The organism is Pseudomonas putida (assembly GCA_041879295.1).
Classification (GTDB): Bacteria; Pseudomonadota; Gammaproteobacteria; order Pseudomonadales; family Pseudomonadaceae; genus Aquipseudomonas; species Aquipseudomonas putida_Y.
Map to the genome: position 1 here is coordinate 2,577,859 of CP047152.1, position 55,591 is coordinate 2,633,449.

At 63.1% G+C, this 55,591-nt stretch carries 56 protein-coding genes (2 of these 56 running past the window's edge); 27 read left to right on the top strand and 29 right to left on the bottom strand.

The window, feature by feature from the left end; genetic code table 11:
• Positions 1–810, bottom strand: partial view of an FAD-dependent oxidoreductase gene (locus GST84_11650; protein ID XGB12987.1) — the start only. It extends 1,143 nt beyond the left edge of the window; 810 of the gene's 1,953 nt are visible here — the first part of the coding sequence; its start codon is at positions 808–810; its stop codon lies off the left edge, out of view.
• Between the two features lie 174 nt (positions 811–984).
• Here GST84_11650 and GST84_11655 point away from each other — a divergent pair, with 174 nt between their 5' ends.
• From GST84_11655 to GST84_11680, 6 genes are all read left to right on the top strand, one after another.
• The gene (locus GST84_11655; GenBank protein XGB12988.1) at positions 985–2,028 is read left to right on the top strand and encodes an extracellular solute-binding protein; all 1,044 of its coding nucleotides are present in this window, start codon (positions 985–987) and stop codon (positions 2,026–2,028) included.
• 21 nt (positions 2,029–2,049) lie between these two features.
• Entirely contained in the window at positions 2,050–2,805 is a 756-nt protein-coding gene (locus tag GST84_11660; protein XGB12989.1) for a class II aldolase/adducin family protein, read from the top strand.
• Between the two features lie 162 nt (positions 2,806–2,967).
• Positions 2,968–3,852 carry an EamA family transporter gene (locus GST84_11665; GenBank protein XGB12990.1) on the top strand — a complete coding sequence of 295 codons (885 nt, stop codon included), beginning with the start codon at positions 2,968–2,970 and terminating at the stop codon, positions 3,850–3,852.
• Positions 3,853–3,921: 69 nt separating this feature from the next.
• A complete protein-coding gene (locus tag GST84_11670; protein XGB12991.1) occupies positions 3,922–4,242 on the top strand; it encodes a heavy metal-binding domain-containing protein in 321 nt (106 codons plus the stop codon).
• 138 nt (positions 4,243–4,380) lie between these two features.
• The gene (locus tag GST84_11675; GenBank protein XGB12992.1) at positions 4,381–4,569 is read left to right on the top strand and encodes a hypothetical protein; all 189 of its coding nucleotides are present in this window, start codon (positions 4,381–4,383) and stop codon (positions 4,567–4,569) included.
• Between the two features lie 143 nt (positions 4,570–4,712).
• Positions 4,713–5,024 (top strand): hypothetical protein, encoded by a 312-nt coding sequence (locus tag GST84_11680; GenBank protein ID XGB12993.1) that lies wholly within the window; start codon positions 4,713–4,715, stop codon positions 5,022–5,024.
• 46 nt (positions 5,025–5,070) lie between these two features.
• On the opposite strand, the gene GST84_11685 is transcribed toward GST84_11680, so the two are convergent.
• Complete coding sequence (locus GST84_11685) at positions 5,071–5,403, bottom strand: hypothetical protein (protein ID XGB12994.1); 333 nt, start codon at positions 5,401–5,403, stop codon at positions 5,071–5,073.
• Between the two features lie 300 nt (positions 5,404–5,703).
• Positions 5,704–6,846 (bottom strand): class C beta-lactamase, encoded by a 1,143-nt coding sequence (gene ampC / locus GST84_11690; GenBank protein ID XGB12995.1) that lies wholly within the window; start codon positions 6,844–6,846, stop codon positions 5,704–5,706.
• Positions 6,847–6,952: 106 nt separating this feature from the next.
• Between ampC and GST84_11695 the strand changes: the two genes are divergently transcribed.
• Positions 6,953–7,954, top strand: a complete 1,002-nt coding sequence (locus GST84_11695) for a bile acid:sodium symporter (GenBank protein XGB12996.1) — start codon at positions 6,953–6,955, stop codon at positions 7,952–7,954.
• A gap of 39 nt (positions 7,955–7,993) precedes the next feature.
• Here GST84_11695 and GST84_11700 read toward each other — a convergent pair whose 3' ends face one another.
• Both GST84_11700 and GST84_11705 read right to left on the bottom strand, forming a co-directional pair.
• Positions 7,994–8,587 carry a DUF4157 domain-containing protein gene (locus tag GST84_11700; protein XGB12997.1) on the bottom strand — a complete coding sequence of 198 codons (594 nt, stop codon included), beginning with the start codon at positions 8,585–8,587 and terminating at the stop codon, positions 7,994–7,996.
• On the bottom strand, positions 8,574–9,137 hold the full coding sequence (locus GST84_11705; GenBank protein ID XGB12998.1) for a TetR family transcriptional regulator: 564 nt from the start codon (positions 9,135–9,137) through the stop codon (positions 8,574–8,576). The genes GST84_11700 and GST84_11705 overlap by 14 nt, the downstream gene beginning before the upstream one ends.
• Before the next feature lie 89 nt (positions 9,138–9,226).
• On the opposite strand from GST84_11705, the gene GST84_11710 reads away from it, so the two are divergent.
• Together GST84_11710 and GST84_11715 are read left to right on the top strand one after the other, a co-directional pair.
• The gene (locus GST84_11710; protein ID XGB12999.1) at positions 9,227–9,958 is read left to right on the top strand and encodes an SDR family NAD(P)-dependent oxidoreductase; all 732 of its coding nucleotides are present in this window, start codon (positions 9,227–9,229) and stop codon (positions 9,956–9,958) included.
• A gap of 29 nt (positions 9,959–9,987) precedes the next feature.
• Positions 9,988–10,602 carry a 2-hydroxychromene-2-carboxylate isomerase gene (locus GST84_11715; GenBank protein ID XGB13000.1) on the top strand — a complete coding sequence of 205 codons (615 nt, stop codon included), beginning with the start codon at positions 9,988–9,990 and terminating at the stop codon, positions 10,600–10,602.
• Here the strand turns inward: GST84_11715 and GST84_11720 are convergent.
• From GST84_11720 to GST84_11740, 5 genes are all read right to left on the bottom strand, one after another.
• Entirely contained in the window at positions 10,575–10,808 is a 234-nt protein-coding gene (locus GST84_11720) for a hypothetical protein (GenBank protein XGB15752.1), read from the bottom strand. The two genes, GST84_11715 and GST84_11720, sit on opposite strands and share 28 nt — an antisense overlap.
• 68 nt (positions 10,809–10,876) lie before the next feature.
• Positions 10,877–11,422 carry a cupin domain-containing protein gene (locus GST84_11725; GenBank protein XGB13001.1) on the bottom strand — a complete coding sequence of 182 codons (546 nt, stop codon included), beginning with the start codon at positions 11,420–11,422 and terminating at the stop codon, positions 10,877–10,879.
• Between the two features lie 81 nt (positions 11,423–11,503).
• Positions 11,504–12,709 carry an MFS transporter gene (locus GST84_11730; protein ID XGB13002.1) on the bottom strand — a complete coding sequence of 402 codons (1,206 nt, stop codon included), beginning with the start codon at positions 12,707–12,709 and terminating at the stop codon, positions 11,504–11,506.
• Positions 12,710–12,792: 83 nt separating this feature from the next.
• On the bottom strand, positions 12,793–13,326 hold the full coding sequence (locus tag GST84_11735; protein ID XGB13003.1) for a cytochrome b: 534 nt from the start codon (positions 13,324–13,326) through the stop codon (positions 12,793–12,795).
• Positions 13,323–14,375, bottom strand: a complete 1,053-nt coding sequence (locus GST84_11740; protein XGB13004.1) for a catalase — start codon at positions 14,373–14,375, stop codon at positions 13,323–13,325. The genes GST84_11735 and GST84_11740 overlap by 4 nt, the downstream gene beginning before the upstream one ends.
• A gap of 124 nt (positions 14,376–14,499) precedes the next feature.
• Here GST84_11740 and GST84_11745 point away from each other — a divergent pair, with 124 nt between their 5' ends.
• Together GST84_11745 and GST84_11750 are read left to right on the top strand one after the other, a co-directional pair.
• Entirely contained in the window at positions 14,500–15,021 is a 522-nt protein-coding gene (locus GST84_11745; protein ID XGB13005.1) for a sigma-70 family RNA polymerase sigma factor, read from the top strand.
• Positions 15,018–15,770, top strand: coding sequence for an anti-sigma factor (locus tag GST84_11750; GenBank protein XGB13006.1), 753 nt, complete (start codon positions 15,018–15,020; stop codon positions 15,768–15,770). Before GST84_11745 ends, GST84_11750 begins: the two co-directional genes overlap by 4 nt.
• Before the next feature lie 40 nt (positions 15,771–15,810).
• Here the strand turns inward: GST84_11750 and xthA are convergent, their stop codons facing one another.
• Complete coding sequence (gene xthA / locus GST84_11755) at positions 15,811–16,623, bottom strand: exodeoxyribonuclease III (protein ID XGB13007.1); 813 nt, start codon at positions 16,621–16,623, stop codon at positions 15,811–15,813.
• A gap of 162 nt (positions 16,624–16,785) precedes the next feature.
• On the opposite strand from xthA, the gene GST84_11760 reads away from it, so the two are divergent.
• From GST84_11760 to GST84_11770, 3 genes are read left to right on the top strand one after another with little or no spacing between them, the layout of a single operon-like run.
• On the top strand, positions 16,786–17,436 hold the full coding sequence (locus tag GST84_11760) for a GNAT family N-acetyltransferase (GenBank protein ID XGB13008.1): 651 nt from the start codon (positions 16,786–16,788) through the stop codon (positions 17,434–17,436).
• A gap of 52 nt (positions 17,437–17,488) precedes the next feature.
• Complete coding sequence (locus GST84_11765; GenBank protein ID XGB15753.1) at positions 17,489–19,231, top strand: BamA/TamA family outer membrane protein; 1,743 nt, start codon at positions 17,489–17,491, stop codon at positions 19,229–19,231.
• The gene (locus GST84_11770) at positions 19,228–22,902 is read left to right on the top strand and encodes a translocation/assembly module TamB (protein ID XGB13009.1); all 3,675 of its coding nucleotides are present in this window, start codon (positions 19,228–19,230) and stop codon (positions 22,900–22,902) included. The genes GST84_11765 and GST84_11770 overlap by 4 nt, the downstream gene beginning before the upstream one ends.
• Positions 22,903–22,921: 19 nt before the next feature.
• On the opposite strand, the gene GST84_11775 is transcribed toward GST84_11770, so the two are convergent.
• The 4 genes from GST84_11775 to GST84_11790 all read right to left on the bottom strand — a co-directional run bounded on the left by GST84_11775 (position 22,922) and on the right by GST84_11790 (position 25,348).
• Positions 22,922–23,476, bottom strand: coding sequence for a DUF2589 domain-containing protein (locus GST84_11775; GenBank protein ID XGB13010.1), 555 nt, complete (start codon positions 23,474–23,476; stop codon positions 22,922–22,924).
• 75 nt (positions 23,477–23,551) lie between these two features.
• Complete coding sequence (locus tag GST84_11780; GenBank protein XGB13011.1) at positions 23,552–24,196, bottom strand: DUF2589 domain-containing protein; 645 nt, start codon at positions 24,194–24,196, stop codon at positions 23,552–23,554.
• A 61-nt stretch (positions 24,197–24,257) separates the two neighbouring features.
• Positions 24,258–24,638 carry a transcriptional regulator gene (locus tag GST84_11785; protein XGB13012.1) on the bottom strand — a complete coding sequence of 127 codons (381 nt, stop codon included), beginning with the start codon at positions 24,636–24,638 and terminating at the stop codon, positions 24,258–24,260.
• A 251-nt stretch (positions 24,639–24,889) separates the two neighbouring features.
• Positions 24,890–25,348, bottom strand: coding sequence for a hypothetical protein (locus GST84_11790; protein ID XGB13013.1), 459 nt, complete (start codon positions 25,346–25,348; stop codon positions 24,890–24,892).
• 150 nt (positions 25,349–25,498) lie between these two features.
• On the opposite strand from GST84_11790, the gene GST84_11795 reads away from it, so the two are divergent.
• On the top strand, positions 25,499–25,687 hold the full coding sequence (locus tag GST84_11795; protein XGB13014.1) for a hypothetical protein: 189 nt from the start codon (positions 25,499–25,501) through the stop codon (positions 25,685–25,687).
• A 36-nt stretch (positions 25,688–25,723) separates the two neighbouring features.
• Here GST84_11795 and GST84_11800 read toward each other — a convergent pair whose 3' ends face one another.
• Positions 25,724–26,098 (bottom strand): fe2+ zn2+ uptake regulation protein, encoded by a 375-nt coding sequence (locus GST84_11800; GenBank protein ID XGB13015.1) that lies wholly within the window; start codon positions 26,096–26,098, stop codon positions 25,724–25,726.
• A 196-nt stretch (positions 26,099–26,294) separates the two neighbouring features.
• On the opposite strand from GST84_11800, the gene GST84_11805 reads away from it, so the two are divergent.
• Positions 26,295–28,604: an acylase gene (locus GST84_11805; GenBank protein ID XGB13016.1), complete on the top strand. Its 2,310-nt coding sequence runs from the start codon at positions 26,295–26,297 to the stop codon at positions 28,602–28,604.
• Positions 28,605–28,690: 86 nt separating this feature from the next.
• Here the strand turns inward: GST84_11805 and GST84_11810 are convergent, their stop codons facing one another.
• Both GST84_11810 and GST84_11815 read right to left on the bottom strand, forming a co-directional pair.
• Positions 28,691–29,413 (bottom strand): UDP-2,3-diacylglucosamine diphosphatase, encoded by a 723-nt coding sequence (locus GST84_11810; protein ID XGB13017.1) that lies wholly within the window; start codon positions 29,411–29,413, stop codon positions 28,691–28,693.
• Complete coding sequence (locus GST84_11815) at positions 29,410–29,910, bottom strand: peptidyl-prolyl cis-trans isomerase (protein XGB13018.1); 501 nt, start codon at positions 29,908–29,910, stop codon at positions 29,410–29,412. The genes GST84_11810 and GST84_11815 overlap by 4 nt, the downstream gene beginning before the upstream one ends.
• 247 nt (positions 29,911–30,157) lie before the next feature.
• Here GST84_11815 and GST84_11820 point away from each other — a divergent pair, with 247 nt between their 5' ends.
• Both GST84_11820 and GST84_11825 read left to right on the top strand, forming a co-directional pair.
• Positions 30,158–31,861 (top strand): glutamine--tRNA ligase/YqeY domain fusion protein, encoded by a 1,704-nt coding sequence (locus tag GST84_11820; GenBank protein XGB13019.1) that lies wholly within the window; start codon positions 30,158–30,160, stop codon positions 31,859–31,861.
• A 9-nt stretch (positions 31,862–31,870) separates the two neighbouring features.
• A complete protein-coding gene (locus tag GST84_11825) occupies positions 31,871–33,253 on the top strand; it encodes a cysteine--tRNA ligase (GenBank protein ID XGB13020.1) in 1,383 nt (460 codons plus the stop codon).
• Positions 33,254–33,382: 129 nt separating this feature from the next.
• Here GST84_11825 and GST84_11830 read toward each other — a convergent pair whose 3' ends face one another.
• The 3 genes from GST84_11830 to csiR all read right to left on the bottom strand — a co-directional run bounded on the left by GST84_11830 (position 33,383) and on the right by csiR (position 36,202).
• A complete protein-coding gene (locus GST84_11830; GenBank protein ID XGB13021.1) occupies positions 33,383–34,774 on the bottom strand; it encodes a HAMP domain-containing protein in 1,392 nt (463 codons plus the stop codon).
• The gene (locus GST84_11835; GenBank protein ID XGB13022.1) at positions 34,752–35,432 is read right to left on the bottom strand and encodes a response regulator; all 681 of its coding nucleotides are present in this window, start codon (positions 35,430–35,432) and stop codon (positions 34,752–34,754) included. The genes GST84_11830 and GST84_11835 overlap by 23 nt, the downstream gene beginning before the upstream one ends.
• A gap of 74 nt (positions 35,433–35,506) precedes the next feature.
• A complete protein-coding gene (gene csiR, locus GST84_11840; GenBank protein XGB13023.1) occupies positions 35,507–36,202 on the bottom strand; it encodes a DNA-binding transcriptional regulator CsiR in 696 nt (231 codons plus the stop codon).
• A gap of 195 nt (positions 36,203–36,397) precedes the next feature.
• On the opposite strand from csiR, the gene csiD reads away from it, so the two are divergent.
• The 6 genes from csiD to proP all read left to right on the top strand — a co-directional run bounded on the left by csiD (position 36,398) and on the right by proP (position 44,095).
• The gene (gene csiD, locus GST84_11845; protein XGB13024.1) at positions 36,398–37,375 is read left to right on the top strand and encodes a carbon starvation induced protein CsiD; all 978 of its coding nucleotides are present in this window, start codon (positions 36,398–36,400) and stop codon (positions 37,373–37,375) included.
• A 114-nt stretch (positions 37,376–37,489) separates the two neighbouring features.
• Positions 37,490–38,740: an L-2-hydroxyglutarate oxidase gene (gene lhgO / locus GST84_11850; protein ID XGB13025.1), complete on the top strand. Its 1,251-nt coding sequence runs from the start codon at positions 37,490–37,492 to the stop codon at positions 38,738–38,740.
• 150 nt (positions 38,741–38,890) lie between these two features.
• A complete protein-coding gene (gabP, locus tag GST84_11855; GenBank protein ID XGB13026.1) occupies positions 38,891–40,282 on the top strand; it encodes a GABA permease in 1,392 nt (463 codons plus the stop codon).
• 87 nt (positions 40,283–40,369) lie between these two features.
• The gene (locus GST84_11860; protein ID XGB13027.1) at positions 40,370–41,263 is read left to right on the top strand and encodes a serine protein kinase RIO; all 894 of its coding nucleotides are present in this window, start codon (positions 40,370–40,372) and stop codon (positions 41,261–41,263) included.
• Positions 41,264–41,459: 196 nt separating this feature from the next.
• The gene (gene hemB, locus GST84_11865; GenBank protein ID XGB13028.1) at positions 41,460–42,434 is read left to right on the top strand and encodes a porphobilinogen synthase; all 975 of its coding nucleotides are present in this window, start codon (positions 41,460–41,462) and stop codon (positions 42,432–42,434) included.
• Between the two features lie 158 nt (positions 42,435–42,592).
• A complete protein-coding gene (gene proP, locus GST84_11870; protein XGB13029.1) occupies positions 42,593–44,095 on the top strand; it encodes a glycine betaine/L-proline transporter ProP in 1,503 nt (500 codons plus the stop codon).
• Here proP and GST84_11875 read toward each other — a convergent pair whose 3' ends face one another.
• The 4 genes from GST84_11875 to GST84_11890 form a co-directional block, all read right to left on the bottom strand.
• Complete coding sequence (locus GST84_11875; protein ID XGB13030.1) at positions 44,096–44,797, bottom strand: DUF1275 domain-containing protein; 702 nt, start codon at positions 44,795–44,797, stop codon at positions 44,096–44,098. It abuts the gene before it with no gap.
• 9 nt (positions 44,798–44,806) lie between these two features.
• A complete protein-coding gene (locus tag GST84_11880; GenBank protein XGB13031.1) occupies positions 44,807–45,436 on the bottom strand; it encodes a riboflavin synthase in 630 nt (209 codons plus the stop codon).
• Between the two features lie 172 nt (positions 45,437–45,608).
• A complete protein-coding gene (gene treS, locus GST84_11885) occupies positions 45,609–47,675 on the bottom strand; it encodes a maltose alpha-D-glucosyltransferase (protein ID XGB13032.1) in 2,067 nt (688 codons plus the stop codon).
• A 192-nt stretch (positions 47,676–47,867) separates the two neighbouring features.
• Positions 47,868–48,785 carry a LysR family transcriptional regulator gene (locus GST84_11890; GenBank protein ID XGB13033.1) on the bottom strand — a complete coding sequence of 306 codons (918 nt, stop codon included), beginning with the start codon at positions 48,783–48,785 and terminating at the stop codon, positions 47,868–47,870.
• 120 nt (positions 48,786–48,905) lie between these two features.
• On the opposite strand from GST84_11890, the gene pxpA reads away from it, so the two are divergent.
• The 3 genes from pxpA (at position 48,906) to GST84_11905 (ending at position 51,612) form a co-directional block, all read left to right on the top strand.
• Positions 48,906–49,664 (top strand): 5-oxoprolinase subunit PxpA, encoded by a 759-nt coding sequence (gene pxpA / locus GST84_11895; GenBank protein ID XGB13034.1) that lies wholly within the window; start codon positions 48,906–48,908, stop codon positions 49,662–49,664.
• 92 nt (positions 49,665–49,756) lie between these two features.
• Complete coding sequence (locus GST84_11900; GenBank protein XGB13035.1) at positions 49,757–50,644, top strand: carboxyltransferase domain-containing protein; 888 nt, start codon at positions 49,757–49,759, stop codon at positions 50,642–50,644.
• Positions 50,641–51,612 carry a 5-oxoprolinase/urea amidolyase family protein gene (locus tag GST84_11905; protein ID XGB13036.1) on the top strand — a complete coding sequence of 324 codons (972 nt, stop codon included), beginning with the start codon at positions 50,641–50,643 and terminating at the stop codon, positions 51,610–51,612. The genes GST84_11900 and GST84_11905 overlap by 4 nt, the downstream gene beginning before the upstream one ends.
• 62 nt (positions 51,613–51,674) lie before the next feature.
• On the opposite strand, the gene GST84_11910 is transcribed toward GST84_11905, so the two are convergent.
• The 4 genes from GST84_11910 to GST84_11925 all read right to left on the bottom strand — a co-directional run.
• Positions 51,675–52,523 carry a DUF4130 domain-containing protein gene (locus tag GST84_11910; protein XGB13037.1) on the bottom strand — a complete coding sequence of 283 codons (849 nt, stop codon included), beginning with the start codon at positions 52,521–52,523 and terminating at the stop codon, positions 51,675–51,677.
• Positions 52,514–53,734 (bottom strand): putative DNA modification/repair radical SAM protein, encoded by a 1,221-nt coding sequence (locus tag GST84_11915; GenBank protein XGB13038.1) that lies wholly within the window; start codon positions 53,732–53,734, stop codon positions 52,514–52,516. Before GST84_11915 ends, GST84_11910 begins: the two co-directional genes overlap by 10 nt.
• 135 nt (positions 53,735–53,869) lie before the next feature.
• Positions 53,870–55,426, bottom strand: a complete 1,557-nt coding sequence (locus tag GST84_11920) for a phospholipid carrier-dependent glycosyltransferase (protein ID XGB13039.1) — start codon at positions 55,424–55,426, stop codon at positions 53,870–53,872.
• Positions 55,427–55,430: 4 nt separating this feature from the next.
• Positions 55,431–55,591: the 3' portion of a hypothetical protein gene (locus tag GST84_11925; GenBank protein ID XGB13040.1), read on the bottom strand. The gene runs 112 nt beyond the window's last position; 161 of the gene's 273 nt are visible here — the last part of the coding sequence; its start codon lies off the right edge, out of view; the stop codon is at positions 55,431–55,433.

Below are 55,591 nucleotides of genomic sequence, written 5' to 3' on the forward strand. Positions count from 1 at the left end.
GACGATATGGACCGCGCCACCCAGCGAGGCCGAGGTGCCGGCGACGACATGCAGGTAGTCGAGCTGGCCCTGCAAGGCCACGGCAGCAGCCAGTGACTCGTCTTCGCTCAGGCCTTGGCTGTCACGCTCGTCAGCGCTGATGCGCAGGCCAATGATGAACTGCTCATCGGTGGCGGCACGTACCGCGGCCAGCACTTCGCGCAAGAACCTCAGGCGCTGATCCAGATCGCCGTTGTAGCCATCACTGCGTACGTTTACCCGCGGGTTGAGAAACTGCGCGGGCAGGTAGCCATGACTGGCCACCACCTCGACGCCATCCAGCCCGGCCTGGTGCAGGCGGCGGGCGGCGCTGGCGTAGCCCTGGACGATTTCGTCGATCATTGCCTGGTCCAGCGCGCGCGGCATCACCCGGAAGCGCTCATTGGGCACCGCAGAGGCCGAGTAGGCTACCGCCAACAGGCCGTCTGCCGACTCCATGATCTCCCGCCCGGGGTGAAACAGTTGCGACAGCACCACGGTGCCGTGCGCATGGCAGGCCTCGGCAAGCTGGCGGTAGCCGTCGATGCAGGCATCGTCAGTGGCCATTAGCACATGCGAGGTGTAACGGGCACTGTCGTGCACCCCGGCGACCTGCAGCACGATCAAGCCGACGCCACCGGCAGCACGGTCGCGCTGGTAGGCGATCAGTTTGTCGTTGACCAGGTTGTCGGTGGGTAGGCAGGTGTCGTGCCCGGTGGACATGATGCGGTTCTTCAAACGTTTGCCGCGAATCTGCAAGGGCTCGAACAGATGAGGGAAGGCGGTCTGCATCACGCGGCTCCGGTACAGGGTTGTTATTTTTTCTTATAAAAGTGTAGCAATAGTAAAAAATCAACTTGTTTTTTTACTGGCGTCTGTCTAGGTTTTCCTCACTCGCATGGCGAGGGTGTGACCTCAGAACAACAAGAAAACGGGCCCGTCGGGCACCGGCAGGAGGAAACTACGATGCAGCTATTTCCAGGAGTGACCGGCCTTTGTGCAGCCTTGCTGGCCCTCGGCCTGGGCAATGCGCAAGCTGCGCAGCAGATGGTCGTGGTCGGTTATGGCGGCGCGGGCCAGAAGGCCCAGGATGAGGCAATTTTCAAGCCCTTCATTGCCCAGGACGGCAGCCAGCTGATCCAGGGTGAATACAACGGCGAAATGGCACGGATCCAGGTCATGGCTGACACCGGCCACGTCGATTGGGACGTGGTGCAGATCGAAGGGCCTGACTTGATGCGCGGCTGCGACGAGGGGATATACGAGCACCTGGACTGGCAGCGCCTGGGCCATGCAGCCGAACTGATCCCGGAAGCCGCACAGGATTGTGGTTCGGCCGCGCTGGTCTGGAGCGTGGCTATTGCCTATGACCGCAACAAGCTGGCCCAGGCGCCGGCCTCGTGGGCCGATTTCTGGGACATCAACAAGTACCCAGGCAAGCGCGGCCTGCGCAAGCGTGCGGTGTACAACCTGGAATTCGCGCTGTTGGCTGACGGGGTCAAGGTCGAGGACGTTTACCGCGTGCTGTCCACGCCGGCGGGTGTCGAGCGGGCCTTCGCCAAACTCAGCGAACTCAAGCCCCATATCCAGTGGTGGGACGCCGGCGCTCAACCCGCGCAATGGCTGGCAGCCGGCGACGTGGTGATGACCTCCACCTACAGCGGACGAATTGCGGTGGCGGCGCAGCAGGGCAGCCCGTTGGCTGTGGTATGGCCTGGCAGCCTGTACGGTATGGACTATTGGGCGATCATCAAAGGCTCGCGGCATGTCGACCAGGCCAAGCGGCTGATTGCCTATGCCAATCAGCCGGATACCCAGGTGCGGTATGTGCAGCAGATACCCTATGGGCCGACCAATACCCAGGCCGCAGCCAGGCTTGACCCGGCGCTGGCCAACTGGGTACCCACTTCGCCACAGAACCTGCAAGGGGCGCTGGCCATGAACGTGGAATTCTGGGTCGATCATGGCGAAGAACTGGAGCAGCGCTTCAACGCCTGGGCCAGCAAATAGCGTTCGGTAAAGGAAAACAAGATGACTGCAACGGAACAAAGCCTGCGTCGGGAGCTGGCTGCCTGCTACCGGCTGATCGCGCATTTTCGCATGAGCGATCTGATCTTCACGCATATCTCCCTGCGTCTGCCTGGGCCGGAGCACCATTTCCTGATCAACCCTTATGGCCTGCTCTTCGATGAGATTACAGCTTCCAGTCTGGTGAAGATCGACCTGCAAGGGCGGCCGGTGGGCGCTGCCCGTCATCCAGTCAACCCGGCCGGGTTCGTCATTCACAGTGCCATTCACGCTGCCCGCGAGGATGCCCGGTGCGTGCTGCACACCCACACCCGAGCAGGTTGCGCGGTGGCCGCACTGGAGTGTGGCTTGCTGCCGATCAACCAGATGTCCATGGAGTTTTACGGCAATGTGGCTTACCACGGCTACGAGGGCATTGCGCTGGACATGGATGAACAGCAACGGCTGGTGGCTGACCTGGGCAACAAGCCGGTGATGATTCTGCGCAACCATGGGCTGTTGACCACGGGACGCAGTGTGGCTGAAGCCTTCCTGCGCATGTACTACCTGGAAAAGGCTTGCGAGATCCAATTGGCGGCGCAGAGTGCTGGGCAACTGATATTGCCGTCGACTGAAGTGTGCAGGCATACCGAGCGGCAGTTCAACGCGCCGGGGAGAGGCTTGAAGCAGGGGGAACTGACCGACCCGGATGCGCTGCAATTGGCGTGGGCGGCATTGTTGCGAATGCTGGAAAAGGTGGCACCTGGTTATCAGGATTGAACCTGTTCTTTGATTTGGCAACGTTGACGTCCAGCCGACAGCGGGCGGACGGAACAGTCACTGTAGTGCAACCATTGGTTTCAACTGTGCTGGTCCGTTTTTATGGAATGCCTTTATGCTGTAACGAAATATGTCTAAAAAAGCCTGCAGAAGGAAGTCGCAATGCCACTCAAGGACCTGCTTATCGCCCTGGTGGTGATTGTCGCCTGGGGAGTCAACTTTGTGGTCATCAAGGTTGGCCTCGACGGGCTGCCGCCGATGCTGCTGGGGGCATTGCGTTTCTTGCTGGTGGCGTTCCCGGCGATCTTGCTGGTCAGACGGCCCAAACTGCCATGGCGCTGGCTGATCGCTTACGGTGCGACCATTTCACTGGGCCAGTTCGCGTTCCTGTTTCAGGCCATGTACAGCGGCATGCCGCCAGGGTTGGCTTCGTTGATCCTGCAGTCGCAAGCTTTCTTCACCCTCGGTTTTGCTGCGTTGTTTCTCGGTGAGCGGCTGCGCCTGGCCAGCGTGCTGGGGCTGCTGGTGGCGGCCGGCGGCCTGGCACTGATCGGCAGCGAAGACGGCGGCCATGTGCCCATGCTGGCGTTGGTGCTGACCCTGTGTGGCGGTGCAATGTGGGGCCTGGGGAACATCATTACCCGGCGGTTCGGCTCGGTCGACCTGGTCGCGTTGGTGATCTGGGGTGGGCTGATACCGCCACTGCCATTCCTGGCACTGTCCTGGTGGCTGGAAGGCCCCGACCGCATTGGCCATGCCTTGGCCAATATCAGTTGGAGTTCGGTGCTGGCCCTGGCGTATCTGGCCTTTGTGGCCACCATGCTCGGCTACAGCCTGTGGAGCAAGTTGCTGTCGCGTCACCCGGCAGGCAAGGTGGCGCCGTTCTCGCTGCTGGTACCGGTGATTGGCCTGAGTTCGTCGGCTTTGCTGCTGGGAGAGCGCCTGACCGCCACTCAGGGCTGGGGCGCATTGCTGGTGATGGCCGGGCTGCTGGTGAATGTATTCGGTGCGCGCATCGGTCAGCGCTTGCGAGCTGCCAACGCGTAGGCGCTTAAATCTGCTGAGCTGCGCTCTGTTAGAATCGGCCTCTTTTTGTCAGGCCAACGGAGCGCATCCATGATCATTTCCACCACCAGCCAGCTCGAAGGCCGCCCGATTGCCGAATACCTGGGCGTGGTCAGTTCCGAATCGGTGCAGGGCATCAACTTCGTGCGCGATTTCTTTACACGGTTTCGCGACTTCTTCGGCGGTCGTTCGCAAACCCTGGAAAGCGCGTTGCGCGAGGCCCGGGAGCAGGCCACTGAAGAACTCAAGGCCCGGGCACGACAGTTGCAAGCCGATGCGGTAGTGGGGGTGGACTTTGAGATCAGCATGCCGTCGGTACAGGGTGGCATGGTCGTGGTATTTGCTACCGGCACAGCAGTACGCCTGAGGTAAAGCCTTCTGCCACTGGTCGGCTACAAGGTTCTTGTCCGGTCGGTCCGCAAATGACCAGCTAGTCTCACTCTCACAGGCCGCGTTTCCTGGGCAACTTGTCTGGTTGCCGGCGCGACCGCCACCGGAGGGACACTGGGCATGAGCGAATCCTTTTTCGAAGACCTGAACGATGCGTTCCCTATCAACAGCCAGGTGCGTTGCGGCCAGGCGGCATTTCGCCTGGGTTTCGCCCACATGACGCTGGATGATTCCGAACAGCTCCAGCCTGCACATTTGCAGCGCAGCAAAAAAGGCCGCTTCATGCCGCGGGTACCGATCAAGAAGTGAGCCCGCGCCTGCACACGCCCCCCGCCCAACGGCGGGGTTTTTATTGCCATTCGTTGATCCGCCTCATGGTATTGCCCGGTAGCGCTCGCCGGATGGCCCGGCCTGTGGTTTTCTGGCGCGGCATTCCAGCGACGGAGGATTGAATGCTCATGCGAGTCAGGGAAGAAACCTATTGGCAGTGGGCCGACGCACAGTTGCACAGCCGCTGCCACGACGAAGCACTCAGCGACGGCACCACACTGGACGTGCAGGTGCGCTTGTCGCGCCTGGGGGCGACGCAGTTGTTTCTGGGGGTGTACGCCGGGGATGGGCGGGCGGTGCTGGAAGAGTATTACCCGGCGCTGCCGGGCGAGACCATGACCCGTGCGCTGGTGTGGGGTGTCGACCGCGCCAGGGCGATGGCAACGGGCGCCTTGCCTTTGCCGGAAACCCGCTTGCAGCGGCGCCAGGCATGAAAAAGCCCGGCCTGTGCGGGCCGGGCTTTGGTAAGGGTGCGAACCCTCAATTCAGCGGTTCGATCACCTTGACTGCCTGCTGCTCACGGGCAGCGGGCCATTCTTGTTGCAGGGTCTGCAGCACGCGGCCGACGAATTCGGTGTCTGCGGCGGCTTTCTTGCCGACGTAGCCTTGGCCACGGCGGTAGACCTTGAAGCGGGCACGCATGCTGGGCAGGTGCTCTTCAAATTCATCTTCGACGGTGTTCGGTGGCAGGCGGTCGAGGCGCACTTCACCGGTTTGGCTAACCCACAGCAGATGGTCGTCAAGGCTGTCCTTGCGCACGGCAAACAGCTGGGCCAATTGGTCGATAGTCGGATTGTTGTTCAAGTTCATCATAAAGCCCCCATTACCCATTCATAGGTGATTTTCACAGTTGGCGCTATCACGGTGTAGCGCACTACCAAGGCTGCTACAGCAGCATCGCAACAGGGGCTTTCTCACGCTGCCTTTTGGACAGTTTCCCTCTCCACGGACGGCCTGCGTTACCGCGCAGGCCGTCTGGAACACCCTTGCCACCGCTCCCGATCGGGGAGACGGCTTCATCATGCCCAAGGGCGATGAACGGCGTCAACCGTTTTGTAGTGATTTTTTTTGCTCACTACATTCTGTCGTTTTGTCCGACAATCACAGCTCGCGTCACAAGCCGGAAAGGATGTCGAAGGCGGCTTGCACCCGCGCTTGGTTGGGGTAATTCCGATTGGCCAGCAACACGACTGCCAGCTGTTCTGCGGGTACAAACGCGGCATACGCGCCGAAGCCATTGGTGGAACCAGTCTTGTTGTACCAGGCTGCCGGTAGCGCGGGCAGGGCCGGCTGCAAGCGAGTGGTTGCCTGCGGTTCACGGATCAGCAGCGAGCTGTTGCCATCGATCAGTGTGCGCAGCGTGACCGGGTAGGGGTAGCGTTCCCAGCCCAGGCCTTGCGTCATGGCGCCGACCTGGAAATAGCCTTGCTGGGTAATGGCGGTGGCTTTCACCAAGGCCGGCGGCAGGCCCTGCGGCTGCATGTGCAGGCGCACATAGCGCAGCAGGTCGCTGGCGCTGGTTTTGATGCCGTAGGCCTCGTCGGCGTAAGGGCCCGGACCCATGCGCACCGGCTTGTCGGCGGCGTCATACCCTTGGGCATAAAGGCCCTGGGCGCTGGCCGGAACCTGAAGGTAGGTATTTTTCAGGCCCATCTTCGTCAGCAGGCCCTCATTCATCAGCGTGGAAAACGGTTGGTGCTGCGCACGGGCGGCAAGGTCACCGAACAAGCCCAGGCTGGGGTTCGAGTAGCAGCGCTGGGTGCCGGGTTTGGCGCGAGGTTGCCAGTGGCGGAAGAAATCGACTACCTGTTGCGGCGTTTGCACAGATTCGGGGAACTGCAGTGGCAGGCAGTCGGCGCTATAGGCGCCCAGTTCCAGCACCGTTGCGTCGCCGATGGGGGCGCCGGCCAGTGCCGGGTGGTAGCGCTTGGCCGGGGCCTGGAGGTCAAGCTTGCCCTCGGCGCTGGCAAGCGCGGCCAGTGTGGCAGTGTAGGTCTTGCTCAGCGAACCAATCTCGAACAGCGTATCGCGGCTCACCGGTACGTTGTCGGCCTTGCTGGCCACGCCGTAGCTGAAGTAATGCGCGTGGTCGCGTGCATAGATGGCCACAGCCATGCCGGTGATGCCTTGTTCCTGCATGAGCGGGCGGATGATCTGGTCGACCTTGGCCTGTAACTGGTCGTCGGCCTGGGCGCTGGTATGGCCAAAAGCGAGGGTGATGGCGGCTGCAAGTACAGCCAGACGTGGGCGGAACATGGTGGGTCCTTTTGTGGAGCGTGTCCGTTGAGCGATATCACTCGGGGTTCCGGCGTTAGCGACGGAGAGCCAAAGAACTTATCGTCTGCCCAGCCACCATGACAAGATGGATACAGTGATGAAGTATTTGCGCATGTTATTTGACAATTTCACCCTGGCCTTGCTCGGTGTGGTACTCATCGCCACCGTGCTGCCTTGCTCGGGCGATGGCGCGGTATATTTCGGCTGGCTGACCAACCTGGCCATTGGCCTGTTGTTCTTCCTGCATGGCGCCAAACTGTCGCGTGAAGCCATCATTACCGGTGCCGGGCACTGGCGCCTGCACCTACTGGTGTTCTCCTGTACTTTCGTATTGTTCCCACTGCTGGGCCTGGCGTTCAAACCTCTGTTCGTACCGCTGGTGGGTAACGAGCTTTACCTTGGCATCCTGTACCTGTGTGCCTTGCCTGCCACCGTGCAGTCGGCCATTGCCTTTACTTCGCTGGCCCGCGGTAACGTGCCAGCGGCCATCTGCAGCGCGGCGGCCTCCAGCCTGCTGGGTATCTTCCTCACACCGTTGCTGGTGATGTTGTTGCTGGGTGCCAGTGGTGATACGGGGTCCGGTCTGGATGCGGTATTGAAGATCACTTTGCAGCTGCTGGTGCCGTTCGTTGCCGGGCAGATCGCGCGGCGCTGGATCGGTGCCTGGGTCAAGCGCAATGCGCGCTGGCTCAAGGTGGTGGACCAGGGTTCGATCCTGCTGGTGGTGTACACCGCCTTCAGTGAGGCCGTGGTTACCGGGCTGTGGCACACCGTATCGCCGCAGCACCTGGCGGGGTTGTTCGTGGTGTGCGCAATTCTGCTGGCAGTGGTGCTGTTTGGCACACGCATGCTTGGCAAGGCGCTGGGCTTCGACCTTGAGGATCGCATCACCATCCTGTTTGCCGGCTCCAAGAAAAGCCTGGCCACGGGGGTGCCCATGGCCCAGGTGTTGTTCGTGGGCAGTGGCATTGGCGCGATGATCTTGCCGCTAATGCTGTTCCACCAGATACAGCTGATGGTGTGTGCTGTGCTGGCGCAGCGCTATGCCAGCCGTGACCAGGCGGTGGAAGCCTCGGCGGTGTCCTGAACGCCTTCGCGCTCCCATGCAGGAGCGCAATGGCAGCGATCAGCGGGCCTGGCCTGAACGACGCTCGCGCAGCGCCTTGCCGACTTCGGCCTCGATCTTGTAGGCCGGCCCCTCCAGGTCGTCGAAGTTGCGCGTATAGCGTCGGGCAAACTCCTCCACGCCCAGTTCCTGATACTGCTGCACATGCTTGAGCTCGTGCGCCCACAAGGCAACGTTGTCCTCGGCATCGGCGGCCCGGCGGAAGATGATCGTGTCGATCAGTGTAACGGCGTTCACATCGGGGTTCTGCAATAGCGCATTGGCTGCGCTCATTTGTTGCTCATCCCCCACCCGAAAGCGCGCCGCGTCGAGCACGGCAAAGTCATACCAAGGTTCAAGCTGCGCCCGGATATGCAACGGAATCGGCTGCACACCGCTGGCCGTGGCTTCGTCACGGGCCTGGCGCAAGGCGTAGGTCAGGCTGGACGAGGCCATGACCTCCACATCCTTGAGGATCTGCCCGGCCTGGCCTGGGTCGATCGGGGCGCAGAAACAGCCCATCAGGCACACCTGATACTGCCCGGGCGGGCAGGCCTGTTCGGCATGCGCTGGCAGGGCCAGCAGCAACCCCAGCAGCGCACTAATCCGCCTCATGCAGGGCCTGTTCGACAAACTGGCGGCTGGCGCCCAGTACTTGCGCTTGCACGCTTTCACTGGCCAGCATGCGCCCGACCAGCAATGCCCCTACGCACTGGCTGATCAGCACCCAGGCCAGTTGCTCATCCTCCAGGGTTGTGCTCCAGGCCTGGTGCAGTTCTACCAGCCAGTGCTCCGCCACTTCACGCACCGGTGTGTCGGCCCGGGCGATTTCCACACCCAACGGCGGCAATGGGCATCCACCTTCGGCATTGCGCAGGTGGGCCAGGCTCAGGTACTGCTGCAGGCAGCGGCCAAGGCGTTCGCGGTTGGCGCCCTGGCAGGCCAGGCGTATCAGGGGGCTGTTGCTCAGCTCCTGGCGTACCACCTCGGTAAACAGGTCGTCCTTGGACGGGAAGTGGTTGTAGAAGGCACCGCCGGTCAGGCCGATCGCTTTCATCAGCCCGGCCACGCCGGTACTGGCAAACCCCCCGCGCTTGGCCAGCGCGCCGCTGCTGGCCAGCAGCCGTTCGCGGGTTTGCTGTTTGTGTTCGTTGGAATAGCGCATTCACATGCCTCGACAGACAGGCTTGACGATGACCGCGATCATAGCATAGCGTTCGTTTACTAAACGATCATTTACCCATGGAGGCAGGCATGTCAGAACAACAAAAAGTCGTGCTGGTGATCGGGGCGGGCGACGCCACTGGGGGCGAAATCGCCAAGCGCTTTGCGCGTGAGGGTTACATTGCCTGCGTAACCCGGCGCCAGGCCGACAAACTGCAGCCGCTGCTGGAGGAAATACAGGCCGCTGGCGGCCGGGCCTACGGTTTTGGCTCTGATGCGCGCAAGGAAGAGGAGGTGGCCGCGCTGGTGGAGACTATCGAGCGTGATATAGGCCCGATTGAGGCATTTGTCTTCAATATCGGTGCGAATGTACCGTGCAGCATCCTCGAGGAAACCCCGCGCAAGTACTTCAAGATCTGGGAAATGGCCTGCTTTGCCGGTTTCCTCACCGCGCAGGCGGTGGCCCGGCGCATGGTTCAGCGTGAGCGTGGCACCCTCCTGTTCACCGGTGCTACAGCCGGCACTCGCGGTGCAGCCGGTTTTGCCGCTTTCGCCGGGGCCAAGCATGGCTTGCGTGCCTTGGCACAGAGCATGGCGCGCGAGTTGGGGCCACGCAACATCCATGTCGCCCATGTGGTGGTGGACGGTGCCATCGACACGGCCTTCATCCGCGACAGCTTCCCCGAGCGCTATGCCCTCAAGGACCAGGATGGCATCCTTGACCCGGCGCACATTGCCGACAGTTACTGGTTCCTGCACGCCCAGCCCCGCGACGCCTGGACCTTCGAGCTGGACCTGCGCCCCTGGATGGAACGCTGGTAAACCCCCGTTAACTCGCAAGGACCGTAACCATGCACACGTCTGTCGATTTCTTTTTTGACCTGGGCAGCCCAGCCAGCTACCTGGCCTGGACCCAACTGCCGAACCTGTGCGCCCGCCAGGGGGCCGCGCTGCACTACCGGCCAATGCTGCTTGGCGGGGTTTTCCAGGCTACCGGCAATGCTTCGCCGGCCATGATCCCGGCCAAAGGGCGCTACATGTTCACCGACCTGGCCCGCTTTGCCGAACGCTATGGAGTGCCGTTCGGGATGCCGCCGGGCTTCCCGGTCAATACCCTGACTTTGATGCGTGGCGTGACGGGTACCCAGTTGCATTCACCGGATCGGTTCGAGGCATTGCTAACGGTGCTGTTCACCGGGCTGTGGGTACAGCGCCGCAACCTGAGCGACAGCGCTGTGCTGAATGAAACACTCGCGCAGGCAGGCTTCGACCCGCAGGTTTTTCATGCCCTGGCCGCTGACAGCGAAGTAAAAGCCGCGCTAAAGCAGGCGACCGAGGCCGCTGTGGCGCGCGGGGTGTTTGGCGCGCCCACCTGTTTTGTCGGTGATGGGATGTTCTTCGGCCAGGACCGCCTGGACTTTGTCGAGGAGGCGCTGCGTCAGAGCGCCAACAGCCTCTCCAGCTGAGTGCGCTCCCACAGGCTGAGCAGGTCGGTGGGGTTGGTGCCATAGCGCTGCCAGTGCTCGAGCCCGGCCTGTTCGCCGCCGGGGGCATGGCAATGAACGCAATGCGCCAAGCCCTCAGTATCCAGGGCCAATGTCAGTTGCCAGCCCTGGATACCGACATCGACCAAGCCGCCCTCGCGGCGTGCAACCACCTCAAGGTGATGCACGCCAAGCGCCACATTGCGCAGGCACTGGTAGACATCCCGGGCGCTCAGTGAACGTCTGTGGATCAAGATCAGAAATTCGCCGGCGTGTTGGCGCTGATGATCTCGGCCTCATCCGGGCCGATGTTCTTGAAACTGTGCGGCAGGGTCGTGGGGATGTAGTAACCGTCGCCCGAGTTGAGCACGCTGACCTGGCCGTCGACCCACAGCTCGACGGTACCACGGGTGACCAGCCCGCATTCTTCGCCTTCAGCATGCACGATCGGCTCGCCAGAGTCGGCGCCGGGTGCGTACAGCTCACGCAGCATGCGCATCTGCCGGCCTTCGACGCTGGCGCCGACCAGCAGCATGCGCAGGCCATTGCGGCCCAGGTCGGGTTGTTCGCCACCACGGAATACGTAGCGTTCCTCACGCACCGGCTCGTCGAAGCTGAAAAACTCCGCCAGGCTCATGGGAATGCCCTCGAGCAGTTTTTTCAGGGAGCTGACCGAAGGGCTGACGCGATTCTGCTCGATCTGCGAGATCGTCGAATTGGTCAGCCCGCTGCGGCGGGCCAATTCCCGTTGGGAGAGGTTGTTGCGTTCACGCACCAGTTTGAGTCGCGTCCCCGTGTCCATAGCCGCCTTGTAATCAGAGGTGTCAATAATAATGAGCGATGCGCATTAAAACACACTCTGCGCCCTTGCGCGCTGTGCTTCTCAAACCCGCTGCTCACGCGGCATTGGCCACAGCCCGACCAGCAGCAACAGCACGGCCACGGCCAAGAATGGCAAGCGTGGATCAAGGGCATACACCAAGGTACCGGCGAGCGGCCCGATCACCGCGCCCATGCCTTGGGCGGCGCCAATGGAGCCGGCTGTGGCGCCTTGTTCGGAGGCCTGCATGGCATTGGCCGCCAGTGCCGAAAACGCCGGGAACACGAAGCCCATGCCCGCTGCCGCAACAAAATAGCAAGCCCACAGCCAGGGGGCCGTGGTGGCCAGTGAGCCACAGGCAAAGCCCAGTGCCGATACCGTGGCACCCACCCGGATCATCTTCAGCGGTGGCCACTCCAGTTGGCGCAGGATCACCTGTGCCAGCATCAGTGCCACACCCACGGTGGTCAGGGCGATGCCAGCCGCCTGGGCGGCTTCGGCAGGGCCCAGATGCAAGCGGTCAAGGGCAAAGAAACCGACGATGATCTGCGACACGGTCACACTGAGCATGGCGCTGAATGCCACCAGCAGCGGCCGGCGCAGGCGCGGGTCGTTCAGCCGCACCGGACTGGGGGCGTGGCTGTGCGGCAGCGCCTGTGGTTTGAGGGTAAAAAACAGCACGAGGAAGGCAGTGGCCGGCAGCAGCGACATGATATGGAACGGCAGGCTCAGGCTGTGACGCGCCAGCAGTGCGGCCAGTGCTGGCCCGACCACCAGGCCGACGGCGTTGGCCGCCCCCAGTGAGGCCATGGCCCGCGCCCGGCGTTGCGGCTCGACATGGTCGGCGATCAGCGCATTGCAGCCTACCGGGATGGCGGCATAGAAGGCGCCGATGCAACCGCGCGCGATCATAAGGCCGATGAACGCCAAGGTTGCCCCCGGCAGCCAGCGCAGTGCGCCTTCGACGAACAGGCACAGCAGCCAGTAAGCCAGGGTAAAGCCGGCGCTGCCCAGCAGCAGGATGCGCCGACGGCCCAGGCGGTCTGCCGCGCGCCCCCAGGGCCGGGCCAGCAGCACCCAGACCACGCCGGCCACGGTTATGGCGGCGCCGGCTTGCCAGGTGGCCATGCCAAGCTGGCGGGCTATCGGGCCGATCAGGGCGACGAAGGCCATCATCGACATGGTGCAGGCCATGTTGGCCAGCAGCAGCGGGCGCAAGTCCAGGGTGCTGGCAGGCAGAAGGGTTGCAGGATCCTTTGCGACGTTCATGAGCGGTCCAGGGCAGTGCGGCAAATAAAAGCCGATATTATTAAGAACTATTATCGAGTGTCGAATCCCTGGGCTGCTGCAGCTCAATCACTGCGGCGCAGGGGGCCAGGCCACATGCTACGCAACACACCGTCGCGGCGCACCCACGCGTGCATCAAGGCTGCACCCACATGCACCAGCACCGTGGCGAACAGCAGGTAGCCCGCCCAGCCATGGGCCTGGCGCAACACGGCATACAGTTGAAGGTTGTGGGGGGCAATGGCGGGCAAGCCGAGCGGGCGCGGGTAATCGCCGGCCGACAGCATGGCCCAGCCCAGCAGCGGCATGGCCAGCATCAGGCCATAGAGCAGCAGATGCGAGGCTCCGGCGGTCCAGCGCTGCAGTTTTGGCAGGTCGTTCGGCAGGGGCGGATGAGGTAGGGTCAGGCGCGCAGCAATGCGCAGCACCACCAGCACCAGCAGGGCCAGGCCGGTGGCCTTGTGCAGGCTGATCAGCACCGGGTGGCGTAGCGACAGGTCGGCGACCATGCTCACACCGATGAACAACATGGCCAGTATCAGCACGGCCATCAGCCAATGCAGCAAACGGGCAAAAGGGTGGAAGGCTTCAGGTTTCATGGCTTGGCTCCGGTGCTGAGCGATTCGCGGCTACGGCGGTTGAACGATTCCGAATAGGCGGCCGAGCGGGCGGCGAGGATCGGATCGGCCGATGCCTCTATACCGCGCGGCAGGATCAGCGGGTCGAAGTTGAGGTCGCGGCAGGCCCCTTGCTCGGGGGCGTCTACCTGTTCCAGCACCAGGGTGCCGGCGTCCACGCTACGCCGCTCGGTGGGCCACGGCCGGGCAGGGTCGTCCACGGCGTCGCCCGGTTCGGCCAGCACCAGACGCAGCTTCCAGCGCAACGGGCCTTGGGCAAGGCGTTGCTGCAAGTCGTGTTGCAGGAATTGCTTGTCATCAACCTGGGTGGGCAATGCCGCAAATGCAGTTTGTGGCTCAAGCTGCCAACGCACCGGGTGGGCCGCGCCAGCTGCGTCGATCAGGCGGAAGGCATTGATACTGTGGTATTGCGTGTTGGCGAAGCTGTCGCTGGGTTTGTAGCCCGCCGCCCATTGGCGAAACGCCGCGCTTTCCGGGTGGGCGGCAAAGAACGCCTGCAGCTTGCCAGGGTCCGGTTTGCCGGTAGCCGGGTCTGGTGTGCTCGCCAGTACTTGCTGGTAGAAAGCTTGCGGCGTGCTGACTGCCAGCACCGGTGGGTTGTTCATGCCCGTCCGCCAGACCTGACCGTCGTCGGTGCTTAGCTGAATCGCCAGGCTGCGAACGGGTATAGCGGTATCCGGGGCGAACGGGTTGGCACCGCCGATGGCAAAACGGCCCACCACCGGCACCCGTTGCTGGCTGAAGGCGCGCGCCGTGGACAGGTTGGCGGCCTGCCCGCTGGCCTGGAAGTAGCCGCTCACGCACAAGCCCTTGGCGTGGTTCTTGCGATAGCCGGGGTAATGCCCGGCCTGGGCTTCGAAGGTGTCGATGATGCGCTGTGGCGTCAGTCGGGGTTCGCCGAGCCAGCCGGCGGCATAGGCAAAGCCGGCACCTGCGGCCAGCATCACGCCGCCAATGGCGGCCAGGCGCAAGGCTTTGGCCGGGCCGTGCAAGGGTGTGTTCATGGTCATTGTCCGGTTCAGTGAAGGTGCCAGTACGACGGGGCAGGGAAAAAGTTATTCCCTCATCGGGAATAGAATTTGTTCAGAGGCGTCTGCCCTTTACACTGACAACCCCAGAGGCCGGTACCTGACCATGCACGATTTGGACGACCACCAGTGGCGCGAGCTGCTGGCCCGCCTGCGCCGCTTTGCCGTGTGGCTGACCCGCGAGCCGGGCAGCGCCGACGACCTGGTACAGGCGACGGTCGAGCGGGCCCTGAGCCGCCGCGACCAGCAGCGCGACGCCGATGCTCTGCGTGCCTGGCTGTTCACCATCCTTTATCGACAGTTCCTCGACGGTAAGCGCCGCGAGCGCTTGCATGCGCGCTGGCTGTCCTGGTTCGGCCGCAACGAGCGCGACGAAGAGCCGGCGGGTGACAACATCGAAGCCATCGTCCTGGCCCAGGCTGATCTGCAGGCCTTTGCCCGGCTGTCGGCGGAGCAGCGTGCCTTGTTGCTGCTGGTCAGCATCGAAGGCTTGAGTTACAAGGAGGCCGCCCAGGCTTTGGGCATCCCCATCGGCACTGTGATGTCGCGCCTTTCGCGCGCGCGCAATGCCTTGCGCGAACTGACCGAGGGCAACCCCCAGCCCCCGGCCTTGCGGAGACTGAAATGACGCGCCTTATCCCCAGCGATGATGAATTGCACGCTTACGTCGATGAGCGCCTGGAACCTGTGCGCCGGGCCGAGGTGCAGGCCTGGCTGGCGGCCAACCCGCAAGCTGCGGCACGGGTGGAAGGCTGGCGCGCCGATGCCCGGCGGCTGCGTGCAGCGCTGGCCGGATTGGGCGAAATGCCCGGTGCGGCGCAGTTGGACCTTGGCCAGTTGCGTCGGCAATTGCGCCAGCGTCGGCAGCGACGCTGGGCTGCGGCGGCGGTGGTGATGCTGGCGTTGGGTGTGGGGGGCTTGGGCGGCTGGCAAGTGCGCGATGCAACCCTTGCACGAGCCGACCTGCCCATGGCTGATGCTGTTCAGGCGCACCGTTTGTTCGCCGGCAGTGAAGCACTGGATATCCAGGCCAGTGATCCTGGGCAGCTGCGCGACTGGCTGGGGCGCCACTTCAGCCGGGTGGGCCAGTTACCGGACCTGGCCGGCTACGGCTTCAAGCCAGTGGGCGCGCGCTTGCTCAGCAACGAGCAAGGGCCGGCGGCGCTGCTGGTGTTCGAGGATGGCAAGGGCCAGCGCATCAGCCTGTTCCTGCGCTCGCCGGGCGACCTTTATCGGCGCATGCCGGACGGGCAACGGGTCGATGGCCAGTTGGAGGCGCGGTACTGGTCGCATGGGGCTTATAACTTTGCCTTGGTCAGCGCAGCGGACGATGTGCGTGGAGCGGGGGTGGGGGAGGCGTTGAGGCTGGGGTTGTAAGTGTGGGCCCAAGGTGTGCAACGAGGGCCCACCACCAGAATCAGCTCAGTTCCAGCCAGATCGGCGCATGGTCCGACGGCTTTTCCATCCCGCGCAGTTCATAGTCCACGCCCGCTGCCTTGATGCGCGGCACCAGCGGTTGCGAGGCCATGATCAGGTCGATGCGCAGGCCGCGCTTGGGCTCGTCCTCGAAGCCGCGGCTGCGGTAGTCGAACCAGCTGAAGCGGTCGGTCACGTCCGGGTACAGGTGGCGGAAGCTGTCTACCAATCCCCAGCCTTTCAAGCGTTCCATCCACTCGCGCTCTTCCGGCAGGAAGCTGCACTTGCCGGTCTTCAGCCAGCGTTTGGCGTTGTCCGGGCCGATGCCGATATCACAGTCTTGCGGCGAGATGTTCATGTCGCCCATCACCAGCACTGGGTGGTCGTTGCGGAACTGGCTTTCCAGCAGTGCCTGCAGGTCGCTGTAGAAGCGCTGCTTGGCCGGGAACTTGGTGGGGTGGTCGCGGCTTTCGCCCTGGGGGAAATAGCCGTTCATGATGGTGATCGGGCTGCCGTCGGCATCGGCGAAGGTACCCCAGATGAAGCGGCGCTGGGCATCCTCTTCGTCGGTGGCAAAGCCCTTGTGCAGGCTCAGCGGCGCCTGGCGCGACAGCAGGGCCACGCCGTAGTGGCCCTTCTGGCCGTGATAGTGCACGTGGTAACCCAGTGCCTGTACGTCGGCCAGCGGGAACTGATCGTCGCTGACCTTGGTTTCCTGCAGGCCGATCACGTCCGGCTGGTGCTTTTCAATCAGCGCCGCCAGCTGATGCGGGCGGGCCCGCAGGCCGTTGATGTTGAAACAGACGATCTTCATGGAAAGACAATCCCGGTAAAAGGCGCGATGCTAGCCGACATCGACCTGCATCACCAGCATGGCGGCCAGGCGAGCCTGCTGCTAACGTGCTGTTGGGGGTGAACGAAGCGCGCTGGGGCACCTCCAAGGCACTGAACGCCCATTCCAGGAGGTCTTTCCGCAATGCCCGAAACCACAGCCGCCCCGGCCCGTGTCTGCCTGCTCGACGATGGTTACAGCCGCGAGGCACGTTCGCTGCTGTACAACGCCTACCGCCACGAGCCCACCTTCGCCTATATCTTCGAAGCCCAGCGCCCGGGGTATGAGCGGCGCCTGCGGGTGATGGTGCGCGAATGGGTGCGCCAGCACTTCTACCTGCAACTGCCCGCCATCGGCCTGTTGGTCGAGGACCGCCTGATTGCCCTGGCCCTGATCGTGCCGCCGCTGCGCCGGCTGGGCGTGGCTGACAGCTGGGCTTGGCGCCTGCGCATGATGCTGGGGACCGGCCTGCGCTGTACGCGGCGCTACATGGATTACCAGGCCGCGTTGGCCGCCTGCCTGCCCACTGACCAGGTGCATGTGCTGCCGTTGTTGGGTGTGCATCCGCAATTCCAGGGCAAGCACTACGGCGAGCAATTGTTACAAGCTGTGCACAACTGGTGCGCGGAGGACCCGGGTACCCAAGGGGTGGTGCTGGACACCGGTAACGAGCACTACCTGGCTTTTTACCAGCGCCAGGGTTATGAGGAAATTGGTGAGGTAGCTGTAGGACCGATCCGAGAGAGGGTGTTCTTTCATCCTAATCCAGTCTCTTCAAAACCCGCTTTTGCCTGAACAGGCCGCCAGGCGGCTCCCTTGAGCGCCTGGCTCTGGTAGCATGCGCCGCATGACGTATTCAGGAAGATTGACCTGGGGCCTGGTTTTCTGGGTTGCCAGTTTCGCAGCATGGGGCCAGAGCGAGTTGTTGGTGAAGGTGAAGCCGGCCAACAAGGCGCTCAAGGCCAATGTCGAAGGCTATATAGGCACATTGGGTGACCGCGACGAAGAAGCACTTTTGCGCTTCAGTCGCGGGGCAGAGGAGCAGGCGCGCAAAGCGGCGCAGGCACTCGGCTACTATCAGGCGCAGATCGTTACCGAGGTCAAGCCCGCCAGCGACGCAGACCATCCCCCACAACTGATCATCAGCATCAACCCGGGCGAACCGATTCGCCTGCGCAACGTGACCGTGCGCATCGAGGGCCCGGCCAGCGAAATGAAAGCCTTCCGTGTGCCTGACAGCAAGGCGCTGCGTGCGGGTGAACAGCTCAATCACGGCCATTACGAGGATGCCAAGCGGTTGATCCAGAACCAGGCGTCGCGCTATGGCTTCTTCAGTGGGCGCTTCAGTAGCCAGCGCCTGGCCGTCGACCCGCAAGCCGGTGTGGCCGATATCGACCTGGTCTATCAGAGTGGCCCACGTTATCGCCTGGGCGCCGTCACGTTCGGTGGCGACACGCCGCTGGACGAGGACCTGCTGCAGCGTATGGTTTCGTTCCAGCCGGGCACCCCTTACGACTCGGAACTGATCGCAGAACTGAACAACGACCTGCAATCGAGCGGCTATTTCGAAGGCGTGCGTGTTGATGCGGCGCCCACTGCTGCTGTGGGCGAAGACATCCCGGTGGATGTTCACCTGGAAACCCGTAAACCTCGCACCATGGGCCTTGGCCTGGGCTTCTCGACCGACGTCGGGCCGCGTGGCAAGGCCAACTGGACCCGCCACTGGGTCAACCCGCAAGGCCACAGCTATGGCTGGGAAACCGAATTGTCGGCACCGCGCCAGAACGTCGGCCTGTGGTACGACATTCCGCTCGACCCGCCGCTGACCGACAAGCTGCGCTTTGCCGGTGGCTACCAGAATGAGGAGCTTGCCGGCACCGACTCGCTCAGCAAGCTGTTGACAGTCGGCCCCGAGTGGCACAGCAAGCTGCCCAGTGGCTGGCAGCGGGTGATTTCGCTCAAGTACCAACGCGAAGAATATCGCCTGGGTGACGACTCCGGTTTGAGCAACCTGCTGATGCCGGGCGTCAGCTATTCCTTCCTGCGCAGTGACAACCGCATCGATCCGCACAACGGCTATCGCCTGCAGTTCGATGTTCAAGTCGCCAAGGAAGGGCTGGTTTCCGACACCAACCTGCTACACGGCAACGTATTGCTCAAAGGCCTGACCACGCTCGGCCACAACCACCGCTTTCTCGGGCGCGTACAGTTTGGCGGCAGTGCGACCAATGGCTTCAAGAACAACATTCCGCCGTCGCTGCGGTTCTTCGCGGGTGGCGACCAGAGTGTGCGCGGTTATGACTACCAGACCCTGTCGCCGAAGAACAGCGACGGTGACCGTATTGGTGGGCGCTATCTGGTGGCAGGCAGTGTCGAGTACCAGTATTCGCTGACCGAAAAATGGCGGGTCGCGACGTTCGTCGACCAAGGCAACTCGTTCAACGACCTGGAGCTTCCCAGCCTCAAGACCGGTGTCGGCTTTGGTGTGCGCTGGGTATCGCCGGTCGGGCCGCTGCGCCTGGACCTGGCCAAGGCGCTGGATGACGAAGGGGGCATTCGCCTGCACTTTTCCATGGGGCCCGAGCTGTGAAACGCGTGATCAAACATATTTCACTGGGCCTGCTTGGGGTCGTCGCGAGCGTGGGCCTGGTGCTCGGCTTGCTGCTGGGTACCCAGGCTGGCAGCCGCTGGGCACTGGGCAAGGTGCCTGGGCTTGAAGTGGCCGACTTCCAGGGGCGCCTGGCGGGCAGTTGGCAGGCCAGCCGGCTGAGCTGGGCCGACGCCGGCAGCAAGGTAGAGTTACAAGCGCCGTTGCTGGCCTGGTCGCCGGCTTGTTTGCTGCGCGCTACCTTGTGCATTGACCGGTTGCAGGCAGACCGCATTGACATGGCCTTTGCGCCAAGCACCGAACCGGCCGAGAGCGGTCCGCTGCAATTGCCGACGCTGCGGTTGCCGGTGGCCATCGAACTGGGCGAGGTCAAGGTCGGGCAGTTGCGCCTGGATGGCAGTGACCTGCTTGGCGACTTGCAACTGGCTGCGCACTGGACCCACAGCGGGATACGCATCGACAGCCTGCGGCTGCTGCGCGACGACCTGCAATTGAGCCTGCAGGGTGACCTGCAACCCGAAGGCGACTGGCCGGTGCAATTGCAGGCGCAGTTGCAGTTGCCTGCGGTAGACGAAAAACCCTGGCAACTGGCGCTGACGGCCAATGGCCAATTGCAGAAGACGTTGGAACTCGCCGGCACCAGCAGTGGTTACCTCGATGCCACATTGAGTGGGCAGTTGCAGGCATTGGCCGAGCACCTGCCGGCGACCTTGAGCATCCGCTCCGAGGCGTTCAAACCGGCTGGTGCGTTGCCTGACACCTTGCAATTGAACGCGCTCGAGCTCGATGCCAAGGGTGATCTGCTCGATGGCTATCAACTGTCTGGCAGGGCCAGCCTGCCGGCCGAGCAGTCACCCATCGCCTTGGTCCTGTCTGGCCTGGTCGACAGTAAAGGGGCCAGGCTCGATGCCCTCGACCTGACTGCCAGCGACAGCCAACGGGTCAAGCTGCAAGCCACGGCTGACTGGCAGCAAGGCCTGAGCGCCGATGCGCAGCTGGACTGGCAGGACTTCCCGTGGTTGCGCCTGTATCCACTGGAAACACCCCCCGAGGTCACGCTCAAGCGCTTCAATACCCAAGTGCATTATCGCGATGGCAATTACCAGGGCACCTTCATGGGTGACCTGGATGGCCCGGCGGGAGCATTCAGCATAACCAGCCCGTTCGAAGGTGACCTCACCCAGGTGAAACTGCCACAGTTGGCGCTGACCGCCGGCCAGGGCAAGGCAGCCGGGAGTGTCGCCTTACGTTTTGCCGACACCCTGGCCTGGGAGGTCGACCTGCAGCTGTCCGCGCTCGACCCGGCCTATTGGCTGGCCGAACTGCCCGGTACCTTGGCGGGGCCACTGCGCAGCAAAGGCGAACTGAAAGGCGATGCGCTTACCCTCGACGCCCAGCTTGACCTCAAAGGCCGCCTGCGTGGCCAGCCAGCCATGCTCAAGGCCGAGGCCCAAGGGGCAGGGCAGAGCTGGACCCTGGGCGCACTGGCTATCCAGCTGGGTGACAACCGCATCAACGGCAGTGGCAGCCTGCAACAGCGCCTGGCGGGGCGAATCGACCTCGACCTGCCGCGCCTGGGCCAGCTGTGGCCAAGGTTGCAAGGCCGGGTCAAGGGTCGGCTGGATGTCGCCGGCACCTTGCAGGCCCCGCAAGGTACGCTGAGCCTGCAGGGCCAGCGCTTGGCCCAGGCCGAAAACCGTCTGCAGCAGCTGGACCTGGATGCGCGCCTGGACAGCGCCCAGCGCGGTGTAGTCGAGCTCAAGGCAACCGGTATCCACCTGGGTGACACAGCCTTGGGCACGTTGCAGGCCAACGGCAAAGGCGACATTCGCCAGCAGGCCTTGACCCTGGCGCTGGACGGCCCGCAGCTCAAGCTCGACCTTGGCCTGGATGGCCAGTTGAACAAAGGTGACTGGCGCGGGCGCCTGGCCACGGGCCGAATCCAGGCCGGTGGCCAGGACTGGCAGTTGCAGGCGCCTGCACGCCTGCAGCGGCTGGCCAGCGGCCAGCTCGACTTCGGGGCCCACTGCTGGCGCTCCGGCCAGGCAAGCCTGTGTGGCGATGATCAGCGGCTCGCCCCCGAACCGCGCCTGCGCTACCACCTCAAGCAGTTCCCGCTGGGCAGCCTGGCCCAGTGGCTGCCGAAGGACTTTGCCTGGCAAGGCCTGCTCAATGCCGATATCAACCTGGACATCCCGGCCAGCGGCCCCAAGGGCACTGTCGTTGTCGATGCCAGTGGCGGCACCCTGCGCGTGCGCGACAAAGGCCGCTGGATCGATTTCCCTTATCAGGCCCTGCGCCTGGACAGCACGCTGGCACCGCGGCGCATCGATACGCGCCTGGCGTTTCGCGGTGAGCGCCTGGGTGAGCTGAACGTCAACGCCCGGCTCGATCCGCTGGGCAAGAACAAACCGTTGTCGGGTGATTTCCGCCTGGCCGGGCTGGACTTGTCGGTGGCCCGTCCGTTCGTGCCCATGGTCGAACGCCTGGCCGGGCAGCTCAATGGCAGTGGTCGGCTTTCAGGCACCTTGCTGGCACCACAGGTAAACGGCAACCTGATGCTCAGCGGTGGCGAAGTCAGTGGTGCCGAGCTGCCGGCCAGCCTTCAGGACCTGTCATTGCAGGCGCTGATTGCCGGCGAGCAGGTGCAGCTCAACGGCAATTGGCGCAGTGGCGAGGCGGGACGTGGCCAGTTGAGCGGCAACCTCACCTGGGGGCAGGCACTGGGCATGGACGTGCGTCTGCAAGGTCAGCAACTGCCGGTCGCGGTCGAGCCCTACGCCACACTGGAAGTTGCCCCGGACCTGACGTTGCGCCTGATCGATGACAAGCTGGCGGTGACCGGCAAGGTGCAGGTGCCCAAGGGCAAGATCACTGTGCGTGAGCTGCCGCCGTCCACGGTCAAGGTGTCGGATGACACGGTAATCGTCGGTCACCAGACCGAGGAAGGCAAACCACCCATGGCAATGGCCATGGACATCGATGTCGAAGTGGGCCGCGAAAAGCTGTCATTCAGCGGCTTCGGGCTTACCGCCAACCTGCTTGGCCATGTGCACATCGGCGATAACCTCGATACCCGTGGTGAACTGAGCCTGGCGGACGGCCGCTACCGTGCCTACGGCCAGCGCCTCACCATACGGCGGGCGCGACTGCTGTTCGCCGGACCGATCGACCAGCCGTACCTGGACATCGAAGCGATCCGCAAGGTTGACGATGTGATAGCCGGTATCCGCCTGAGTGGCAGCGCCGAACAGCCGACGACCAAAGTGTTCTCGGAGCCGGCCATGAGCCAGGAGCAGGCGCTTTCGTACCTGGTATTGGGGCGGCCATTGGGCAATACCGGTGAAGATAACAACATGCTCGCCGAGGCAGCGCTGGGCCTGGGCCTTGCCGGGAGCGCCGGCATCACCGGCAGCCTGGCGTCGAGCCTGGGAATTGACGACTTTCAACTGGATACCGAAGGTTCCGGCAACAGCACCAGCGTGGTCGCCAGCGGTAACATCACCGAGAAGCTGAGCCTTCGTTACGGGGTGGGGGTGTTCGAGCCGGCCAACACGATCGCGTTGCGCTACAAGCTAAGCAAGAAGGTCTACCTCGAGGCCGCCAGTGGGCTGGCAAGCTCACTGGACATCTTCTACAAACGCGACTTCTAAGCCCGCAGCGTGGCGGCCATCAACGGACGGTGGCCGCCTCGATGAACTCGTTGGTGTCGGGTGAGGGTGGTGGAGTGGTGGCGCGTACCGGAACGATCAGGTTGGTGTATTCCTCGATCAACCGGTTCAGAGCCTCTGGCGGTTCGCTTGCCTGGAACTGCATGCGGATCTGCACTTCGTCCGGGTCTCGGTTTTCGCCCTGACGGCCTTGGCCGCCAATGGTGACCTTGAAGCTTGCGGTCTTGCTCTCGCTTGCGGTCAGCAGTGCCTGCTGCGCCTCGGTGCCTTTGACCCTTACCGACAGGTCGACCTGCATGCGCTCCAGGGCCAGGCCTTTCGGTGACACCAGCGCAAACAAGGGGACGCGCATGATGTGCTGCCCATCCATGGCCACCTCGACCATCTTGGCTTTCATGGGGGCGCCCAGTGCTTCAGTGTCGCATTCGAAAAACTGGTCAAACAGGTTGATGTACTGCTGGGCAATCAAGCTATTGGTGGCACTGGCGGCTTCTTGCAGGCCACGGGTAATTTCACGCAGGTCAATGGAGGTCATGGGGGCGGGGGGCTTTTGCAACGATTCGACTCCTCAGGCCAGGGTGTGCCCCTCCCAAAACCGGCAGGAGGGGCAATCGGGTCAAGCGCCAGCGGTTTACGGGGTCGGCAGGTTTGCAGGCGCAGGTCGTTTCAAGGTATCCGCCTGGGAGATTTCGTCCGGGCATTCCAGTTCGGCGGTTCGGACAACGGTTGGCTTGGTTGCGGCGTCAGTGAGGAACTCGATTACCCTCATCATCGCTTCGGGCGGTTCCTGACGTTTCAGGGTCGTGTTGAAGGCATAGCGGGCGCGGGTATCTGTTTTGCGGGTTTGCGTGGATTTGTGGCTCACGCTGCCTTTCACGTTCAGCCTGAACGGCCCCCATCCCAGTGAGCCGGTAGCTTCTGCATTCATGTCCTTGCTGGAAACATCTTCCGACATCTGGTTGATAACCAGCTCGAACTCTACATTACCCTCTTCGATGGAAATGTTCGGGTGGGTAATGGCCGCCATCAGCGGCACTTTCATGGTCTTGCTGACCACGCCTTTGTATTCGCCCTGTTCGTCGACGATGGTTTCGTCGTAGTCGAACTGGATGGCGACTGCCTTGCCATCCTGAACGCATACCTGCATCAGGAAGTCGGCGTACGATTTGCTGGCGGTTACCTGCGCCTGGACCATGGCCTGCAAGGGACCGGCGATCATGCGGTCCATCGGCAGGGCATTGATCACGGAGCCTATAAGGCTGTTATCTAACGACATATCGAGAAGCTCACTCTAGTGGGGTAAGTCAGCCGCAAATAGCAGCCAAGGTGTTCGGGCGTCAGCGCGTGCAAAGCTCCTGGCGCCGGATGTTGCCGATCTGCCGCAGGCTCAGGCCGTACTTGTTGGCCAGCAGGCTGCGGGACAAACCGTTGGCGCTTTCCTTCTGGATCTGCTGGTTGCGCAGCTGACGCAGAAAGTGGTCAGCCTTGGGGATCTCCAGGGCGACCCCGGCAAAGCGCTTGATCAGTGCGTCGAGCGCTTCGGCCGGCAGCACGTCAGCGAGCTTGGTGCGCTCGCGGTGCTTGGGGATGTACTTGGGCCTGCCACCGTAGGCGCAGGTCAGTTGGTAGGCGTTTTCGATGCCTATACAGTCGATCAGGGCCTGCAGCGAGTGGGGCAGTTGGCTGATATCGATCTGGCTCAAATCTGGCTTTTGCATATGGCGCTCCTTCGGGGTAGATGGGATGTGCGACCCGATCACCCGCGGCGTTATGTCGAAGGTGTGAGCAAATTCTGTGCGACAGCCGAGGCGCGTCGCTAGGCGGCATAGGGGTTGGGGGTTGTAGTTTCGGTGAACAGGATTTGCAGGCAGCGATATCTGGCGCTGTAGGAAATGGCGTCGACATCTGTCTGTGCCGCCTGGTTTCCTGTCGGGTCACTCGCAATGACGCGCAGTGGGTGCGGTACCCCTCAATCGCACGGGTAGCTGCTCAGCAAGCTGGCGCTACCCAGATAGGCTTGAGGGGTGGCGCGCATGCCCGTTGGCAGCGTGCGCCAATCGACCAGCAGGCACAGCGCGTGCAATGGCTGGCCGTTGCGCTGGCCGATGACCTGGTCGGCAAAGTGGCGGCGGTACAGTACCTGGGTCTGACGCAGTGGCTGTGCCTGGTCGGCCTGTGCCAGTGTCAGTCGGGCCAGGTCGGGCAAGCGGGTAGTGGGCACGCTGAAATGTACCGGTGCAGCATCGGGCTGCAGGTAGCCGGCCTGGCGTACGCGCTGCCACAGTTGTTGCCATTGGCTGGCACCGGCATGGGTGGCCAACTCGCGGCCCAGTTCGAGCAGGTGTTCGGCCGGCGTCTGCTGGGTGTCCAGTGCATGAAGGGAGAGCGGGGTCAGTAACAGCGATGCGAACAACAGGGGTTTGTACATGGTGCCTCCGGCGTGGGTGCTAGGAAGCCCCATGCTTTCAGGCTGACGTCACCCCACCCAGCAGGAAATCCAGCGCCGGGGGCGGTGACCGTTGTATCATTGCGCGGCTCGTTGCGAGCCATTTGCCCCTGATGTTGCAAGGAACATTCGATGACACATGTGCAGCGCCTCAAATATTCACTTCTGATCATCCTGGTGGTACTGGGCCTGATGCTGGGCCTGTCCCACCTGCAGAAGCAGGGCACGATCAGTGAGCAGACCTTCCAGATGCTGGCCATCGCCATTGCCGTGGTGGTCGTGGTTATCAACGGCATTCTGCGGCGCAAGGTCAAGCCCTGATCTGCGCGGGCCGGCCAGGCATGGCCGGCCATTCGCTCAGCGCGAGGGTGTTTGCTCCAGTACGGCGCGCGCCTGGGGGTTGAGCCTGTAACATTTGTCGCTACCCAGTTGTATGACACCTTCGGTGCACAGGCGCTTGAGCACTTCGCGCACACTGAGGAACGACAGCGGGATATCCAGTTGTTCCAGTTGTGCGTGCACCCCGCGCACGCCAATACTGCGGCCATTGCGGTCGGCGGCGTGCAAGGCGTCGATAACCTTGAGGCGGATCAGGCTGGTGCGCAGGCCGAAGGTGCGTAACAGCTCGCGGATCTGTTCGTTGCCGATTCGTTCTTCAGCAAATACGTCCTGTCCCTTGGACGCTTTGCCTGGCGCGCGCCCGGCCTGGATCGAGGTTTGCGGGTTGTGCATGCGAATGCTCCTTTTCGTGGACGAACCCGAAATGTGGGTGGCTCACTTACTAGGACGAATGAGAACGCAAAAACTGCAACCCATTCGTGAAAAAAATGCCTGTTTCTCATCAAGACGTTCCATCGCCTTGTAATACGTAAAATATTCATCTGGCCATTCGTCTGATCGGGATGACCCCCGAACCCGAGGAGTGCCCGTGTTTCCATTTTGCCGTCCCATGACTTGCGCCGGCCTGGCCGCTGCCCTGGTGGCCTTCAGCGTCGGTGTGCAGGCGCAGCCCGCGCCAGCCGACGCCAGTGCCCAGATCCGTTACACCCGTTACGGCGTACCGCATATCGTGGCCAAGGATGAGCGTGGCCTGGGCTATGGCGTCGGCTATGCCTACGCCCAGGACAACCTGTGCCTGCTCGCCAATGAAGTGCTGACCGTAAGCGGCGAGCGCTCACGCTATTTCGGCGCCAAGGGCAAGACCCTGGAGCAGCGTGACAACCTGACCAGCGACCTGTTCTTCACCTGGCTCAATAGCCCAGCGGCGGTCGATGCCTTCCTGCAGGCGCAACCCGCGCCGGTGCAGGCGTTGCTGGCGGGTTATGCCAGCGGCTACAACCGGGCGTTGGCCGAACGCCGTCGTCAAGGGCTGCCCGCCGAGTGTGGCGATGGTGAGTGGGTGCGGCCCATCAGCAGCCAGGATCTGGTCAAACTGACCCGCCGTTTACTGGCCGAGGGCGGTGTCGGGCAGTTCGTCGAGGCGTTGGCGGGGGCGCAACCGCCAACGCTGACCAGCCAGCAATCGTCAGCGGGCTTTGCCGCCGCTTTGGCGCGTCAGGCGCGGTTCGCCGCAGAGCGCGGCAGCAATGCAGTGGCAGTAGGCGCACAGCGTTCAGCCAATGGCCGCGGCCTGTTGCTGGCCAACCCGCACTTCCCGTGGATGGGCGGCATGCGCTTCTACCAGATGCAACTGACCATTCCTGGCCAGCTCGATGTGATGGGCGCGGCGCTACCGGGCCTGCCGGTGGTCAACATTGGTTTCAACCAACACCTGGCGTGGACGCACACCGTCGACACTTCCAAGCACTTCACGCTTTATCGCCTGCAACTCGACCCCAAAGACCCGACGCGCTATATGCTTGATGGCAAGTCGCTGCCGATGGCCCGGCAAACCCTCCGTGTTGCGGTCAAGGGCGCGGATGGCCGCCTGAGCCAGATTGAGCGGCCGGTCTACAGTTCGCAGTTCGGCCCGGTGGTGCAATGGCCAGGTCGCCTGGACTGGGATGCGCGGGCGGCCTACAGCGTGCGAGACGCCAACCTTGAGAATTCGCGGGTGTTGCAGCAGTGGTACCAGATCAACCGAGCCGACAACCTGGCGGCATTGAGGGGATCGGTCGAGCAGTTGCAGGGTATCCCATGGGTCAACACGCTGGCGGTGGACGAAGGGGGGCGGGCCTTGTACCTGAACCAGTCGGTGGTGCCCTACGTCGACCAGCACTTGCTGGATGCTTGCAGCAACCCGCAGGCGCAAGGGCAGCTGGTGGTGCTGGATGGCTCGCGCAGTGCATGCCAGTGGAAAGTTGACGCGCAGGCGGCGCAACCGGGCATCTTCCCGGCGCGGCTGCTGCCAAGCCTGGAGCGAGACGACTTCGTGCAGAACTCCAACGACCCGGCCTGGATGGCCAACCCGGCGCAGCCGCTGACCGGCTACTCACCACTGGTCAGCCGCAATGACCAGCCACTGGGTATGCGTGGCCGCTTTGCCTTGCAGCGCCTGCAGGGCAAAGCCCGGTTAGGAGTAGATGAACTGCAGCGCATGGTCACCGATGACGAGGTGTACCTGGCCAGCCTGGTGTTGCCAGACCTGCTGCAATGGTGCAAAGGTGCCAGCGCAGATGTGCAGGCCGTGTGCAGCAGCCTTGCCGCCTGGAACGGCAAGGCCGACCTCGACAGTGGTATGGGCCTGGTGCACTTCCAGAACCTGTTCAGTGCGCTGGCCGAGCACCCGGAAAGCTGGCGAGTGGCATTCAACCCGGCCGACCCGCAACACACCCCGCGCGGCCTGGCTGTCGAGCAGGCGGTAGTGAGCAGGCGGGTACATCAGGCAGCACTGGCGTCGCTCAAGCAGGTCAGTGAAAGTGGCGTTGCCGGAGAGGCACGGTGGGGGCAGGTGCAACAGTCCCTTGATGGCACGCCGGTACCGGGCGGCCCGCAGGCGCTAGGGGTGTACAACGCGATCTACAGCGTGCCGCACGGGCAGGGCAAGCGGCTGGTGGTGAGTGGCACCAGCTACCTGCAACTGGTCAGCTTTACTGACAAGGGGCCAGAAGCCCGTGGCCTGCTGGCGTTTTCCCAGTCGAGTGAGAAGGCTTCGGCGCATGCCAGTGACCAGACCAAGGCATTTGCGGCCAAGCAATTGGCGGTGATTCCGTTTACCGAGGCGCAGATCAAGGCAGACCCGGAGTATCGGGAAGTGGTGATCAGTGAGCGGGACAAGGGGGCAGTTGCGCAGCAGTAAGGCATGCTGGCCTCTTCGCGGGCAAGCCCGCTCCTACAGGGGCCTGTGGGAGCGGGCTTGCCCGCGAAAGGGCCGGCCGTGTAACGTCAGGAAAACTCGAACGGCGCCAGCTGAAAGCCCTGCTCGTCAACCTGCAAGGCCCAACCGCGGCGGTCCCAGTCGCCCAGCACGATGCGCCGGGCCGGCTGGCCGTCGACCATCAGCTTGTGAATCGCTGGCCGATGGGTATGGCCGTGCACCAAGGTGCGCACGCCATGCGCCGCCATCACCTTGGGGACTTCTTCTGGCGTGACGTCGACGATTTCGGTGGACTTCATCCGCACTTGCGTGCGGCTTTCGCTGCGCAGCTTGCGTGCCAGCTTGTAGCGGGCCGACAGCGGCAGGTGGCGCAGGATCCACAAGCTCAGCGGATTGCGCAGCAGGCGGCGCATCTTTATGTAGCCCAGGTCGCGGGTGCACAGGGTGTCGCCATGCATCAGCAGCACCTGCTCACCACCCAGCTCGATCACGCTGGGGTCGTTCAACAGCGTGCAGCCCGCAGCTTCGCAAAAGGCCTGGCCAATCAGGAAGTCACGGTTGCCATGCATCAGGTAGATGGCCGTGCCACTGTCGCTCAGCCGGCGCATGGCCTGGCAGATCGACTGCTGGAAGGGCGTCATGGCATCGTCGCCAATCCACGCTTCGAAGAAGTCACCAAGGATGTACAGGGCCTTGGCGTGGCGGGCGCGGCCATCGAGCAGATCAAGAAACGCCCGGGAAATATCCGGGCGTTCTTCTTGCAGGTGCAGATCAGAGATCAGCAGAATCACTCAATGATCTCGGCTTTCTCGATGATCACGTCGTCTGCCGGTACGTCCTGGTGGCCAGCTTTGGAACCGGTGGCGACCTTTTCGATGGCGTCGACCACTTCACGGCCTTCGATCACTTCGCCGAATACGGCGTAGCCCCAGCCTTGCACGTTCTTGCCGCTGTGGTTGAGGAAGTCGTTGTCGGAGGCGTTGATGAAGAACTGCGCCGAGGCAGAGTGCGGCTCCATGGTGCGGGCCATGGCGATGCTGTACTTCTTGTTCTTCAGGCCGTTGTCGGCTTCGTTCTGGATGCTGGCGCGGGTTTTCTTCTGGTTCATGCCGGCTTCGAAGCCGCCGCCCTGAATCATGAAGCCTTTGATCACACGGTGGAATACGGTGCCATTGTAGTGGCCGTCCTTGACGTACTGAACGAAGTTTTCGGTAGTCAGCGGCGCTTTCTCGGCGTCCAGTTGCAGGACGATGTCGCCGTGGTTGGTGGTCAGTTTGACTTTGGACATGCTGAAACTCGCTCTTTCAAGGCAATCAGAAATAGGGTGCGCAGGGCGCGGGTTATCACCAGACGCAGGATCAGGCGATCGCGACACATGGCGCGCACCGGCCATTTTGCCAGGCTGCGGCAAAAAGCCGTGATAAATCACATCAGTTTGTCCGGGCGCGGCTGTCAGCAGCTTGACTGCTTCGGCTATGATAGGCCCTTTGATTCAATCGGCCTACCCAGGCTGGACACACGCATTCAAGGATCCTATGAGCAAGCCCACTGCCGACAACGCGCCCAACGCCGCTGCCAAAGGCGCCCCCGCTGTCCCTGCGAACTTCCTGCGGCCGATCATCCAGGCCGACCTGGACTCGGGCAAGCACAGCAGCATCGTCACCCGTTTCCCGCCGGAGCCCAATGGTTACCTGCACATCGGCCACGCCAAGTCGATCTGCGTCAACTTCGGCCTGGCCAAGGAGTTCGGCGGCGTCTGCCACCTGCGTTTCGACGATACCAACCCGGCCAAGGAAGACCAGGAGTACATCGACGCCATCCAGAGCGATGTCAAATGGCTGGGCTTCGAGTGGGGCGGCGACGTGCGCTATGCCTCCGACTACTTCGACCAGTTGCACGACTGGGCGGTCGAGTTGATCAAGCGTGGCAAGGCCTATGTCTGCGACCTCACCCCTGAGCAAGCCAAGGAATACCGCGGCAACCTCAAGGAGCCGGGCAAGAACAGCCCGTTCCGCGAGCGCAGCGTGGAAGAAAACCTCGACCTGTTCGCCCGCATGAAGGCCGGCGAGTTCAAGGACGGCGAGCGCGTGCTGCGGGCCAAGATCGACATGGCCTCGCCAAACATGAACCTGCGCGACCCTATCCTGTACCGCATTCGCCATGCCCACCACCACCAGACCGGCGACAAGTGGTGCATCTACCCCAACTACGACTTTACCCACGGCCAGTCGGACGCCATCGAGGGCATTACCCACTCGATCTGCACCCTGGAGTTCGAAGGGCATCGTCCGCTGTACGACTGGTTCCTCGACAACCTGCCGGTGCCGGCACACCCGCGCCAGTACGAGTTCAGCCGCCTGAACCTGAACTACACCATCACCTCCAAGCGCAAGCTCAAGCAGCTTGTGGACGAGAAGCATGTCGACGCCTGGGACGACCCACGCATGTCGACCCTGTCCGGCTTCCGTCGCCGTGGCTACACGCCGGCTTCGATCCGCAACTTCTGCGAAATGATCGGCACCAACCGTTCCGACGGTGTGGTCGACATGTCGATGCTCGAGTTCAGCATCCGTGACGACCTGGACCGCACCGCGCCACGCGCCATGTGCGTGCTGCGCCCGCTGAAAGTGGTCATCACCAACTACCCGGAAGGCCAGGTCGAGCAGCTTGAGCTGCCACGTCACCCGAAGGAAGACATGGGCGTGCGTGTGCTGCCGTTTTCCCGCGAGCTGTACATCGACCGCGACGACTTCATGGAAGAACCGCCCAAGGGCTACAAGCGCCTGGAACCGGCCGGTGAAGTGCGCCTGCGCGGCAGCTACGTGATTCGTGTTGACGAGGCGGTCAAGGACGCAGACGGCAATATCGTCGAACTGCGTTGCTCGTACGACCCGGACACCCTGGGCAAGAACCCTGAAGGCCGCAAGGTCAAGGGCGTGATCCACTGGGTGCCGGCCGAGGGCAGCGTCGAGTGCGAAGTGCGCCTGTACGACCGCCTGTTCCGCTCGCCGAACCCGGAAAAGACCGAGGAGGGCGGCAGCTTCCTGGACAACATCAACCCTGCTTCGCTGCAAGTGCTCAGCGGTTGCCGTGCCGAGCCGTCGCTGGCCCAGGCGCAGCCCGAGGACCGCTTCCAGTTCGAGCGCGAAGGCTACTTCTGCGCCGACCTGAAAGACAGCCAGCCGGGTCGCCCGGTGTTCAACCGCACTGTCACCCTGCGTGACTCCTGGGGCAGCTGAGGAACCGCCGTGCTTACCATCTACAACACCCTGAGCAAAACCAAGGAAGTCTTCAAGCCGCTGGATGGCAACAAGGTGCGCATGTACGTGTGCGGCATGACCGTATACGACTACTGCCACCTGGGCCATGGCCGCAGCATGGTGGCCTTCGACCTGGTCACCCGCTGGCTGCGCAAGAGTGGCTATGAGCTGACCTACGTGCGCAACATCACTGACATCGATGACAAGATCATCAACCGGGCCAACGAGAACGGCGAAAGTTTCGACGCCCTGACCGCCCGCATGATCGACGCGATGCACGAAGACGAACGCCGCCTGAACATCCTGCCGCCAGACCAGGAACCGCGTGCCACCGACCATATCGCCGGCATGCACGCGATGATCCAGACCCTGATCGACAAGGGGTACGCCTACGCGCCAGGCAATGGCGACGTGTACTACCGGGTCGGCAAGTTCGTCGGTTACGGCAAGCTGTCGCGCAAGAAGATCGAAGACCTGCGTATCGGTGCACGCATCGAGGTCGACGAAGCCAAGCAGGACCCGCTCGACTTCGTCCTGTGGAAGGGCGTCAAGCCGGGCGAGCCGAGCTGGGAATCGCCATGGGGCCCGGGTCGCCCAGGCTGGCACATCGAGTGCTCGGTGATGTCCACCTGCTGCCTGGGCGAGAGCTTCGACATTCACGGCGGCGGCAGCGACCTGGAGTTCCCGCACCACGAGAACGAGATTGCCCAGAGCGAGGCGGCCACTGGCAAGCAGTACGCCAACGCCTGGATGCATTGCGGCATGATCCGTATCAACGGCGAGAAGATGTCCAAGTCGTTGAACAACTTCTTCACCATCCGCGACGTGCTCGAGAAGTACCACCCGGAGGTGGTGCGCTACCTGCTGGTGGCCAGCCACTACCGCAGCGCGATCAACTACTCGGAAGACAGCCTGCGGGATGCCAAGGGCGCACTGGAGCGCTTCTACCACGCCCTGCGCGGCCTGCCACGGGTGGCGGCCAAGGGTGGCGAAGCCTTTGTCGAGCGCTTCAGCGTGGCGATGAACGACGACTTCGGCACCCCCGAAGCCTGTGCCGTTCTGTTCGACCTGGTGCGCGAGATCAACCGCCTGCGTGACAGCGACCCGGAAGCGGCTGCCGGTCTGGCCGGTCGACTGCGTGAACTGGGGGATGTGCTGGGTGTGCTGCAGCTGGAGGCCGATGACTTCCTGCGTGCCGGTGCCGAAGGCAAGGTCGATGCGGCTGAAGTCGAGGGCTTGATCCAGGCGCGCCTGCAGGCACGTGCGGACAAGAACTGGGCCGAGTCCGACCGCATTCGCGATCAGCTGACCGCCATGGGTGTAGTGCTGGAAGACAGCAAGGGCACGACTACCTGGCGTCTGGCTGACTGAAGTAACTGGGGCTGCGATGCAGCCCTTCGCGGGCACGCCCGCTCCCACAGGGATTGCGCACACTTGAAATGTCGCGCCAACCTGTGGGAGCGGGCGTGCCCGCGAAGGGCCGCAAAGCGGCCCCTGCTTCTATTTAGTTAGACCCGCAAGCGGGCAGTGCAGTACCAGCCTGGCCCCACCCAATTCGCTCTCGCCAATCTCCAGCCCGAACCCATGCAGGTCGACGATCGCCGCCACGATCGACAGCCCCAGCCCGAAGCCGGCATGGCGGTGGCCTTCATCGCTGCGATAGAACCGTTTCAGTACAGCCGTTCGCTCTGCTTCGGGAATTCCAGGCCCGCTATCCTCGATCGCCATGTGCACGCCGTTGTCATCCTGCGTGGCGGCAATGCGCACACGACCCCCCTCGGGTGTGAACTTGATCGCGTTGCCCACCAGATTCGCCAAGGCCTCGAACAGCAGTTCGCGATCGCCGTGCAGTGCCGGTAGCTGCGCAGGTTGGTGCAATTGCAGGTGAATGCCGCCATCCTCGGCCAACGGCAGGTAAAAATCGTGCAGTTCTACCAGCAGTTCGTGCGGGTCAAGCTGGACGAAGCCGGCACGGCGCTGGCGGTCTTCCAGCTCGCTGATGCGCAACAACCCGCGAAAACGCGCCATCAAGGTGTCGGTTTCGCCGATGGCCTGGTCCAGTGCTTCGGCTTGCGCAGAATCCACGGCGCTTTGCTGGCGAATACGGTACAGCTGGGCGCGCAGGCGGGTCAGCGGTGTGCGCAGGTCATGGGCAATGTTGTCGCACACACCCTTGACCTCGTGCATCAGTCGTTCGATACGGTCGAGCATGGCATTGACGATCGCCGCAAGCATGTCCAGCTCGTCACGGCGGGCCGACAGAGGCAGGCGGTGGGTCAGGTCGCCGGCGACGATCAGTTCGGCCTGGGCCTGGATCGCACGTATACGCTTGAGCGGCCTGCGCCTTAGCAGGTACCAACCGGCAAAACCCGGGATCAGAGTCAGCGAGATGCCCCAGAGCAGGGCGTGCAGGATGATTCGGGTAACCACGAACAGCGAGCCGTTGTCACGCACCAGCACCAGCCACCGGCCATCCTGTACCTTGATTGCCACCGCGTCGCAGCTGTCGCGAGGCATGCGAGGGTCATCGGCATCCAGGCAGCGTTTCAACTCATGGATCTTGCCGTCCAGCCTGAGCTCTGGGGGCAAGGCCCGCACGCTGCCGCCAATCGGGTTGAGCTGGGGGTCGAACAGGCCGTAGGCGTCAAAGCTGCGCTCCTCGAAGGCCTGGCTGGCAATCAGGGCATCGTCCAGCTGCTTGCCGCTCATGTGTGCGAACAGGTGCTGGCGCTGCAGCATGGAGTGACGGGTGAGTTTGCTCAGGTAGCTGGACACTTCGAAATACAGCACCCCCATGAGGATGCTGCTCCAGGCCACGAACAGAAAGCTGTAGAGTGCCAGCAGGCGGCTGGTAGAGGAGCTCCAGCCCTTAGACGGGTTCAGCAATGGCATAGCCGGAGCCCCGTACCGTACGGATCAGCGGCGACTGGCCGGGGGAGTCGATCTTCTTGCGCAGGCGGCCGATGTGCACGTCGATCAGGTTGGTGCCCGGGTCGAAGTGATAGCCCCAGACTTCCTCGAAAATCATCATCCGTGTGATCACCTGGCCACTGTGGCGCATCAGGTACTCCAGCAGCTTGTACTCGGTGGGCAGCAGGTTGAGGGTATTGTCACCGCGGCGCGCCTCGTGGCTGATCAGGTCCAGCTGCAGGTCGGCAACCTGCAAGCGGGTCTGGGTCATGGGCACGCTGTTGCGGCGCAGCAATACCTCGACTCGCGCGGCCATTTCGTCGGAGGCGAACGGCTTGGTCAGGTAGTCGTCTCCGCCGGCACGCAGGCCGCGCACCCGCTCATCGACGTCGGAGAGGGCGCTGATCATCAGGATCGGCGTAGCGATCTTGAGGTTGCGCAGGGTAGTGACGATGGTCAGGCCGTCGACCTCGGGCAGCATACGGTCCAGGGTGATCAGGTCGTAGCCGCCGGCAATGGCCTTGGCCAGGCCTTCACGGCCATTGTCGGCCCAATCCACCTCCAGGCCGTGGCTGGTAAGTTCGGCGACGATTTCCTGGCCGGTGACGGCGTCGTCTTCGATGGTCAGTACGCGAGGCATGCTGGTTCCCGGGCATCTAATGGAGATTTGATTGTGCCAAAGAATAGACAACCGGCGATTTAAGAAAAATTCATCTAGCGTGCGCCAATGCCTTCGGCATGCATGATCTGCGCGATGATTGGCACCGGTGTCATCAGGTGTGAACGCATCATGGCACTGGCGCGTTTGGCATCACGGGCGAGGATCACCTCGACCAGTGCCGCATGCTCCTGGCGCTTTAGTGCCAGCGCCTGTTCGGAAAACACAGTCTGCGTCAGCCACAGGTGGCGGTAGCGCTCGGCCTGGTCGAACAGGTAGGTGCGTGCCTGCAGCAGGTGCTTGGAGCCGCAGCCCGAGGCAATGGCAGTATGGAACGCCTTGTGCCGCTCGTCCCACACATCCAGCCGCTGCTCGCGGGTTTTCACTTCCACCACCTTGGCCAGGGTATGCGAGTGGGCCAGCACCGACGCCTCCCAGGCGTCGTCGCCGCGCTCGATGGCCAGGGCAATGATCATCGCTTCCAGGTTGGCGCGGGCGTCGTAGATGTCGTTCATCTCATCCAGCGACATGGGCGCTACCCGGTAGCCTTTCTGGCTGATCGCGTTGACCAGGTGCTCGGCCACCAGTTGCGACAGCGCTTCGCGCAGCGGGCCCACACCCAGGTCGTAGCGTTCCTTGAGGGCGCTCATCAGCAATTTTTCACCGGGCTTGAACACCCCGCGGATGATGTCCTGTTTGAGCCTCTCATACCCGCTGAATGCTGAGTTTTGTCGGGGGGCGAGCGCTTCCAAGATCCTGTTCCTCAAAACGTTTTGCCGATCATACCGAAACCCTCTGCCCACGAAAAACAATGGACAAAAGCAAGCAGTGTCGCCGAAACATAAAAATGTAGACATTTTAATCTAGTGACGATATTTTTACCTCGCCCGCACTGATCCAGGTCATGACCGGACGGCGCCACCTACTTTTTTAGCCAGGACATTGCCATGAACGCTTTTACGCAGATCGACGAACTTGTCATGCCGCTGCCACTCGAACCGCAGGGCTATACCATCGCCCCCTCGAAACAGTCGCCGCGCCTGCTGGAACTGACCTTTGCCCGGGAAACCGTCGAAGCGTTCATGCAGGCCGTTGCCCAATGGCCGGTGCAGGCATTGGAGTACAAGTCGTTCCTGCGTTTTCGCGTAGGCGAGATCCTTGACGAGCTGTGCCAGGGCACGCTGCGCCCGGTGCTGCTCAACACCATCCTCGACCGCGCCACAGGTGGCATGCTGATTACCCCGATCGGCCTGGATGATGTGAGCCAGGCCGAAGACATGGTCAAGTTCACCACCGCCTGCGCCCACCTGATCGGCCGTTCCAACTATGACGCCATGAGTGGCCAGTTCTATGCGCGCTTCGTGGTGGTCAACAGCGACAACTCCGACAGCTACCTGCGCCAGCCGCACCGGGTCATGGAGCTGCACAACGACGGCACGTTCGTGAACCAGATCACCGACTACGTGCTGATGCTGAAGATCGACGAAAAGAACATGGAAGGGGGCAACTCGCTGCTGCTGCACCTGGACGACTGGGAGGAGTGCGAGGCGTTCTTCCGTCACCCGATGGCCCGCCGCGAAATGCGCTGGACCGCACCACCGAGCAAAAAGGTTGCCGAAGATGTGTTCCATTCGGTATTCGACACCGATGCCGAAGGCCGGCCGACCATGCGCTACATTGACCAGTTCGTGCAGCCGGAAAACTACGAGGAAGGTATCTGGCTGAATGCCTTGTCCGAGTCGCTGGAAGGCAGCGGCAAGAAAGTCTCGGTGCCGGTTGGCGTAGGCAGTTTCCTGCTGATCAACAACCTGTTCTGGCTGCATGGCCGCGATCGCTTCACCCCGCACGAGGGCCTGCGCCGCGAACTGATGCGCCAGCGTGGTTACGTCGCCTTCCCCAAGCCGCTGTACCAGCGCGGGCAATAATGACAGGGCGCGGGGCGGGCGCCCGCCCACGCGTTTTTGCACATAACAATGCCACCAGGCCCCGTGCGGGCCTTGGTGAGCCTGCCAGGCAATGCCTGCGTGTGAGGTAAGGCTGTGTACGATTTCATCATTATTGGCGGCGGGATTGTGGGCATGTCCACGGCCATGCACCTGATCAAGGTCTACCCGGATGCGAAGATGCTCCTGCTGGAGAAAGAGTCTGGCCCGGCCCGCCATCAGACCGGCCATAACAGCGGCGTGATCCACGCCGGCGTGTATTACACCCCCGGCAGCCTCAAGGCGCGCTTCTGCCTTGAAGGCAACAAGGCGACCAAAGCCTTCTGCACCCAACATGGCATCCGCTTCGATGAGTGCGGCAAGTTGCTGGTCGCCACCAACGATCTGGAAATGCAGCGCATGAAGGCGCTGTGGGAGCGCACGGCGGCCAATGGCCTGGAGCGCTACTGGCTGTCGGCTGAGGAGTTGCGCGAGCGTGAGCCCAACATCGTTGGTATGGGGGGCATCTTCGTACCGTCCAGCGGCATCGTCAATTACGCCCAGGTAACCGCTGCGATGGCCGCAGAGTTCCAGCGTGCCGGTGGCGAAATCCGCTATGGCGCAGAAGTGGTCGGCCTGCAGGAACAGGCAAATGAAGTGATCGTGCGCACTCAGCGTGATGAACTGCGCAGCCGTTTCCTGGTGACCTGCTCGGGGCTGATGGCCGACCGCGTGGTGGGCATGCTCGGGCTGCGTACCGAGTTCGTGATCTGCCCGTTCCGTGGCGAATACTACCTGTTGCCCAAGCAGCACAATCAGATCGTCAACCACCTGATCTACCCGATTCCCGACCCGTCGATGCCCTTCCTGGGGGTGCACCTTACCCGCATGATCGACGGCACCGTCACCGTAGGCCCCAACGCCGTCCTGGCGATGAAGCGCGAGGGCTACCGCAAGACCGATGTCAGCCCCAGCGACCTGTTCCAGACCCTGACCACGCCCGGCATCCTCAAGGTGCTGGCGAAGAACTTCCGCCCGGGCCTGATCGAGATGAAGAACTCGCTGTTCAAGGGCGGGTACCTCAAGCAGGTGCAGAAGTACTGCCCGAGCATTACCAAAGCCGACCTCACGCCTTACCCGGCCGGCGTGCGTGCCCAGGCGGTGTCGCGCGACGGCAAGCTGATCGACGATTTCCTGTTCGTCAACACTGCACGCAGTGTCAACGTGTGCAACGCACCGTCACCAGCCGCTACCTCGGCCATACCGATCGGCGCCTACATCGTCGAGAAAGTGTGCGAGCAGGTCGGCCTGCAGGGCGGCAACTTCCCCAAGGCCGACCTGTCGGCCAGCCAGAGGGCTGCCAGCTGACAGCCCGGTAACACCTTCTGCGGTTTCGTTTTACTCAACCCGTACTGCCCTGCTCACCATTCAGGGCAGGGCGGGCTTTTTCGCGCCTGCGTCGGTGACGTGCAGCCGGCGGCCCCTGCGTGGGCATGACAAAAACAACAAGGTAGCGCCATGCAAACCCACAAGAACAATTTGAGTCATGGATTGAAATCACGGCATGTCACCATGCTGTCCATTGCCGGCGTGATCGGCGCCGGGCTGTTTGTCGGCTCTGGCCGCGCCATCGCCGAAGCGGGGCCGGCCACCATCCTGGCCTATATCCTGGCGGGCGGTCTGGTGGTGCTGGTGATGCGCATGCTGGCCGAAATGGCCGTTGCCTCTCCGGACACCGGCTCGTTCTCAACCTACGCCGACCTCGCCATCGGCAAATGGGCCGGATACACCATCGGTTGGCTGTACTGGTGGTTCTGGGTACTGATCATCCCGATCGAGGCCAATATCGCCGCTACCATCATCAACTCCTGGGTCCCGCAGCTGGAGATCTGGGTGCTGTCGTTGGTGATCACGTTGCTGCTAACGGCCACCAACCTGTTCAGCGTGAAGAACTACGGTGAGTTCGAGTTCTGGTTGGCACTGGTCAAGGTGGTGGCCATCGTCTGCTTCATCGCCCTGGGTGTTTGCGCCATTTTCGGCCTGTTGCCTGGGTCCGGCGTCAGCGGCGTCTCGCGCCTGTGGGATACCGGTGGTTTCATGCCCAACGGCTTTGGTGCGGTGCTGAGCGCCATGCTGATCACCATGTTCTCGTTCCTCGGGGCCGAGGTGGTGACCATTGCTGCGGCTGAATCCGACGAGGCGGGCAAGCATATTTCCAAGGCCACCAATTCGGTGATCTGGCGGATAACGCTGTTCTACATCCTGTCGATCTTCATCGTCATCGCACTGGTACCGTGGACTGACCCACGCCTAGCTACCGAAGGCTCTTATGTCACGGTGCTGGACACCCTGGGCGTGCCAAATGCCAAGGCCATCATCGACTTCGTGGTGCTGACCTCGGTGACCAGTTGCCTCAACTCGTCGCTGTACACCGCCTCGCGCATGGTCTATTCGCTTAGCCGTCGTGGTGATGCCCCGGCCTGTGCCCAGATAACCAGCCGCAGTGGTACACCCGTGGTGGCCGTGTTGTTGTCGACGGGGGCTGCATTCCTGGCGGTGATCGCCAACTACCTGGTGCCGGCCAAGGTGTTTGGCTTCCTCATGGCAAGCTCCGGCGCCATCGCCCTGCTGGTGTATCTGGTCATCGCCATTTCCCAGTTGCGCTTGCGCCAGCGCCTGACGGCACAGGGCAAGACGCTCGGTTACCGCATGTGGCTGTTCCCGTGGCTGACCTGGGGCGTGATCCTGTTCATCAGCGGCGTACTGGTATTGATGCTGTTCCGCCCGGATCATCGCCTGGAAGTGGTCTCGACGATGGTGCTGGCGGTGTTGGTGGTGTGCTCGGGGGTGCTGGTGACCCGACGCCGGGCGCGCGGGGCGGCGGTTGCTGGCGTAGGGCAGCGCGCCTGATTCGTCTGGCCTGAAGACAGACGAGCAAGTCGCATCAGGCTGTGAGAGGATGTCCGCCAACAAAGCCAGGACCCTGAACGCAGCCTGATGAAGACACCTAAAAGAATCGAACCGTTGATCGAAGACGGCCTTGTCGACGAAGTACTACGGCCGTTGATGAGTGGCAAGGAAGCCGCTGTGTACGTGGTGCGCTGTGGCAGCGAGGTACGCTGCGCCAAGGTCTACAAAGAAGCCAACAAGCGCAGCTTCCGCCAGGCCGCCGAATACCAGGAAGGCCGCAAGGTACGCAACAGCCGTCAGGCCCGGGCCATGGCCAAGGGCAGCAAGTACGGCCGCAAAGAAGCCGAGGATGCCTGGCAGAACGCCGAAGTGGCTGCGCTGTTCCGTTTGGCCGGTGCGGGTGTACGGGTGCCCAAGCCTTACGACTTCCAGGACGGCGTGCTACTGATGGAACTGGTGACCGATGCCGATGGCGATGCGGCCCCGCGCCTGAACGACGTACACCTGGAAGTTGAAGATGCCCGCGCGTTCCATGCCTTCGTCATTCGCCAGATCGTGTTGATGCTGTGCGCCGGAATGGTGCATGGCGATTTGTCCGAGTTCAACGTGCTGCTCGGCCCGGACGGGCCGGTGATCATCGACCTGCCGCAGGCAGTGGATGCCGCCGCCAACAACCACGCCTTCAGCATGCTGCAGCGCGATGTGGACAACATGGCCCATTATTTCGGGCGCTTTGCCCCGGAGCTGAAAAGCACCCGCTATGCGCAGGAGATGTGGGCGTTGTACGAGGCCGGCGAGTTGCTGCCCGACAGCCCGTTGACCGGGGTGTTCGAGGATGATGAACATGAGGCTGACGTAACCGGGGTGATGCGCGAGATCGACGCCGCCCGGATGGACGACGCTCGCCGCCGTGCAGCACGCGCCGAAGCTGAGCATGGGCCGGCCAAGGCAGAGGAGGTGACGCCGCCCTGGCTGCAGTAATTCAGTGCCTGTGCCGGCCGCTTCGCGGGTAAACCCGTTCCTACGGGATTTGCAGGCGCGGGTTTACCCGCGAAGAGGCCAACACAGGCAAACCCCGGGCGTTGCCATTGACGCAAGACACAATCTCGTCATTTAGCCTTTTCACTGGCGCGCGACAGGCATAAGGTATACGCCGTTCAAATTCCCTGGAGCTGTCATGTCCAACCAATTCCCGTCCGTTCGTCCCCGCCGCCTGCGCCAGAACGAGTCCCTGCGCACGATCTTCCAGGAAACCGAGTTCCGCCTTGAAGACCTGATCCTGCCGATCTTCGTCGAAGAGGGCATCGATGATTTCGTGCCGATCACCAGCATGCCCGGTGTCAATCGTATCCCCGAGAAGCTGTTGGCCCAGGAAATCGAGCGCTATGCCCGCGCCGGTATCAAGTCGGTGATGACCTTTGGCGTATCGCACCACCTGGATGCCGATGGCAGCGACACCTGGAACGAAAACGGCCTGGTTGCGCGCATGTCGCGTATCTGCAAGGACACCGTGCCGGAAATGGTGGTGATGTCCGACACCTGCTTCTGCGAATACACCAGCCACGGCCACTGCGGCGTGCTGCATGACCATGGCGTGGACAACGACGCCACCCTGGCCAACCTGGGCAAGCAGGCTGTCATCGCCGCCGCTGCCGGTGCCGACTTCATTGCCCCTTCGGCGGCGATGGACGGCCAGGTGCAGGCAATCCGCAGCGCCCTGGACGGTGCCGGTTTCCACGACACCGCGATCATGGCCTACTCCACCAAGTTCGCCTCGTCGTTGTATGGCCCGTTCCGTGAGGCCGGTGGCACCGCCCTGAAGGGCGACCGCAAAAGCTACCAGATGAACCCGATGAACCGCCGCGAAGCGGTGCGCGAGTCGCTGCTCGACGAGCAGGAAGGGGCGGACGTGCTGATGGTCAAGCCGGCCGGTGCCTACCTTGATGTGATCGCCGACATCCGCGCCGCTTCGCGCCTGCCACTGGCGGCGTACCAGGTGAGCGGCGAGTATGCGATGATCAAGTTCGGCGGCCTGGCCGGTGCCATCGACGAAGGCCGGGTGGTGCGCGAAAGCATTGGCGCAATCAAGCGTGCCGGTGCCGACCTGATCCTGACCTACTTCGCCATGGACCTGGCGCGCGAAGGTATCTGAAGCCAGGCCTTCGGCATGAAAGCCGCTGCCATTGCAGCGGCTTTTCTTTGGGCGCCGTTTGGTGGTGCCGCAAACGCACAAAAAAACAGTAAGCGCTGAATTATTTAGTGTCCTGTTGTATCTGATCCCTTAGAGCATTCATCGACAGGGATACGGGTATGAAACCTCGCAAGAAAAGCGTCCAGCCAATCGGCCTGAAGGACATCACCATCGTCGACGACGCCAAGATGAAGAAGGCGATCACAGCCGCCGCGCTGGGCAACGCCATGGAGTGGTTCGACTTTGGTGTATACGGCTTCGTCGCTTATGCCTTGGGCAAGGTGTTCTTCCCCAACGCCGACCCCGGCGTGCAAATGATCGCGGCCCTGGCCACCTTCTCGGTGCCGTTCCTGATCCGGCCTCTTGGCGGGCTGTTCTTCGGTGCCTTGGGCGACAGGTTCGGGCGGCAGAAAATCCTCGCCGCGACCATCGTGATCATGTCCCTCAGCACCTTCGCCATCGGCCTGATACCGTCCTACGCGAGCATTGGTATCTGGGCGCCGATCCTGTTGTTGCTGGCCAAGATGGCCCAAGGCTTTTCGGTGGGCGGTGAATACACCGGCGCCTCAATCTTCGTTGCCGAGTACGCACCTGACCGCAAGCGCGGTTTTCTCGGCAGCTGGCTGGATTTCGGTTCGATTGCCGGCTTTGTGCTGGGCGCAGGGGTGGTGGTGCTCATTTCCACGGTGCTGGGTGAAGAACAGTTCCTCGAATGGGGCTGGCGCCTGCCGTTCTTCCTAGCCCTGCCATTGGGCATCATCGGCCTCTACCTGCGCCATGCACTGGAAGAAACACCTGCGTTCCAGCAGCACGTCGACAAGCTGGAGCAGGGCGATCGTGAAGGCCTGGCCTCCGGGCCCAAGGTGTCGTTCAAGGAAGTGGCCACCCAGCACTGGCGCAGCCTGGTGACCTGCATCGGCGTGGTGATTGCCACCAACGTCACCTACTACATGCTGCTTACCTACATGCCAAGCTACCTGTCGCACAACCTGCACTACAGCGAAGACCATGGCGTGCTGATCATCATCGCGATCATGGTCGGCATGCTGTTCGTGCAGCCGATGATCGGCCTGCTCAGCGACAAGTTCGGCCGACGGCCGTTCATCATCGTCGGCAGTGTCGGCCTGTTGGCCTTGGCCATTCCGGCGTTCATGCTGATCAACAGTGGTGTGCTCGGGCTTATTTTCGCCGGCCTGCTGATCATTGCCGTGCTGCTGAATTTCTTCATCGGCGTGATGGCCTCGACGCTGCCGGCCATGTTCCCCACGCACATCCGCTACAGTGCCCTGGCCAGCGCCTTCAACATCTCGGTGCTGATCGCCGGCCTTACCCCGACCCTCGCTGCGTGGCTGGTGGAGAGTACAGGCGACCTGTTCATGCCGGCCTATTACCTGATGGTGATCGCCGCTGTCGGGCTGGTCACCGGCCTGACCATGAAGGAAACTGCCAACAAGCCCCTGCGCGGCGCGGCACCCGCGGCATCGGACATCGAAGAGGCGCGTGAACTGCTGCAGGAGCACCACGACAACATCGAGCAGAAAATCGAGGACATCGATGCGCAGATCGCCGAGCTGGAAGCCAAACGCGAGAAACTGGCCCTGCAGCACCCGCGTATCGAATGATCAGCGCGGCATGTAGCCACGCTGCCAGGACCGCGGGATGAACCGCGATACCAGCGCCAGCACGCAGGCCAGCGCGCAGCTGCCGGCCAGCGCCTGCAGGCCCAGGTGTTGTTGCAACCAGGCGCCGAGTGCGGCGCCCAGCAGCATGCCTGCCCAAGGCACCAACTGCACCCGCCAGCCATTGCGCCGCTCGCCCAGCAGCCAGCGCCCCAGGCCGCGGCCGAAACGCGAAAGGGCGCCAGTCACGTAAGTCAGGCCGATGGGCAGGCCATTCACCTGTTCGACTACGGCATTGATCATGCCCATGGCCAGCGTGGCGGCTAACAGTGCGGGGAAGGTGGCTGGTAACGGCCACGCTGCCGCGAAAGCCAGCAGTGCGGCAACCACCAGCAGCACCGGCCAGGCTCGACGGCGCAATCCGTGAGCCAGGAGCACGCCCAGCGCATTGCCCGCGACAAAGCCCAGTACGGCGCCACTGAGGCGCAGTACCAGGGCCAGGTCTGCTTCACTGATGGCCACCGCCAGGCGTGTGGTGTTGCCACTCATGAACGAGACGAAATCGCCCAGTGCCAGCAAGCCGATGGCATCGGTCATGCCGGCCAGCACCGACAGGGCGGCGACCAGGCCGAGGCCGACGCGACCACGCATTACCTGCAGGCGCAAACGCCTGGCTGTGCGCGCGGGGAGGGCGTTAGGGAGCATGCGCAGGCCTCAGGGCAGCAGGTTTTCGCGGGCCAGGGTACCTTTGATGGTGCGCTCCACCACGTCGACCAGCACCATGGTCTGGTGGTCGACCTCGATATTGAGCAGCTCACCGGCACGGTAGCTGGCGAAGGTGGTCTGGCGCAGGGTTTCCGGGATCAAATTGATAGTGATCACGTTGTCCTCCACGTCAGCGACCGTCAGGCTGCAGCCATTGACCCCGATGAAACCGCGGGGAAACACGTACTTGCCCCATTGCGGCGGCATGCGGAACTTGATGAAGGCGCCGGTTTCCTTGATCGACAGCTCGACGATTTCGGCGGTGGTGGCGATGTGGCCGGCCATCAGGTGACCGCCGACTTCGGCGTTCATCTTCGCTGAACGTTCGATGTTCACGTGCTGGCCGGGCTTGAAGTTGCGCAGATTGGTGCGCTCGAGGGTAGCGGTCATGGCGTCGAACCTGACTTGGCTGCCGTCGATTTCGGTCACGGACAGGCAGGTACCTTCGACACTGACGCTGGCACCGATTTTCAGCTCGTCGAGCAATTCCGGGGTGAGGTCGATGGTGAACTGGTTGTGGCCCGGATAGGTGGTCACATCAAGCAGAGGGCGGACGGCCTGGACGATGCCGGTGTACATGGTGTTGCTCCTGGGCACGGAAAAGAAAACTTCCGAACGCTATGCCCGTAGCGCAGTAAATGCAAGACCGGCTTCTTGGTTGGCAAGCCGGCTTGCAGGTCTGGCGCCAGCGTTGGGCAGGCGGCGTGCTTGTGGGCGAAGCCGGTTTGCCGACGGCAGGGCCACACCAGATTCAAACATGCCCGCTGCTGTTGACGATCCGCAGGCACAGTGCCTCGTACGGGTCCAGGTTCACCATCAGGCGCCCGTCCTCGGTCAAATCGCCTTCAACCGTCTCGTTGATCATGTCGACCACCGGCCCAGGTGTGAACCCCGTCAACAGCAGTTCCTCGGCAATCGCGTCCTGGCCGAAGTTCAGCGCACTGATCTGGATACCACGCCCGGCTGGCAGCTCATGCACCATCACCAGCAGCCCCGGGCTGCTCACCTCAGGTACCAGCACCTGACGGCTGGTAGCGATGCCGTAAGCCTGGCGCACAGCCAGCAGTTTCTTCACCTTGCAGGCAAATGAATCACCCTCGTCCAGCTGGCTGTCGAGGCTGCCGTACAGCGCCCTGGCGCGCGGCATGCCACGCACTGAAGCCTCTGCCTGCGGGTCGAGCCCGGCGAGGTCATAGCCGCCCCGGTGAATCCATCGGGTATCGCCATCGAGCATGCGTTCGGCAACCGCTTCGGCGGGCAGGGGCAGGGCGCCGACCAGATCCCAACCGGACAAGGCGACTACCCCCGGCTGCATGGCGTTGTACATGACCAGCAGCAGGTGCACCTTCTTGATCAATTCGATATCCGCTGCGCCAATCTGTTCGAGGTCGCGAATACCCAGTGCAGCGGCGATCAGGCTGGCGGTGGTGCAGGCAATGCCGTTGGTCACGAAACGCAGGTTGTACGGGGCATGCTCTCCCGACAGCCGTTCGTAGATCTCTTCGCGGATATGTTCGCGCAGGATGCTGCCAGGCAGGGTCTGGCCTTTGTACAGGTACATGTCGTGCGCGTGCAGTGTCCAGAAGTGCACCAGCTCCACGGTCAGTTCGTCATGGTTTTGCAAGGCATGGATCAGCGAGGCCGGGTCGATGCCGAAGGCGTGCATCTCCTTGAGCATCAGGCGCAGGAACTCGGTGTCGCCGGTCAGCAGCGCATGCTGGTAGGCCGGCCGGGTAATGAAATCGTAGGACAGGTCGGCACCGCCCCTGGACATCTGCGCAATGTCATCGAGGGTCAGGTTCAGCTCCTGGAAGCTGAAACCGCCGGCCTTGCGGATCATGCCGCCGATCAACTGGTTGCCGACGATCGACAGCGGGTGGCTTTCCGACCAGGCGGTGCCGCTGGCGCGGGTTTCCACGCCGAGAAAGCCGTTGGCGTCCAGGCGCAGGCCGCGGGCACCGAGGCAGTCCAGGGCGTGCAACGCATCACCAATGATCATTTGTTGGGCGGCGAAGGTCGGGTCCAGCCAGTTCAGCGACGGCTGGCCCTCTTTGAAGTAGTGCAGGTACACCCAGCGGCGGGTCTTGCCGTCCACGCCCGTGACCGGTGGCGTGGCGCTCCAGTCGGTTTCCTTCACGCCCGGCTCGAAGAAGATCACCCGTTGCAGCTGGCCAACGATGTAATGGCGCGCCTTCAGCTCGTCACACTGCGCGGGCAGCAGGTTGACCGCATCGCGTCCGGCGGGCACCTCGGGCAGCAGCGGCCAGTCTTCTTCGCGGATCTCGACCATGTGGTACAGCCCAGGGTAAGGGCCATGGGCGATCTCGGCCAGGCGGAAGTCGGCGCCCTTGCCGGTGTGCGAGGGGATCAGGTCGTCGATGGTCACGGCATTGTGCGCTGCGGCCATGCGGCTCATCTGGATCAGCTCCTGCTCGCTGCCGTACAGCGGGTCGATGTCGAAGCTGATGCGGTCGAAGTTGCCGTCCACGCTGGGGGTAAGCTCGCGGCCGCGAATGCCGCCGGACAGCTTGATCGGGCCGGTGTGCAGGCCCTGCACGCCGATTTCTGACAGGCGCTTCCACAATGCTTCGTGGGCCAGGGCACCGAGCACCGAGCAGCCCTCAGGGGCGATGATGGCGTCGGGGTAGACGGTGAGCCACACCGAGGCGATTTCCGTGGCGCGGCGGGGCTGGGCCTCGGCGTAGGGTTGTTGCCACAGGCGCGACTGGCCTGAGTACAGGCTGGCGCGGTCCTGGGAGGCCTTGAGCATGGCGCGGTCTTCGAGCCATTTGACGTATGACGGGTCAGGCTGGGTCATTTCGCGTCCTCTTTGCGTGTCGGCACCGGCTCAGATTATGACGGCATTGCGGCCTGAACGTTCGGATCGAGATGGGGGGTTGGTTCCTTCGCGGGCTTGCCCGCTCTCACAGGCTCCCATACCGCTGAAGATTTGCGCTGCACCTGTGGGAGCGGGCGCGCCCGCGAAGAGGCCGGGCCTGCAAAGGCAGGCTCAGCGCCGGGCCGACAACTGCTGCGGCGCCAGAAACGCATCATGGAAGTAATTGCGCACCGCCTGCATCGCCGGGCTGAATGCCCGTTCCCGGTGCCAGGCCAACCCTACGCTCATTGGCGTCACCGGGTCGCTGATGGTCACCGTCTCGATGCGCTTGCCCTCCAGCGACCACGGCCGGTGCACCAGGTCCGACAGGATTGCCACGCCACTGCCATTGGCCACCATGCTGCGCACGGCCTCCACCGAGCTGGTACGCACCCTTACGCCCGGCCGCTGCCCGGCCTGCTCCCAGTAACGCATGGCACTTTGCTCGGCTTCATCCACGGTCAACAGGATGAACGGCTCACAGGCCACATCGGCCAGGCTCACCGCCGAGCGTTCGCACAGCGGGTGGTGTGCGGGCAACCACAGCCGGCGCTCGGAGTTGAACAGGGTTTCTGAGACGATGTCGGGGTGGGTGAGGTTGGCGGTGAGCACCACCGCCATGTCGAAACGCCCCTCCAGCAGCCCTTGTTCGATGGCGCTGCGCTCCTGCTCGTACAGCTCCAGGGTCACCCCCGGATGCCAGTGCTCCAGGCGTTGCAGGTGGTGCGGCAGGAAGTAGCCGATCACCGTGTAACTTGCCGCCAGGCGTAACAGGCCACTGGCGCGCACGTCCGGAAGCGGGCTGTTCAACGCGTCGTCGACACTGCGCAGGATGACGTAGGCACGGTTCAAAAAGTGCCGGCCGGCCTCGGTCAGGCTCATGCCTTGGGCCGAGCGCTGGAACAACAGCACACCGAGCATCGCTTCCAGCTCCTTGATGGCCGTGGTCACTGCCGACTGGGAGATGTTCAGGTGGATCGCCGCTTGGGAGATCTGGCCGATTTCAGCGGTGGCAACGAAGTAGCGGACCTGGCGCAGGGTGAGTGACACGGTAGGCTCCCGGAGTATCTGATTTTCAGAAGACACCCCATCTGTTTATAGATCTTCCCAAGGGGGTGCGGAGAATCTAACGTGGCTTGCATGCAGTCACAAGTGCCAGGAGATGCCGTCATGCAAGCAGTAGACTTCAACTCGGACATGGGCGAGGGCTTTGGCCCGTGGACCATTGGCGATGGCGTCGACAATGAGCTGATGGGGTACATCAGCAGCGCCAACATCGCCACTGGTTTCCATGCCGGTGACCCCGGCACCATGCGCCGCACCGTCGAGCGCGCCAAGGCGCTGGGCGTTGCGGTGGGTGCACACCCGGGGTTCCGTGACCTGGTCGGCTTTGGCCGCCGGCACATCAATGCACCGGCGCAGGAGCTGGTCGACGACATGCTCTACCAACTGGGCGCGCTGCGCGAAATAGCCCGTGCCCAGGGCGTGCGTCTGCAGCACATCAAACCGCACGGGGCGTTGTACATGCACCTGGCGCGTGACGAAGAAGCCGCACATTTGCTGGTGGAAAACCTGCGGGTGATCGAGCCGGAACTGCTGCTGTTCTGCATGCCAGGTTCGGTGATCTGTCGCATTGCCCAGGCACTGGGCCAGCCGGTAGTTCGTGAGTTCTACGCCGACCGCGAGTACGACCTGAGCGGGTCGATCGTGTTTACCCGTAATGTGCGGGGCTACGAGCCCCAGGCGGTCGCTGAGCGGGTGCTGCGCGCTTGCCGCCAAGGCGTGGTGCGCACGGTCGAAGGCCAGGACCTGGCCATCGAATTCGACTCCATCTGCCTGCACAGTGACACCCCGGGCGCGCTGGACCTGGTCGAGGCCACGCGCAAGGCCCTGGATACGGCTGGCATCGTGGTGCGTGCACCGCGCTGAACCCGTCAGGTATCCGGCAAACACACAAGCCGGAGCCCGTGCATTTTGTTTTCGCCTGCCTTTCTATAAAGATTCCAAGAAAAGGAACTGTCATGGCCGAACCGCTTGCTACAACCCCGATTCGTTATAGCTTCGGCGCCGACGAGCACCTGTTTGCCGAAGTCAGCGAAAGCATGTCGCTGGAGGCCTTTTTCAAGGGTATGGCCGTCACCCGGGCGGTGGAGCGGCTGGCCCTGGATGGCGTGCTTGATGTATGCCTGGCCAACGCGTCTTTCCAGATCCGCTTCGACCCGGACCGTATCGCCCCCGAGGCACTGCTTGAAGCCGTGCGCGGCGCCGAGGCGCAGGCGGTGGCCGAGCGTTCGTTGCAGACGCGGATCATCGAGATCCCGGTGCTGTACAACGACCCCTGGACCCATGAAACCCTGATGCGCTTTCGGGATCGCCACCAGGACCCGACCAGCACAGACCTGGAGTACGCCGCGCGCATCAACGGCCTGGCCGATGTCGAGGCATTCATCGCCGCCCACAGTGGCGCGCCATGGTTCGTGTCGATGGTGGGCTTTGTCGCCGGCCTGCCGTTCATGTTCCAGATGGTCGAGCGCGAGCGGCAGCTGCAGGTGCCCAAATACCTGCGCCCCCGTACCGACACGCCCAAGCTCACCCTGGGCCATGGCGGCTGCTTTGGTTGCATCTACTCGGTGCGCGGGGCTGGCGGCTACCAGATGTTCGGCGTCACCCCGGCACCGATCTACGACCCGCAACAGACCTTGAACTACCTCAAGGAGCACATGGTGTTCTTCCGCCCGGGTGACATCGTGCAGTTCAAACCCATCGACCGCCGTGCCTATGACCAGGCGGTGGCGGATGTGGAGGAGGGCCGTTTTGACCTGCGCATTCGTCCCGTGGAGTTTTTCCTGGACGCCTTTCTCGCCGACCCGGTCGGCTACCCCAAATCGTTGCAGGAGGTGCTGGCATGATCAAGGTACTCAAACCGGGGCTGGCCACTTCTGTACAGGACCTGGGCCGCGAAGGTTACTACCACCTGGGTATCCCTCCGTCCGGCGCACTCGACCAGTACGCCTTGAGCGCAGCCAATCACCTGGTGGGCAACCCGGCCGGCGCTGCGGGCCTGGAGTGTGCACTGGTGGGGCCGGAGCTGGAGTTCCAGCAGGACGCACTGGTCGCTGTGTGCGGTGCGCAGATGCCAGCGTTGCTCGATGGCCGCGAGCAGCGCCCGGACACTGCGTTTGCCGTGCGGGCGGGGCAAGTGTTGCGTTTCGGGTTTCCAACAGCGGGCGCCCGGGCCTACCTGGCAGTGGCCGGAGGCATCGATGTGCCCGAGGTACTGGGTAGCCGGTCCACCTACGTGCTGGGCGCGTTGGGTGGCTTTCATGGGCGCAAACTGATGGCGGGCGACCTGCTGCCGGTGGGCGTGCCCAGCGGCAAGACCCGTGCCGGTGCAAGCTTGCCCATGGCCCTGCGTCAGGCCCTGGGGGGCGAGGTGGTGTTGCGGGTGGTGCCTGGGCTGTACTTCCACCGCCTGACCGAAGCTGCAGCGCAACGTTTCTTCACCGACGCCTGGACGGTTGGCTCCGAAGCGGACCGTATCGGCTATCGCTACAAAGGCGGCAGCGCCTTGAGTTTCCAACCGCGCGAGCAGCCGTTCGGTGCGGGGTCGGACCCGTCCAATATCGTCGACAGCTGCTACCCGATCGGATCGATCCAGGTGCCGGCAGGGTTGGAACCGATCATCCTGCATCGCGATGCAGTGTCGGGGGGCGGCTACGCCATGATCGGCACGGTGATCAGTGCCGACCTCGACCTGATCGGGCAGATGCAGCCCAACCAGCAGGCGCGGTTCCTGCCGGTGAGCCTGGAGCAGGCACTGGAGGCGCGGCGTTCGTACAAAAAGAAGCTGGCCTGCCTGGCCAGGCTCTTCAGTTGAGCATGATGTTTTCGCTGTAGCTGCGGCCTTGTGTCTCGACGGGGCCGCAACAGGCTCCGCGGCTACACCGAGCGCGCAGGCTTGCTGATGGTCTTGCCGGTTTGCGAGGCTACCTCAAGGGCTTGGCCGTCCCGCTGTTTGCCTTGGCGCGCCAGGCCTTCAAGCTGCGGTATCAGCATGCCTTCCGGCAAATGCCGCCAGAACCGCCCTGGCATGTGCAGGCGCAAGGCGTCCGGGTTGAGGCGGGCCGGGTTGAAGGTGTGGCGGTAATAGGTGCGCCAGAGTTCGGCGCCGGGGTCTTCGGCGTTGCGGGCCCACTGGCGCCAGGGCTCGGGGCAATGGCGCTGGTAGTCGAACGCCTGGCCGTCGAAGCGAATGCCATCCTGTGGCGTGGCAATCAACCAGCGCAAACGCCCCAGGCGGTCGGCGAAGTGCGCGCTGGCACTTTGCAGAATGTCGTGTGCAGGCTCGTGATAGGCCACCAAGTCGAGCTGCAAGTGCTCAGCCAGTTCCTCAGGCAGCGGCACGAAGCGTACAAACGCGTGCAAGTGATGCGCCTCGCGGGTTACCTGCTTGATGCGCCGTTGCAGCTCACTGCCCAGCCGGTCACCCGCCAACATTGCCGTGCGGTCGCCATGGGCGACGCGCCACAGCACTTCATACAGCAGGTTCCAGCGCTGTTCGCCACGGTAGCGAGAGGCTTGCTCCAACTGGCTCAGCAGTGCGGCCGGGACTTTGGCCCGGAAAGGGCCAGGCCCTTCAGGCGGCGCTGCCGGCACGGCCAGCAGGTCCGCCATCGGGCCTTGCGACCAGGTGACTTCCGATGGGTCGATGCCATGCCCCAACAAGCCCCGGGCCTGATCGCGCCAGGTGGCGAACAGGTCGTCGCAGTCGAGCGCGATCACCCCCATAACCCCATCTGCACGGGCGCTGGCGGCTCACTCAAGCGCGCTCGCAGCAAGCCGCTGCGCAGTTCGGCCTGGGCGGGGCGGTAGTCGCTGGTGACGATGAATGGACGTGCCTTGTCCAGCGCGCAGCGCAGCTGGATCAGGTCGTCATAACGGATGCGCCGCTCCCGCCGCAGGGCGACCAGGCGCTGTACGCTGCGCAGGCCGATGCCGGGGATACGCGCCAGTAACGCCGGTTCGGCGCGGTTCACGTCCAGTGGGAACACGTCGCGGTTGGCCAGTGCCCAAGCCAGTTTGGGGTCGATGTCCAGTGCCAGGTTACCGCTGTGGCCCAGCAGCTCGCCAGCCTTGTAGCCATAGCCACGCAGCAGGAAGTCGGCTTGATACAGGCGGTGTTCGCGCAGCAGCGGTGGTGCGGCGAGGGGCACGCTGCCGGGGCTGTCGGGGATCGGGCTGAAGGCGGAATAGTACACGCGCTTGAGGCCGTAGCCTTGGTACAGCGATTCGGCATTGCGCAGCAAGGTGCTGTCGTCGGTGCTGTCGGCGCCGACGATGACCTGAGTGCTTTGACCGGCCGGGGTAAAGCGCGGCGCCCTGGGCTCATTGGCCACGGCCTGCTGGCCCTGATGAATCACGCCCATGGCCTGGCGAATGGTGCGCCCTTGCTTTTCCGGCGCCAGGCGCTTGAGGCTGGCCTCGGTGGGCAGTTCGATGTTGACGCTGAGGCGATCGGCCAGGCGCCCGGCCTCTTCGATCAGCAGCGGGTCGGCATCGGGGATGGCCTTGAGGTGGATGTAGCCGCGGAAGCTGTGCTCTTCGCGCAACAGCCGGGCCACACGGATCAGCTGCTCCATGGTGTAGTCCGCTGAGCGGATGATGCCGGAGCTGAGGAACAGGCCGCTGATGCAGTTGCGCCGGTAGAAGTCCAGGGTCAGGCGTACCACTTCCTCGGGGCTGAAGCGCGCGCGTGGCACGTTGCTGGAGCGGCGGTTGACGCAGTACTGGCAGTCATACAGGCAGAAGTTGGTCAGCAGTACCTTGAGCAGAGATACGCAGCGACCGTCAGGTGTGTAGCTATGACAGATACCCATGCCATTGGTAGCACCCAGGCCGTCAGCACCACGCGAGTTACGCTTGGGCGCGCCGCTGCTGGCGCAGGAAGCGTCGTACTTGGCGGCGTCTGCCAGGATGCCGAGTTTGGCGATGAGTTGCATGGCGGTGTCTCGCTATACTGAATATTCATACAGTATTTTGAGATTTGATGGATTGCAAGCGTCATGGGCGGGGGAGCGCGAGTTCGACCTTGAGTCGTCATTCGCCAGAACACCCACTCGGCAGGGGCCGGCTGGTCAATGCCCGGTCCGTTCCTCAACCGCCGGCGGGCTGTGCCCCGTGTCGGCCCAGGCGAAGTGGTAGACGTTGTTGGGGGCACTGGCCTGACACTGGCCGTTGTCGGCATCTGCACCGACTACATACCATTCGGCCCGCGAGGTCTCACCCAGCTTGCGGGCCTTGTCGGCGCTAAAGCACTGGCCCAGTTGGTTGGCAGGAACCAAGGCGAAGGCGGTGGGGTGCTGGCGCAGCCAGTAGACCGCTGCATCCACTTTGGATTGGCCGGTGAAACCGAAGTGCACGATGGGTTGCCGGGCAAACAGCCAATGCCCCTCGCGCCAGTTGACCAGCACCAGTTCGGCACCAGCAGTGGCCTGTGCGGCGTCGCTCATCAGCGTCTCATGCGGGTTGCGGCCCTCCTTGGCGGGCTCGACGAAACCACGCGCGAACCACAGGGCGAACCATACCAGGGCTACTGTGGTAAACGCCTTGCGCCAGCCCGGCCGGCGCTGCCACCAGCGCTTGAGCAGCCACGGCACGAGCGGCGCCATCGCCAGAATCAAGCCAGGCAGCGCCGGGAAAATGTACAGCTTGCGCTTGCCGGTGCTGAGGCTGAAGAACAGCAGCACCAATGCCACCCAGCCAAGCAGTAGCAGGAAGCGGCCATCGCGCTTTTGCAGTTGCCGGCGCCAGGCCGGTATCAGCCAGGGCAGGGCCAGGATCAGAGGTAGCCAGTACTTGGGGATGACCTTGACGAAGAAGTACCAGAACGGCTCGCGATGGTCCCAGGCATTGGCGTAGCGGCTGGCGGTCTGACGCAGCAGGATTTCCTTCAGGTAGGCCAGCTCTGCGGCGCCGCCGCCATGGGCGATCGACACCAACAATGGCAGCAGCCACACGGCGCAACCGGCGAGTAACCACAGCAGCCCCAGGCTCCAGCGCCATCCTTGGCCGGGCATGGCGACAACGCCGCGCCAGCGCTGGCGCACCGCCCAGGCATAAGGCAGCAGTATCAGCGCCGGGACAAAACCCACCCCCTTGCTGATAACGCCCAGGCCCATGGCAGCGCAAGCCAGGTAGAACCAGCCCCAGGCGGGCCCCAGCAGCAAGTGGCGCAGCATGCCGTAGAGGCCCAGCGCAACCCAAAGGCACAGGAAACTGTCGATCTGCCCGGTGCGCAGGATGCTGTAGCTCTGGTAGGTGGCCAGGAACAACAAGGCAGCGATCACGCCGGTGCGCCGGTTCCACAGGCGCCGCCCGAGGTCATGCAGCACCCAGGTGATGGTCGCCGCCGACAGCAGCCCTGGCAGGTAGAGAGCAACTTTGGGTGCGCCGGTCAGGTAGCTGAACAGCGCCACGGTCCACATGAACAGCGGTGGCTTGTCGCCATAGATCTCCGCTGCCCGGTGCGGAATGAACCAGTCGCCACTCTGGAGCATTTCCAGGGCCACGCCGAGGAAGCGTTCTTCATCGACATTCATCGGCTGACGCCAGCCGATTCCCGCGCCCACCAGCAACACGGCGAGGGCGATCAGGGCCAGGCGTTCGGCCCCGATTGTCTTGAACTTAGGCAAAGGGCTATTCCTTCAGGTGCTGGTGACGGGCAATCAGTTGCAGGTTGCGCAGGTAGACCAGAAAGCCGAAGCTTTGGCCGATAATGAAGACCGGGTCCTGGCGGTAGATGGCGTAAGTCAGCAGTAGCGCGCTGCCGAGCATGCTCAGGTACCAGAAGCCCACCG

Excerpts from the sequence above, each read along its gene's own strand:
- GST84_11760 (XGB13008.1), top strand. The coding sequence starts at position 16,786 with ATGCCCGAAACCACAGCCGCCCCGGCCCGTGTCTGCCTGCTCGACGAT.
- GST84_11910 (XGB13037.1), bottom strand. The coding sequence starts at position 52,523 with ATGGGGGTGATCGCGCTCGACTGCGACGACCTGTTCGCCACCTGGCGC.
- GST84_11860 (XGB13027.1), top strand. The coding sequence starts at position 40,370 with ATGAAGACACCTAAAAGAATCGAACCGTTGATCGAAGACGGCCTTGTC.
- GST84_11785 (XGB13012.1), bottom strand. The coding sequence starts at position 24,638 with ATGCAAAAGCCAGATTTGAGCCAGATCGATATCAGCCAACTGCCCCAC.
- GST84_11915 (XGB13038.1), bottom strand. The coding sequence starts at position 53,734 with ATGCAACTCATCGCCAAACTCGGCATCCTGGCAGACGCCGCCAAGTAC.
- ampC (XGB12995.1), bottom strand. The coding sequence starts at position 6,846 with ATGTTCCGCCCACGTCTGGCTGTACTTGCAGCCGCCATCACCCTCGCT.
- GST84_11790 (XGB13013.1), bottom strand. The coding sequence starts at position 25,348 with ATGTACAAACCCCTGTTGTTCGCATCGCTGTTACTGACCCCGCTCTCC.
- GST84_11835 (XGB13022.1), bottom strand. The coding sequence starts at position 35,432 with ATGCCTCGCGTACTGACCATCGAAGACGACGCCGTCACCGGCCAGGAA.
- GST84_11795 (XGB13014.1), top strand. The coding sequence starts at position 25,499 with ATGACACATGTGCAGCGCCTCAAATATTCACTTCTGATCATCCTGGTG.
- GST84_11830 (XGB13021.1), bottom strand. The coding sequence starts at position 34,774 with ATGCCATTGCTGAACCCGTCTAAGGGCTGGAGCTCCTCTACCAGCCGC.
- GST84_11675 (XGB12992.1), top strand. The coding sequence starts at position 4,381 with ATGAGCGAATCCTTTTTCGAAGACCTGAACGATGCGTTCCCTATCAAC.
- GST84_11905 (XGB13036.1), top strand. The coding sequence starts at position 50,641 with ATGATCAAGGTACTCAAACCGGGGCTGGCCACTTCTGTACAGGACCTG.
- GST84_11800 (XGB13015.1), bottom strand. The coding sequence starts at position 26,098 with ATGCACAACCCGCAAACCTCGATCCAGGCCGGGCGCGCGCCAGGCAAA.
- GST84_11735 (XGB13003.1), bottom strand. The coding sequence starts at position 13,326 with ATGAAACCTGAAGCCTTCCACCCTTTTGCCCGTTTGCTGCATTGGCTG.
- GST84_11815 (XGB13018.1), bottom strand. The coding sequence starts at position 29,910 with ATGTCCAAAGTCAAACTGACCACCAACCACGGCGACATCGTCCTGCAA.
- GST84_11880 (XGB13031.1), bottom strand. The coding sequence starts at position 45,436 with ATGTACACCGGCATCGTCCAGGCCGTCCGCCCTCTGCTTGATGTGACC.
- hemB (XGB13028.1), top strand. The coding sequence starts at position 41,460 with ATGTCCAACCAATTCCCGTCCGTTCGTCCCCGCCGCCTGCGCCAGAAC.
- GST84_11710 (XGB12999.1), top strand. The coding sequence starts at position 9,227 with ATGTCAGAACAACAAAAAGTCGTGCTGGTGATCGGGGCGGGCGACGCC.
- GST84_11740 (XGB13004.1), bottom strand. The coding sequence starts at position 14,375 with ATGACCATGAACACACCCTTGCACGGCCCGGCCAAAGCCTTGCGCCTG.
- GST84_11670 (XGB12991.1), top strand. The coding sequence starts at position 3,922 with ATGATCATTTCCACCACCAGCCAGCTCGAAGGCCGCCCGATTGCCGAA.
- GST84_11665 (XGB12990.1), top strand. The coding sequence starts at position 2,968 with ATGCCACTCAAGGACCTGCTTATCGCCCTGGTGGTGATTGTCGCCTGG.
- GST84_11765 (XGB15753.1), top strand. The coding sequence starts at position 17,489 with ATGACGTATTCAGGAAGATTGACCTGGGGCCTGGTTTTCTGGGTTGCC.
- GST84_11705 (XGB12998.1), bottom strand. The coding sequence starts at position 9,137 with ATGCGCTATTCCAACGAACACAAACAGCAAACCCGCGAACGGCTGCTG.
- treS (XGB13032.1), bottom strand. The coding sequence starts at position 47,675 with ATGACCCAGCCTGACCCGTCATACGTCAAATGGCTCGAAGACCGCGCC.
- gabP (XGB13026.1), top strand. The coding sequence starts at position 38,891 with ATGCAAACCCACAAGAACAATTTGAGTCATGGATTGAAATCACGGCAT.
- csiD (XGB13024.1), top strand. The coding sequence starts at position 36,398 with ATGAACGCTTTTACGCAGATCGACGAACTTGTCATGCCGCTGCCACTC.
- GST84_11820 (XGB13019.1), top strand. The coding sequence starts at position 30,158 with ATGAGCAAGCCCACTGCCGACAACGCGCCCAACGCCGCTGCCAAAGGC.
- GST84_11655 (XGB12988.1), top strand. The coding sequence starts at position 985 with ATGCAGCTATTTCCAGGAGTGACCGGCCTTTGTGCAGCCTTGCTGGCC.
- xthA (XGB13007.1), bottom strand. The coding sequence starts at position 16,623 with ATGAAGATCGTCTGTTTCAACATCAACGGCCTGCGGGCCCGCCCGCAT.
- GST84_11745 (XGB13005.1), top strand. The coding sequence starts at position 14,500 with ATGCACGATTTGGACGACCACCAGTGGCGCGAGCTGCTGGCCCGCCTG.
- pxpA (XGB13034.1), top strand. The coding sequence starts at position 48,906 with ATGCAAGCAGTAGACTTCAACTCGGACATGGGCGAGGGCTTTGGCCCG.
- GST84_11695 (XGB12996.1), top strand. The coding sequence starts at position 6,953 with ATGGATACAGTGATGAAGTATTTGCGCATGTTATTTGACAATTTCACC.
- GST84_11685 (XGB12994.1), bottom strand. The coding sequence starts at position 5,403 with ATGATGAACTTGAACAACAATCCGACTATCGACCAATTGGCCCAGCTG.
- GST84_11730 (XGB13002.1), bottom strand. The coding sequence starts at position 12,709 with ATGAACGTCGCAAAGGATCCTGCAACCCTTCTGCCTGCCAGCACCCTG.
- GST84_11715 (XGB13000.1), top strand. The coding sequence starts at position 9,988 with ATGCACACGTCTGTCGATTTCTTTTTTGACCTGGGCAGCCCAGCCAGC.
- GST84_11750 (XGB13006.1), top strand. The coding sequence starts at position 15,018 with ATGACGCGCCTTATCCCCAGCGATGATGAATTGCACGCTTACGTCGAT.
- GST84_11875 (XGB13030.1), bottom strand. The coding sequence starts at position 44,797 with ATGCTCCCTAACGCCCTCCCCGCGCGCACAGCCAGGCGTTTGCGCCTG.
- GST84_11660 (XGB12989.1), top strand. The coding sequence starts at position 2,050 with ATGACTGCAACGGAACAAAGCCTGCGTCGGGAGCTGGCTGCCTGCTAC.
- GST84_11700 (XGB12997.1), bottom strand. The coding sequence starts at position 8,587 with ATGAGGCGGATTAGTGCGCTGCTGGGGTTGCTGCTGGCCCTGCCAGCG.
- GST84_11725 (XGB13001.1), bottom strand. The coding sequence starts at position 11,422 with ATGGACACGGGGACGCGACTCAAACTGGTGCGTGAACGCAACAACCTC.
- GST84_11780 (XGB13011.1), bottom strand. The coding sequence starts at position 24,196 with ATGTCGTTAGATAACAGCCTTATAGGCTCCGTGATCAATGCCCTGCCG.
- proP (XGB13029.1), top strand. The coding sequence starts at position 42,593 with ATGAAACCTCGCAAGAAAAGCGTCCAGCCAATCGGCCTGAAGGACATC.
- GST84_11680 (XGB12993.1), top strand. The coding sequence starts at position 4,713 with ATGCTCATGCGAGTCAGGGAAGAAACCTATTGGCAGTGGGCCGACGCA.
- GST84_11900 (XGB13035.1), top strand. The coding sequence starts at position 49,757 with ATGGCCGAACCGCTTGCTACAACCCCGATTCGTTATAGCTTCGGCGCC.